50 protein-coding genes (1 of these 50 cut by a window edge) are annotated in these 57,671 nt (G+C 65.3%); 31 read left to right on the top strand and 19 right to left on the bottom strand.

Annotated features, from left to right (window positions below; all coding sequences use genetic code 11):
* Positions 1-86: 86 nt before the first annotated feature.
* The 4 genes from coaE to NG696_RS11230 all read left to right on the top strand — a co-directional run bounded on the left by coaE (position 87) and on the right by NG696_RS11230 (position 6,280).
* Positions 87-1,301: a dephospho-CoA kinase gene (gene coaE / locus NG696_RS11245; protein ID WP_252568701.1), complete on the top strand. Its 1,215-nt coding sequence runs from the start codon at positions 87-89 to the stop codon at positions 1,299-1,301.
* An 80-nt stretch (positions 1,302-1,381) separates the two neighbouring features.
* Positions 1,382-3,481 carry an excinuclease ABC subunit UvrB gene (uvrB, locus tag NG696_RS11240; protein WP_252568700.1) on the top strand — a complete coding sequence of 700 codons (2,100 nt, stop codon included), beginning with the start codon at positions 1,382-1,384 and terminating at the stop codon, positions 3,479-3,481.
* A gap of 228 nt (positions 3,482-3,709) precedes the next feature.
* Positions 3,710-4,738 carry a TerC family protein gene (locus NG696_RS11235; protein ID WP_252568699.1) on the top strand — a complete coding sequence of 343 codons (1,029 nt, stop codon included), beginning with the start codon at positions 3,710-3,712 and terminating at the stop codon, positions 4,736-4,738.
* A 120-nt stretch (positions 4,739-4,858) separates the two neighbouring features.
* Entirely contained in the window at positions 4,859-6,280 is a 1,422-nt protein-coding gene (locus NG696_RS11230) for an MFS transporter (RefSeq protein ID WP_252568698.1), read from the top strand.
* Here NG696_RS11230 and NG696_RS11225 read toward each other — a convergent pair.
* From NG696_RS11225 to NG696_RS11210, 4 genes are all read right to left on the bottom strand, one after another.
* On the bottom strand, positions 6,266-7,555 hold the full coding sequence (locus NG696_RS11225; RefSeq protein ID WP_252568697.1) for an alpha/beta fold hydrolase: 1,290 nt from the start codon (positions 7,553-7,555) through the stop codon (positions 6,266-6,268). The two genes, NG696_RS11230 and NG696_RS11225, sit on opposite strands and share 15 nt — an antisense overlap.
* A 79-nt stretch (positions 7,556-7,634) precedes the next feature.
* Positions 7,635-8,135 carry a GNAT family N-acetyltransferase gene (locus tag NG696_RS11220; RefSeq protein WP_252568696.1) on the bottom strand — a complete coding sequence of 167 codons (501 nt, stop codon included), beginning with the start codon at positions 8,133-8,135 and terminating at the stop codon, positions 7,635-7,637.
* A gap of 44 nt (positions 8,136-8,179) precedes the next feature.
* Positions 8,180-9,550 carry a CoA transferase gene (locus NG696_RS11215; RefSeq protein ID WP_252575404.1) on the bottom strand — a complete coding sequence of 457 codons (1,371 nt, stop codon included), beginning with the start codon at positions 9,548-9,550 and terminating at the stop codon, positions 8,180-8,182.
* An 11-nt stretch (positions 9,551-9,561) separates the two neighbouring features.
* A complete protein-coding gene (locus NG696_RS11210) occupies positions 9,562-12,108 on the bottom strand; it encodes a DEAD/DEAH box helicase (protein WP_252575403.1) in 2,547 nt (848 codons plus the stop codon).
* A gap of 97 nt (positions 12,109-12,205) precedes the next feature.
* Here NG696_RS11210 and NG696_RS11205 point away from each other — a divergent pair, with 97 nt between their 5' ends.
* From NG696_RS11205 to NG696_RS11125, 17 genes are all read left to right on the top strand, one after another.
* Positions 12,206-12,991 (top strand): trans-aconitate 2-methyltransferase, encoded by a 786-nt coding sequence (locus tag NG696_RS11205; RefSeq protein ID WP_252565269.1) that lies wholly within the window; start codon positions 12,206-12,208, stop codon positions 12,989-12,991.
* 148 nt (positions 12,992-13,139) lie between these two features.
* Positions 13,140-14,885 (top strand): ABC transporter ATP-binding protein, encoded by a 1,746-nt coding sequence (locus tag NG696_RS11200; RefSeq protein WP_252575401.1) that lies wholly within the window; start codon positions 13,140-13,142, stop codon positions 14,883-14,885.
* Positions 14,882-16,693: an ABC transporter ATP-binding protein gene (locus tag NG696_RS11195; RefSeq protein WP_252565272.1), complete on the top strand. Its 1,812-nt coding sequence runs from the start codon at positions 14,882-14,884 to the stop codon at positions 16,691-16,693. The genes NG696_RS11200 and NG696_RS11195 overlap by 4 nt, the downstream gene beginning before the upstream one ends.
* Entirely contained in the window at positions 16,690-17,070 is a 381-nt protein-coding gene (locus tag NG696_RS11190; RefSeq protein WP_252565274.1) for a GntR family transcriptional regulator, read from the top strand. Before NG696_RS11195 ends, NG696_RS11190 begins: the two co-directional genes overlap by 4 nt.
* 48 nt (positions 17,071-17,118) lie before the next feature.
* The gene (gene uvrA, locus NG696_RS11185) at positions 17,119-20,046 is read left to right on the top strand and encodes an excinuclease ABC subunit UvrA (RefSeq protein WP_252575400.1); all 2,928 of its coding nucleotides are present in this window, start codon (positions 17,119-17,121) and stop codon (positions 20,044-20,046) included.
* Positions 20,047-20,124: 78 nt separating this feature from the next.
* Positions 20,125-20,838, top strand: coding sequence for an HAD hydrolase-like protein (locus tag NG696_RS11180; RefSeq protein WP_252575399.1), 714 nt, complete (start codon positions 20,125-20,127; stop codon positions 20,836-20,838).
* Positions 20,825-21,493 carry a lysophospholipid acyltransferase family protein gene (locus NG696_RS11175; RefSeq protein WP_058932527.1) on the top strand — a complete coding sequence of 223 codons (669 nt, stop codon included), beginning with the start codon at positions 20,825-20,827 and terminating at the stop codon, positions 21,491-21,493. Before NG696_RS11180 ends, NG696_RS11175 begins: the two co-directional genes overlap by 14 nt.
* Positions 21,494-21,512: 19 nt before the next feature.
* A complete protein-coding gene (uvrC, locus tag NG696_RS11170; protein WP_252565280.1) occupies positions 21,513-23,519 on the top strand; it encodes an excinuclease ABC subunit UvrC in 2,007 nt (668 codons plus the stop codon).
* Positions 23,520-23,591: 72 nt separating this feature from the next.
* Positions 23,592-24,515 (top strand): RNase adapter RapZ, encoded by a 924-nt coding sequence (rapZ, locus tag NG696_RS11165; protein WP_252565281.1) that lies wholly within the window; start codon positions 23,592-23,594, stop codon positions 24,513-24,515.
* Positions 24,515-25,534: a gluconeogenesis factor YvcK family protein gene (locus NG696_RS11160; protein WP_252565283.1), complete on the top strand. Its 1,020-nt coding sequence runs from the start codon at positions 24,515-24,517 to the stop codon at positions 25,532-25,534. The genes rapZ and NG696_RS11160 overlap by 1 nt, the downstream gene beginning before the upstream one ends.
* Positions 25,535-25,543: 9 nt before the next feature.
* Entirely contained in the window at positions 25,544-26,524 is a 981-nt protein-coding gene (gene whiA / locus NG696_RS11155; protein ID WP_056339766.1) for a DNA-binding protein WhiA, read from the top strand.
* A gap of 111 nt (positions 26,525-26,635) precedes the next feature.
* Positions 26,636-27,262: a superoxide dismutase gene (locus tag NG696_RS11150; protein WP_252565285.1), complete on the top strand. Its 627-nt coding sequence runs from the start codon at positions 26,636-26,638 to the stop codon at positions 27,260-27,262.
* Positions 27,263-27,526: 264 nt separating this feature from the next.
* Positions 27,527-28,537, top strand: a complete 1,011-nt coding sequence (gene gap, locus NG696_RS11145; RefSeq protein ID WP_058932523.1) for a type I glyceraldehyde-3-phosphate dehydrogenase — start codon at positions 27,527-27,529, stop codon at positions 28,535-28,537.
* Between the two features lie 10 nt (positions 28,538-28,547).
* Entirely contained in the window at positions 28,548-29,774 is a 1,227-nt protein-coding gene (locus NG696_RS11140) for a phosphoglycerate kinase (RefSeq protein ID WP_252565287.1), read from the top strand.
* 87 nt (positions 29,775-29,861) lie between these two features.
* Positions 29,862-30,677: a triose-phosphate isomerase gene (tpiA, locus tag NG696_RS11135; RefSeq protein ID WP_252565289.1), complete on the top strand. Its 816-nt coding sequence runs from the start codon at positions 29,862-29,864 to the stop codon at positions 30,675-30,677.
* Positions 30,678-30,728: 51 nt separating this feature from the next.
* Positions 30,729-30,986, top strand: a complete 258-nt coding sequence (gene secG / locus NG696_RS11130; RefSeq protein ID WP_058932520.1) for a preprotein translocase subunit SecG — start codon at positions 30,729-30,731, stop codon at positions 30,984-30,986.
* A 110-nt stretch (positions 30,987-31,096) separates the two neighbouring features.
* Positions 31,097-31,492 (top strand): RNA polymerase-binding protein RbpA, encoded by a 396-nt coding sequence (locus tag NG696_RS11125; protein ID WP_252565290.1) that lies wholly within the window; start codon positions 31,097-31,099, stop codon positions 31,490-31,492.
* Here the strand turns inward: NG696_RS11125 and pgl are convergent.
* From pgl to tkt, 6 genes are read right to left on the bottom strand one after another with little or no spacing between them, the layout of a single operon-like run.
* Positions 31,445-32,263, bottom strand: a complete 819-nt coding sequence (gene pgl / locus NG696_RS11120; RefSeq protein WP_252565291.1) for a 6-phosphogluconolactonase — start codon at positions 32,261-32,263, stop codon at positions 31,445-31,447. The genes NG696_RS11125 and pgl overlap by 48 nt on opposite strands.
* Positions 32,253-33,194, bottom strand: coding sequence for a glucose-6-phosphate dehydrogenase assembly protein OpcA (locus tag NG696_RS11115; protein ID WP_252565293.1), 942 nt, complete (start codon positions 33,192-33,194; stop codon positions 32,253-32,255). Before NG696_RS11115 ends, pgl begins: the two co-directional genes overlap by 11 nt.
* Positions 33,191-34,762 (bottom strand): glucose-6-phosphate dehydrogenase, encoded by a 1,572-nt coding sequence (gene zwf, locus NG696_RS11110; RefSeq protein WP_252565295.1) that lies wholly within the window; start codon positions 34,760-34,762, stop codon positions 33,191-33,193. The genes NG696_RS11115 and zwf overlap by 4 nt, the downstream gene beginning before the upstream one ends.
* Before the next feature lie 15 nt (positions 34,763-34,777).
* Positions 34,778-36,412 carry a phosphoglucose isomerase-related protein gene (locus NG696_RS11105; RefSeq protein ID WP_252565296.1) on the bottom strand — a complete coding sequence of 545 codons (1,635 nt, stop codon included), beginning with the start codon at positions 36,410-36,412 and terminating at the stop codon, positions 34,778-34,780.
* A 6-nt stretch (positions 36,413-36,418) separates the two neighbouring features.
* Positions 36,419-37,534, bottom strand: coding sequence for a transaldolase (gene tal / locus NG696_RS11100; protein ID WP_252565298.1), 1,116 nt, complete (start codon positions 37,532-37,534; stop codon positions 36,419-36,421).
* 23 nt (positions 37,535-37,557) lie between these two features.
* Positions 37,558-39,675, bottom strand: a complete 2,118-nt coding sequence (gene tkt / locus NG696_RS11095; protein ID WP_252575416.1) for a transketolase — start codon at positions 39,673-39,675, stop codon at positions 37,558-37,560.
* A 511-nt stretch (positions 39,676-40,186) separates the two neighbouring features.
* Between tkt and NG696_RS11090 the strand changes: the two genes are divergently transcribed.
* A complete protein-coding gene (locus NG696_RS11090; RefSeq protein ID WP_252565300.1) occupies positions 40,187-41,146 on the top strand; it encodes a heme o synthase in 960 nt (319 codons plus the stop codon).
* Between the two features lie 303 nt (positions 41,147-41,449).
* On the opposite strand, the gene NG696_RS11085 is transcribed toward NG696_RS11090, so the two are convergent.
* Genes NG696_RS11085 through NG696_RS11075 form a run of 3 tightly spaced genes read right to left on the bottom strand, consistent with a single transcriptional unit; the run spans position 41,450 to position 44,137 of the window.
* Complete coding sequence (locus NG696_RS11085) at positions 41,450-42,394, bottom strand: COX15/CtaA family protein (protein WP_252575397.1); 945 nt, start codon at positions 42,392-42,394, stop codon at positions 41,450-41,452.
* Positions 42,395-42,401: 7 nt separating this feature from the next.
* Positions 42,402-43,172, bottom strand: coding sequence for an ABC transporter permease (locus NG696_RS11080; protein ID WP_252575395.1), 771 nt, complete (start codon positions 43,170-43,172; stop codon positions 42,402-42,404).
* Positions 43,169-44,137 carry an ABC transporter ATP-binding protein gene (locus tag NG696_RS11075; protein ID WP_252575393.1) on the bottom strand — a complete coding sequence of 323 codons (969 nt, stop codon included), beginning with the start codon at positions 44,135-44,137 and terminating at the stop codon, positions 43,169-43,171. The genes NG696_RS11080 and NG696_RS11075 overlap by 4 nt, the downstream gene beginning before the upstream one ends.
* A gap of 115 nt (positions 44,138-44,252) precedes the next feature.
* On the opposite strand from NG696_RS11075, the gene NG696_RS11070 reads away from it, so the two are divergent.
* The 6 genes from NG696_RS11070 (at position 44,253) to NG696_RS11045 (ending at position 49,461) form a co-directional block, all read left to right on the top strand.
* The gene (locus tag NG696_RS11070; RefSeq protein ID WP_252565308.1) at positions 44,253-45,086 is read left to right on the top strand and encodes a helix-turn-helix transcriptional regulator; all 834 of its coding nucleotides are present in this window, start codon (positions 44,253-44,255) and stop codon (positions 45,084-45,086) included.
* Positions 45,086-46,549, top strand: coding sequence for a Fe-S cluster assembly protein SufB (gene sufB / locus NG696_RS11065; protein ID WP_252565310.1), 1,464 nt, complete (start codon positions 45,086-45,088; stop codon positions 46,547-46,549). Before NG696_RS11070 ends, sufB begins: the two co-directional genes overlap by 1 nt.
* A 2-nt stretch (positions 46,550-46,551) precedes the next feature.
* Positions 46,552-47,838 carry a Fe-S cluster assembly protein SufD gene (sufD, locus tag NG696_RS11060; RefSeq protein ID WP_252565312.1) on the top strand — a complete coding sequence of 429 codons (1,287 nt, stop codon included), beginning with the start codon at positions 46,552-46,554 and terminating at the stop codon, positions 47,836-47,838.
* A 16-nt stretch (positions 47,839-47,854) separates the two neighbouring features.
* On the top strand, positions 47,855-48,214 hold the full coding sequence (locus NG696_RS11055; protein WP_056339825.1) for a non-heme iron oxygenase ferredoxin subunit: 360 nt from the start codon (positions 47,855-47,857) through the stop codon (positions 48,212-48,214).
* Between the two features lie 113 nt (positions 48,215-48,327).
* Positions 48,328-49,116: a Fe-S cluster assembly ATPase SufC gene (sufC, locus tag NG696_RS11050; protein ID WP_104061442.1), complete on the top strand. Its 789-nt coding sequence runs from the start codon at positions 48,328-48,330 to the stop codon at positions 49,114-49,116.
* Positions 49,117-49,128: 12 nt separating this feature from the next.
* The gene (locus NG696_RS11045) at positions 49,129-49,461 is read left to right on the top strand and encodes a metal-sulfur cluster assembly factor (protein WP_056339832.1); all 333 of its coding nucleotides are present in this window, start codon (positions 49,129-49,131) and stop codon (positions 49,459-49,461) included.
* Between the two features lie 127 nt (positions 49,462-49,588).
* Here the strand turns inward: NG696_RS11045 and ypfJ are convergent, their stop codons facing one another.
* Complete coding sequence (gene ypfJ / locus NG696_RS11040; protein WP_252575391.1) at positions 49,589-50,470, bottom strand: KPN_02809 family neutral zinc metallopeptidase; 882 nt, start codon at positions 50,468-50,470, stop codon at positions 49,589-49,591.
* 61 nt (positions 50,471-50,531) lie between these two features.
* Between ypfJ and NG696_RS11035 the strand changes: the two genes are divergently transcribed.
* Together NG696_RS11035 and NG696_RS11030 are read left to right on the top strand one after the other, a co-directional pair.
* Positions 50,532-51,938: a class I adenylate-forming enzyme family protein gene (locus NG696_RS11035; RefSeq protein WP_252575389.1), complete on the top strand. Its 1,407-nt coding sequence runs from the start codon at positions 50,532-50,534 to the stop codon at positions 51,936-51,938.
* A 4-nt stretch (positions 51,939-51,942) separates the two neighbouring features.
* Positions 51,943-53,142 (top strand): thiolase family protein, encoded by a 1,200-nt coding sequence (locus NG696_RS11030; protein WP_252575414.1) that lies wholly within the window; start codon positions 51,943-51,945, stop codon positions 53,140-53,142.
* A 26-nt stretch (positions 53,143-53,168) separates the two neighbouring features.
* On the opposite strand, the gene NG696_RS11025 is transcribed toward NG696_RS11030, so the two are convergent.
* Genes NG696_RS11025 through NG696_RS11015 form a run of 3 tightly spaced genes read right to left on the bottom strand, consistent with a single transcriptional unit; the run spans position 53,169 to position 55,142 of the window.
* Positions 53,169-53,792 carry an energy-coupling factor transporter transmembrane component T family protein gene (locus NG696_RS11025; protein ID WP_252575387.1) on the bottom strand — a complete coding sequence of 208 codons (624 nt, stop codon included), beginning with the start codon at positions 53,790-53,792 and terminating at the stop codon, positions 53,169-53,171.
* Positions 53,789-54,505, bottom strand: coding sequence for an energy-coupling factor ABC transporter ATP-binding protein (locus tag NG696_RS11020; protein WP_252565322.1), 717 nt, complete (start codon positions 54,503-54,505; stop codon positions 53,789-53,791). The genes NG696_RS11025 and NG696_RS11020 overlap by 4 nt, the downstream gene beginning before the upstream one ends.
* Positions 54,506-54,512: 7 nt before the next feature.
* On the bottom strand, positions 54,513-55,142 hold the full coding sequence (locus NG696_RS11015) for a biotin transporter BioY (RefSeq protein ID WP_252565324.1): 630 nt from the start codon (positions 55,140-55,142) through the stop codon (positions 54,513-54,515).
* Positions 55,143-55,423: 281 nt separating this feature from the next.
* Here NG696_RS11015 and NG696_RS11010 point away from each other — a divergent pair, with 281 nt between their 5' ends.
* Positions 55,424-57,022 carry an ABC-F family ATP-binding cassette domain-containing protein gene (locus NG696_RS11010; RefSeq protein WP_056339851.1) on the top strand — a complete coding sequence of 533 codons (1,599 nt, stop codon included), beginning with the start codon at positions 55,424-55,426 and terminating at the stop codon, positions 57,020-57,022.
* 134 nt (positions 57,023-57,156) lie between these two features.
* On the opposite strand, the gene NG696_RS11005 is transcribed toward NG696_RS11010, so the two are convergent.
* Both NG696_RS11005 and NG696_RS11000 read right to left on the bottom strand, forming a co-directional pair.
* Positions 57,157-57,636, bottom strand: coding sequence for a YbaK/EbsC family protein (locus NG696_RS11005; RefSeq protein ID WP_252565326.1), 480 nt, complete (start codon positions 57,634-57,636; stop codon positions 57,157-57,159).
* Positions 57,637-57,639: 3 nt separating this feature from the next.
* On the bottom strand, positions 57,640-57,671 hold the 3' end of the coding sequence (locus NG696_RS11000) for an SURF1 family cytochrome oxidase biogenesis protein (protein WP_252575386.1). It continues 862 nt past the right edge of the window; the window shows 32 of its 894 coding nt (coding positions 863-894); its start codon lies beyond the right edge, outside the window; the stop codon is at positions 57,640-57,642.

Genomic DNA, 57,671 nt, shown 5'->3' with positions numbered 1-57,671 from the left:
TCTAGTGCGAGCATGGGCCCACGCCGCCAGGGTTCCCTGGCTGAGCGCAGCGAAGTCAGGGAGGCGGTGGGGATTAGGGTGGTGGGATGCTGAAGATCGGTTTGACGGGCGGCATCGCCTCAGGGAAGTCAGTGGTCGCCGCACGCCTGGCGGAGCTCGGCGCGGTGCTGGTGGACGCGGATGCGCTGGCTCGGGACGTCGTTGAACCGGGAACGCCGGGGCTGGCCAGCGTGGTTGAAGCCTTTGGAGCGGACATGCTCGACGGCGGCGGCCGGCTGGATCGGGCCAGGCTGGGTTCCGTGGTGTTCGGCAATCCCTCGCAGCTGGCCGTGCTGAACGGCATTGTGCACCCGCTGGTCCGGGCCGCCGCGGACAGGATCATCGCCACAGCCCCGGGCGGCGCCATTGTGGTCCAGGACATTCCACTGCTCGTGGAGACGGGCCAGGGGAGCGGCTTCCATCTTGTCCTTGTGGTGGACGCGCCCGATGACGTCAGGATCGCCCGGATGCTCGAACACCGCGGCATGACGGCCGAGGATGCCCGGTCACGCATGGCTGCCCAGGCCTCGCGCGAGGCGCGGCTGGCCGCTGCCGACGTCGTGCTGGACAACTCCGGATCACTGGCGGACGTGACGGCGCAGGTGGACCGGCTCTGGGCCGAACGACTGGTGCCGTTCGCGCGCAACCTCCGGCGCAGCGTCAGGGCGGTCAGGGCAGGCATGGCAGTCTTGTCGGTGCCGCAGCAGGATTGGGCGGTCCAGGCTGCACGGCTTGGCGCCCGAATCACGGCCGCAGCACCGGACGACATCCTGGCTGTGGACCATATCGGCTCCACAGCCGTGCCTGGCCTGGCAGCCAAGGACGTCATCGACCTCCAGGTCACGGTGTCCGATCTCAACGCCGCGGACCGGATCGCACCGCTGCTGGCCGCTGCTGGCTTCCCGGCCGTGCAGGGGGTTGGCTTCGACGCTCCGAAACCGACGGATCCGGACCCGGCGCAGTGGCAAAAACGCTTCCACGCCAACGCGGACCCCGGACGCCCCGCCAACGTGCACGTACGGGCGGCCGGATCGTCCGGCTGGCGCTACGCGCTGCTCTTCCGCGACTGGCTCAGGAACGACCCGGAAGCCGCCGCCTTGTATGAAGACCATAAACGCGCGTTGACCGAACAGTTTGCCGGCAGTAGAGGTACCCACGCCTATGCGGAGGCGAAGGAGCCGTGGTTCACGGACGTCGCCTGGCCGCGTATGGACGGTTGGGCCGCGCGCACGGGCTGGGTGCCGCCGTCGTACGCGTCCTGATCCTGTCCGCCCGTTTCGGGTGATGTTCGCCGGTAACTGATCCGGCTTCCACTGTCGGTCCCCGGTTGTAGATTAGATGCATGAGCCTTGCCCAGGAGATCAACCGAGTCGTCGCTCCGTTTGAAGTCATCAGCGAGTTCCAGCCGGCCGGCGACCAGCCTGCCGCCATCACCGAACTCACGGAGCGGATCAGGAACGGCGAAAAGGACGTTGTCCTGCTGGGCGCCACCGGTACCGGCAAGAGCGCCACCACGGCGTGGCTCATCGAACAGGTCCAGCGGCCCACGTTGGTCATGGTGCAGAACAAGACCCTGGCCGCCCAACTCGCCAACGAATTCCGTGAACTCCTGCCCAACAACGCGGTGGAGTACTTCGTTTCTTACTACGACTACTACCAACCTGAGGCCTACGTAGCGCAGACGGACACCTTCATTGAGAAGGACTCGTCCATCAACGAGGAAGTGGAACGGCTCCGCCACTCCGCCACCAATGCGCTGCTGACCCGCCGGGACGTTATTGTGGTGGCCACGGTATCCTGCATCTACGGCCTGGGCACGCCGGAAGAGTACATTGCCGGCATGGTCACGCTCCGCAAAGGGGCGCAGATGAACCGCGACGACCTGCTCCGGAAATTCGTATCCATGCAGTACGCGCGCAACGACATGGACTTCCACCGCGGCACGTTCCGGGTCCGCGGCGACACCGTGGAAATCATCCCGATGTACGAGGAACTCGCCATCCGCATCGAATTCTTCGGAGACGAGATCGAGAACATCCACACTCTCCATCCGCTGACTGGCGAGCTGATCCGGGACGAAGAGGAAATGTACGTCTTCCCGGCCTCGCACTATGTGGCCGGGCCCGAGCGGATGGCCCGGGCCATCAAGCGGATCGAGGACGAACTCGCCGAACGCCTGGCCGTCCTGGAAGGCCAGAACAAGCTGGTGGAAGCCCAGCGGCTCCGGATGCGCACCACCTACGACCTCGAAATGATGCAGCAGATGGGCTTCTGTAACGGCATCGAAAACTACTCGTCGCACATCGACGGCCGTGCCCGCGGGACCGCTCCGCACTGCCTCATCGACTACTTCCCGGACGACTTCCTGCTGGTGATCGACGAATCCCATGTCACCGTGCCGCAGATCGGCGCCATGTACGAGGGCGACATGTCCCGCAAGCGGAACCTCGTGGACTTCGGCTTCCGCCTGCCGTCGGCCATGGACAACCGACCCCTGAAATGGGACGAATTCCTCCAACGCGTGGGCCAGACGGTCTACCTGTCGGCCACTCCCGGCAAGTACGAACTCGGCAAGGCTGACGGTTTTGTGCAGCAGATCATCCGGCCCACCGGACTGATCGACCCTGAGGTTGTGGTCAAGCCCACCAAGGGCCAGATCGATGACCTCCTCGGCGAGATCAAGACCCGCACGGCAAAGAACGAACGCGTCCTGGTCACCACCCTGACCAAGCGAATGGCGGAGGACCTCACCGACTACCTGCTGGGCCACGGCATCAAGGTCGAATACCTGCACTCGGACGTGGACACCCTCCGACGCGTTGAACTGCTCCGGGAACTCCGGATGGGTGTCTTCGACGTCCTGGTGGGCATCAACCTGCTTCGCGAAGGCCTGGACCTGCCCGAGGTCTCCCTGGTGAGCATCCTGGACGCGGACAAGGAAGGCTTCCTGCGCTCGGCGACTTCGCTGATCCAGACCATCGGCCGTGCTGCCCGCAACGTGTCCGGCGAGGTCCACATGTACGCGGACCGCATCACCGACTCCATGGCCAAGGCTATCGACGAGACCAACCGGCGCCGCGCCATCCAGGTTGCCTACAACACGGAACGGGGCATCGATCCGCAGCCGCTGCGGAAGAAGATTGCGGACATTACCGACCAGCTGGCCAAGGAAGACGCCGACACCCAGGAGCTGCTCAACAACAACCGGCTGGCCAAGGGCGCCAAACGTGGCAAGTCTGCGGCAAAGGGCTCGGCACAGCTCCGCAAGGACGGCCTCGCCGCGGCACCGGCCGAAGACCTCGTGGGCCTCATCGAACAACTGACCGAACAGATGCACGGCGCTGCCGCCGAACTCCAGTTCGAGGTGGCCGCGCGGATCCGGGACGAGGTCAGTGACCTTAAGAAGGAGCTCCGCCAGATGCAGTCGGCCGGCCACGCCTAGTCCACCCCCGGGCGCCAAAGGGACGTGGCAGTCGGGGCATGTTTCCGCATGTCGCGACGCCTACTGTACAGTTAATGTCACGTAGGGGAGTATCCCGAGCGCTACGATCGTCAACACGCCAGGCACAGTTGCCTGGCCGGGCGTAGCGGGCCGCCATGTCAGCACCAAGTGCACAGGCTGGCCGGAGAGACTTACACCATTTCTCTGTACCCTGCGAAAGGCTAACCTGTGCCCGAATTACCAGTGTGGTTCGAGGTCGGCTCACTTGTCGTCCTTGGCCTGATCCTCCTCATTGACCTTCTACTGGTCGTCCGTCGCCCCCACGAGCCTTCCATGAAGGAAGCCGGCCTGTGGGTTGCGTTCTACGTCTCCCTGGCCCTGCTGTTCGCCGGGGCCATGTTCTTCTTTACCGGCGCCGAATTCGGCGGCCAGTTCGTGGCCGGCTGGGTCACTGAATACAGCCTCAGCATCGACAACCTGTTTGTCTTCATCATCATCATGGCCCGATTCTCCGTGCCCCGTAAGTACCAGCAGGAAGTCCTGATGGTGGGCATCATCATCGCCCTGATCCTGCGCGGCATCTTCATCCTCCTCGGCGCCATCGTGATCGAGCAGTTCAGCTGGGTGTTCTACATCTTTGGCGCGTTCCTGCTCTGGACCGCCTGGAAGCAGGCCCAGGACGAAGGCGAGGACGAAGAGGACAAGGAAAACCCGCTCATCGCCCGGATCCGCAAGGTCATCCCCATGTCGGAGAAGTTCGACGGCGGCAAGCTGCGCACCACGGTGGACGGCAAGAAGGTCTTCACACCCATGCTGATCGTGTTCATCACCATCGGCCTGACCGACCTCCTGTTCGCAGTGGACTCGATTCCCGCGATCTTCGGCCTGACGCAGAGCCCGTTCATTGTCTTCACCGCCAACCTGTTCGCCCTGATGGGCCTGCGCCAGCTCTATTTCCTGCTGGGTGGCCTGATGAACCGCCTGATCTACCTGAAGCACGCGCTGTCCTTCATCCTGGCGTTCATCGGTGTGAAGCTGGTGCTCCACGCCATGCACGTGAACGAACTGCCGTTCATCAACGGCGGCAACCACATCGAGTGGGCCCCCGAGATTCCGACATTCGTCTCCCTGGCCGTCATCGTGGGCACCATCGTCGTTGCCGTGATTGCCAGCCTCCTGAGCTCCAAGGCAAAGACGGCCCACCTGGACCCCCGCCTCGAGGAAGACGCCAAGAAGAGCCTCAGCGAAGCCGAGTAGGCTGTCTCCGCGTTTTGTTGACGCATCATGCATTTCCACTGATCCCGGCCGCACGGCGGCCGGGATCAGTGGCTTAATCTGCCCCTGTAGGACCTGGCCGCCCAGGACTATGCTCGGACCATGGCCCGCACACTGATCACGGAAAGAGGAGTGCGCCAGGTGCAACGGCGCACCGTGGTGCTGCTGAGCGCGGCCCAGGTTTTCGGTGGCATCGGCACCGGAGCCACGGTTTCGATTGGTTCCATCCTGGCCGTGGAACTTTCCGGTTCCAGCGTGTGGGCGGGTGCCGTGGCCACGGTTATGACATTGGGGGCCGCGCTGACAGCGCTGCCCCTTGCTTCGCTGGCGGACCGGCGGGGCCGTCGGGCCGGGCAGGTCACGGGGCTTTCCGCCGCCCTGGCCGGCACAGTTCTGATAGTGCTGTCGGTGGTGTCCGGCTTGTTCGTCCTCCTGGTGCTGGGGGCGTTGGGCATCGGGGTGGGTACCGCGGCCAGCCTGCAGGCACGCTTCGCCGCCGTCGACCTTGCGGATGCTGAACACCGCGGCAGGGCGCTTTCCGCCGTGGTGTGGGCTGTGACGGTCGGCGCCGTGGCCGGACCCAACCTGATCCAGCCCGGCACCGTGGTGGGCCTGGCACTCGGCCTGCCGCCCGTCGCCGGACCGTTCGTGATCTCCGCAGCCGGACTCCTGCTGGCCATTGTGCTGCTTTTCGCTGGCCTCAGGCCGGACCCGCTCCTGCTCGCGCGGGAAATCGCCGCCCGGGATCTTGCCACTCAGGAACCCGCTGCGCTGGATCTCGACGCCCAGCCAGCTGGCGGGAAAATGCAGGGCACGCCACCACGTACGGCCGACCAGCAAGGCCCCACCACCCGCAACGCAGGCGGGGGCTCACTTGTCCGCGGGCTGCGGGCAATCCGCCAGTCCAGGGCTTCCTGGCTGGCGCTTGCCGCCGTCGTCGGAGCGCACGCCGTGATGGTGGGCGTGATGTCCATGACCCCGCTGCATTTGCAGGAACTCGTGGCCGGACCGGGTGCTTCCCATGCCGGCCACGCCGCCTCCGGCGATGTCCTGGTGATCATCGGCTTCACCATCTCCCTGCATATCGCAGGCATGTTCGCGTTGTCGCCGGTCATGGGCTGGCTGACGGACAAGGCAGGCAGGACTGAGACCATCATGATCGGCTTCGCCACGCTGATCGCTGCCGTCGCCGTCGCAGGGTTTGGCCAGACGTCCACCGTCGCGGTGGCCGTGGGACTTGTCCTGCTGGGCATGGGCTGGTCTGCGGCCACCATTTCCGGGTCCACGCTGCTGGCGGAGAGCGTTAGCCAGGAGTCCCGTGTGGTGGTCCAAGGTGTGTCGGACATGCTGATGGGCGCCGCAGGTGCGGTGGGCGGGGCCACCTCCGGACTGATCCTCAGCTGGGCCGGCTACCTGGGGCTCAACATGGCAGGCGGACTGGTGGGGGCTGCTGTCCTGACCGCCGCCGTCGTTGCCCTGGTGGCGCGCCGCCGCAGCCCGGCGGCCGGCTCAGCTGCCGGCTGAGCCGGCAACCGAGCGCACCATACCCAGCAGCCGCCCGAAAATGGCCTCGCCGTCGTCGGCTATGCCGTCATGGTGGAAGTCGGGTGTCTCCCATGCCTGGAGTCCGCGCACGGCAGCCGCCGTTTCCAGGGACAGATCGCGGTCCACGTAAATATCGTCCCGGTAAACCGCGGCGGCAACCGGCACTCCGTTCGCGGCCAGTTGCGTGTGGTCATAGAGCGGCTTCCAGTCGGTCTTGGCGGCCAGCAGTTGCGCGACCTGCTGCAGCGGCGCCAATGCGGCATCCTGCTCGAAGTACCACGGGTACACCATCTCGCCGGTCAGCAGCAGCGGCTCTGCATCCGGGCGGAATGCCGGATTTTCGTCCAGTACTCGCCAGGCAGCCCAGCCGGTCGCCTGTCCCTGCCCGTAGATGGACTCATGCAGCAGGGCGTACAGCGGGTTCGCCAGGCGGGACACGATGCCCTGGACCTGCTCCAGGAAGGCATCGGAGAGCCTGGTCCCTTGTGGGGTCTCGGTGAAGGCGTCCTCCAGCAGGTAGTGCAGGCCGTCCACGCGCGTGTTTCCGCCCAGGAAGGAGCCCACCATCTGGAACCGTTCCGCCGTGAGCCGGCCGCCGTCGGGAAGGAACTCCTCGGACTGCCGAAGGTGCGATGCGATCGCGTTCACTGTCCGGCGGTCCTCCGGATACCAGCTGAAGTACTCAGTGTTGCGGGCCGCAACCCGCGCGAACGTGGCGCGGTAGACGTCGTCGGGATGGCCGGCGAGCGGCGCAAGTCCGCCCGTGATGAGAGCTTCCTTCAGCCCGTCCGGGGCAAAGGACAGGTACGTCAGCGCGCAGAATCCGCCGTAGCTTTGGCCGTAGATGCTCCAGGGGCCGGAGCCGAGCGCCGCACGGATGAGCTCCGCGTCGGCGACGATGGAATCCGCACGGAAATGCTCAAGGTACGCAGCCTGTGCCACGGCCGTTCCACGCGCCGGCAGCGTGTTCCGGTCAACGGGGGTCGAAAGCCCGGTGCCGCGCTGGTCCAGCATCAGGATCCGGAATTCCCGGGCCGCAGCCTTGCTCCAGCCGCTCAGCGAAGTCAGCCTGTTGCCGCGGCCGCCCGGCCCGCCCTGGAGGAATAGCAGCCAGGGAAGCTGTTCGGCTTCAGCCCCGGTGTGGGCCGACGAGACGTACTCACGTGCGAAGACTGTGATGGTCTCGGGGTCGTCGCCGCTCCCTGGAGCGAAGTGGTCCAAGGGAACGGTGAAGTAGTGCTCAGCGGTGCGCATGCCCCGGAATTCGTGCCGGGCCTTAACAAAATGCGGGACAGGGGTCCGCGTTTGCGTCGTTTGAGAGGAAGCGTCCCGCTCAGCCACGGATGGAAGCTGCCGTTCTGGTGCCAAAGCTCTCCAGCGCGTCGCCGGTCAGCCGGAACGTGGACCAGCCATCCAGGGGACGGGCGCCGAGGCTGCGGTAGAAGTTGATGGACGGTTCGTTCCAGTCCAGGACGCTCCACTCAACCCGGGCGTAGCCTCTCTCGACGGCGGTGGCGGCCAGGTGCTGCAGGAGCGCCTTGCCGTGACCTTCGCCGCGGGCGTGCGGGCTGACGTAGAGGTCTTCAAGGTAGATGCCGTGGACGCCTTCCCAGGTGGAGTAGTTCAGGAACCAGAGAGCGAATCCCTGGACCTCGCCTGCGCTGTTCTCAGCCATCGTGGCAAACACGCGCGGGTTCGCGCCGAACAGGACCTCAGCCAGCATTTCCGGTGTGTTGCGGACCGCGTCCGGTTCCTTCTCGTAGATGGCCAGTTCGTGGATCATCTGCAGAATGGGGGGGACGTCTTGCCGGGTGGCGGGGCGGATTGCACTCATGGTCCGAGTTTACTAGCGGGCCGTGATCCCTACTGCCAGGATCCCTATTGCCAGCGAAGCTGCGATGTCCCGTAGCGGACGGGCCCGTTGCTGTATTCCAGGGGCACGCCGTCCGCCATGATGGGCGGCCCAACATATCGCAGGCGGCCGTAGGGGCTGTCCATCACGCGGAAGTCCGGGTCAGGCAGCGAACCACCGTGACCGGCCACCGCGGGCAGCCGGAACAATTCTTCAGCGGTGCGGGCCAACGAAAGCCGGGCCGCTCCGCCTCGTCCGCTTCGGAGCCGTTCGGCCAGCAAGGCAAGTGCTGCCGCCGCCAGGCCATAACCGGTGGCATGATCCAGTGCCTGCACTGGAAGCGCCCCCGGCTGCCACCCGTCATCAGTCGTGCGGCCATACCGTTCGGCAATGCCGCAAGCGGCCTGTACCAGGCTGTCGAAACCGCGCCGTCCGTTCCAAGGGCCGCCGCTGCCCCAGGCACTGAGGGCGACTATGACGAGGTCGGGCCGGGCATGCAACAGCGCTTCGGGCGCCAGTCCGAAACGGTCCAGCCCGCCGTCGCGGTAACCCGTGACCACCACATCGGCAGACCCAATGAGGCGCCTGACCGCTTCCATAGCGGCAGGATCCCGGAGGTCCGCCTCGGCACTGCGCTTGTTAAAGCCCGAGTCAATGAACACATCGCTCAGCTCCGGAAGCTGGGGCGGGTCGATGCGCAGGACGTCCGCGCCCAGGGCGCCCAGGAGGCGTGTGGCCGTGGGGCCGGCAATGACGCGGGTCAGGTCCAGCACCTTTAGCCCGGCTAAGGGGCGGCGCGGAACTGCCGACGGAACCCACCGGGAGACCTGCGGACGTTCACTGGCTGCCATTGGCGGAAGGGAGATTCTGATCCAGGGCCCGGCACTGGCAGCCGCATGCATCGGTGTTGCGACCCACTCGTCCCGCTTGCGCACGGCAGCAGCGACGCCGTTGTTAGCCGTGATGGCTTCCTCGGCTGCCAGGGACGTCATTCTTAGCAGGGCGTGTTCCACGTCCTGTGGTGTGCTCAGGGAGAGGGCCGACGTCAGCCGGGCTGCGTGGTGGGGGTAGTTGGCGTGCAGGCGGATCCAGCCGTCCGACGTGCGCCGCAAGCCGGACATCGGAGCGAACCCTTCAGGTTTCTCACCCGCGATCCGCAGGTGTCCCAGCGAATCGAACGCCGGCGCGGTGGCTCCGGATGCCAGGGAGTACCTGCCCGGAACGCCAGCAAGCGCGTTCAGCGACGTCGCTGCTGCCTGGACCGCCCCCAAAGCCAGCCCCTCGACGTCCAGCGGGCCCTTCCACCACTGCCGTGGACCGTCGGACGGTGCCACGGGCTGGGCCTTCAGGGCTCCCAAAACCCGAAGACTGCCGGTCAGATCGGGGACGGAGTCCATTCGGTCAGAGCCTAGAGCCGGTTGACGTCGGTGACACGGACCACTGCCGTTCCGGATTCGTTGGAGGCCGCCAGATCTACCTCGGCGGAGATGCCCCAGTCATGGTTGCGCGCCGGATCATCGAAAATCTGCCGGACCTTCCAAAGCCCAGGCTCTTCGGTGATCATAAGCAGTCCGGGACCCCGGGCATCCGGGCCGGTGCCGATGTCGTTGTGTTCGTCGAAGTAGTCGTCCAGGACGTCTTCCCAGCGGTCGGCATCCCAGCCCGCGCCGCCGTCGAGCTCGCCCAGGGCTGCGGCGTTTTCGTCTGCGAACAGTTCCACGCGGCGGAACATCTCGTTGCGGACCATCACGCGGAAGGCACGGATGTTGGACGTCAGCGACGGCGGCGGCGGAGGGGGAGCGTCGTGCGGGGTGGGCATCGCGCCGGACGTCAGCTCCTCCCATTCGTCCAGGAGGCTGGAGTCCACCTGCCGCACCAGTTCGCCAAGCCAGGCGATGAGGTCTTCAAGGTCCTCCCGAAGCATGTCCTGCGGTACGGTCTGGCGCAGCGCCTTGAAGCAGTCGGCGAGGTAGCGCAGCACAATGCCCTCGGAGCGGGCCAGCCCGTAGAACTGGACAAATTCGCCGAAGTTCATGGCACGCTCGTACATGTCGCGGACCACGGACTTGGGCGCCAGTTCAAAGTCGCCCACCCATGGCGCGGCCTTGCGGTAGACCTCGAAGGCTTCGCCCAGGAGTTCGGCGAGCGGCTGCGGATAGGTGACTTCCTCCAGCATGGCCATGCGCTGGTCGTACTCGATGCCGTCAGCCTTCATCGCGGCAATCGCTTCCCCGCGGGCCTTCTTCTGCTGGGCGGAGAGGATCTGGCGGGGCTTTTCGAGGGTCGCCTCGATCACGGACACCACGTCCAGGGCGTACGACGGCGAATCCGGGTCAAGGAGCTCCAGCGCCGCCAGTGCAAACGGCGAGAGTGGCTGGTTCAGGGCAAAGTTGGCCTGCAGATGGACGGTGAGCCGTACTGTCCTGCCGTCATGGCCCTGCTCTTCTGCCGGGATGCGCTCCACCACCTCAGCGGCGAGGAGCTCACGGTAGATTCCCAGGGCTTTTTTCATCAGCCGCAGCTGTGAGGACCGGTTCTCGTGGTTTTCGGTCAGCAGCCGGCGGGCCGCCGTGAACGGGTCGCCGGGCCGTTCCATCAGGTTCATCAGCATCGAATGCGTCACGCTGAAACTGGACGTCAAAGGATCGGGCACAGATTCCACGAGGCGCTTGAAGGTGGGTTCACCCCAGGAGACGAAGCCCTCCGGCGGCTTCTTTTTGACCACCTGGCGGAGCTTCTTCTGGTCGTCACCAAATTTGGCGGTGGCCTTGGCCATCGCCTTCACATTTTCGATGACGTGCTCGGGTGCCTGGACCACCACTGTCCCCGCGGTGTCATACCCGGCGCGGCCGGCCCTTCCGGCAATCTGGTGGAACTCCCGGGAGTTAAGCGGGCGGGTGCGGACGCCGTCGTACTTGCTCAGTGCGGTGAGCAACACGGTGCGGATGGGCACGTTGATCCCCACGCCCAGTGTGTCCGTACCGCAGATCACCTTGAGCAGGCCCGCCTGGGCGAGCTGCTCCACGAGCCTGCGGTACTTCGGCAGCATGCCGGCGTGATGGACCCCGATACCGTGCCGGACCAGCCGGTTGAGCGTCTTGCCGAAGCCTGCGGCGAAACGGAAATTCGCGATCAGCTCCGCGATCTTGTCCTTCTCCTCGCGGGTGCACACGTTGATGCTCATCAGTGTCTGGGCCCGGTCAATGGCCTCGATCTGGCTGAAGTGCACCACATAGACGGGCACCTGGCGCGTGGCGAGGAGTTCCTCGAGTGTTTCGTGGACCGGCGTCTGGTGGTAGTAGTAATGCAGCGGAATGGGGCGCTCGGCTGAACTGACGGTGGTGGTGGGGCGGCCCGTAAGCTCGGTGATGCCAGCCTCGAACCGGCTGACATCACCCAGGGTTGCGGACATCAGAAGGAACTGGGCCTGGGGCAGCTCCAGCAGCGGGACCTGCCAGGCCCAACCACGCTGGGGGTCGGAGTAGAAATGGAATTCGTCCATGATGACCGCACCGAGTTCGGCGTCGGCCCCTTCGCGGAGGGCGATGTTCGCGAGAATTTCCGCTGTGCAGCAGATGATCGGTGCGTTCTGGTTGACGCCGGAGTCCCCCGTGATCATGCCGACGTTTTCTGCACCGAAGATGTCGCACAGGGCAAAGAACTTCTCCGAGACCAGTGCCTTAATGGGTGCGGTGTAGTAACTGCGCTGGCCGCGGGCCATGGCCTGGAAGTGCGCCGCGATGGCCACCAGCGATTTGCCGGAACCGGTAGGGGTGGCGAGGATGACGTTGGCTCCGGTGGCAAGCTCCATGATGGCCTCGTCCTGGGCAGCGTACAGTTCCAGGCCCCGGCTTTCGGTCCACTCCAGGAACTGGGTGTACAGGGCGTCCGGGTCGATGCCTGCGCCGGAGGGGTCTGAGGCGGACAGGACAGGCAGCTGGTCAACGAGTTTCATTGATTTCCAGCTTAGTGCCCAGCCGGTGCCGGATATTCGGGTGGGCCCGGGTTAGGCTCGCGGTACTGCCAGACAGCACCAGGCGATGGAGTTAACTGTGAAGTGGGACCCCGTAAAGTACGTCCAGTTCGGCGACTACCGCGACCGGCCCTTTTTCGACCTTACGGGGCGGATCCAGGCCGACCGGCCAAAGCACGTTGTGGACCTTGGATGTGGTCCGGGAAACCTCACGGCCACCCTCGCCCGGAGATGGCCCGAAACGAAAGTGGTCGGGCTCGATTCGTCCAGAGAAATGCTGAACAAAGCCGCCGCGCACGCAGCCAGGCATACGGGCCTCAGCTTCAAGGTGGCGGATATCGCAAACTGGACACCCCCCGCTGAAACCGACGTGGTGGTCACCAACGCCGCGCTTCAGTGGGTGCCGGGGCATCAGGAGATGCTTGCCGGCTGGCTGGCGGCGCTCAAGCCCGGTGCCTGGTTCGCCATGCAAGTGCCGGGGAACTTCAACGCCCCGTCCCATGCCCTGATGCGGGAACTCGCGGGTTCGGCACGCTGGTCGCCCCAGCTCGACGGCGTACTTCGCGGTGGAGAATCCGTGGGGGAGCCCGCAGACTACCTCAGCATCATGCTGGACGCGGGCTGCACGGCAGACGCCTGGGAAACCACATACCAGCAGGTCCTCACTGGGACGGATCCGGTGCTGGACTGGGTGCGCGGCACGGCGTTGCGCCCGGTCGCGGCGGCACTGTCGGCCGAGGACGGGCACGCCTTTGAAGCGGAGTATGCTGCAGCCCTGGCGGCCGCATACCCGGCAACGGCACATGGCACGGTGTTTCCGTTCCGGCGGATCTTTGCCGTGGCGCAAAAGCAGCCAAGCGCATAAACTCCATTCGCTTGAGGTTCTCTACATAGTCGGTAATGCCTTATGACCAAGAAGAGAATGTGATGCTGGTTACAATGACGACAGCGGCTTCTGGGGATGGCAAATGGCCGGACCCTCATCGGCCTCCCAAATCCGTCCTGGAGGTGCGATGCTTTTCGGCTTGATGACCCGACTGCTGGCTGGCCACAAAGGCGCCGTGACCGCGATCGTTGCTCTCCAGCTTGTCCAGTCCGCAGGCAACCTCCTGCTGCCCACCATCAACGCTGCCATCATCGACGACGGCATCGTTGCGGGGAACACGCCGGAAATCTTCCGCTTGGGCACCGTCATGGTCCTGATAGCTGCGGTCCAGGCGTCGGCAGCCATCGCCGCGGGCTACTTCGGGGCAGTGGTGGCCATGAAGCTCGGGCACCAGCTGCGCGGCGAGGTCTTCACCAGGATCCAGTCGCTTTCATCCCAGGAAATGGCAGCCTTCGGCACGCAAAGCCTCGTTACCAGGGCCACCAACGACACCCAGCAGATCCAGTCGTTCGCCGTCCTGGTCTTCACCATGCTTGTGGCGGCCCCCGTGATGGCCGCCGGGGGCGTCATACTGGCGTGGCAGCAGGACATGGTGCTTTCAAGCGTCGTGATGGTCATCATGCCAATACTTCTGCTCATCATGTATCTCATCGTCCGGCGCCTCGTTCCCCTGTACCGGCAGGGGCAGGAGCTCCTGGACCGCACGGGGGAGCTCTTTCGTGAACAGATCATCGGCGCGAATGTGATCCGCGCCTTCGTCAGGCAGGGACACGAAACACGCCGGTTTGCGAAGACCAACAGCAGCCTCACGGGAAACAACCTTCAGTCGTCGCTGCTCGTGGCCGGCATGCTGCCGCTGATCATGATTGTGGTCAACCTGTCGTCGGTGGCCGTGGTGTGGTTCGGTGGTCACCGGGTTTACGACGGCGGGATGAAGATTGGTGCCCTCACGGCCTTTATCGCGTACATCCTGCAGATTCTCCTGGCAATCATGATGGCCATGTACGTGTTCATGACGGCGCCGCGGGCCGCTGCCTGCGCAGAACGGCTGGGTGCCGTGCTCGACGCAAGACCGTCAGTCCAGGACCACAAGGCGCCCCAAGAGACCCGCCATGGGAGCTCCTTGGAGGGCGGCAGCGTCACTTTCAGGAATGTCAGCTTCTCCTACCCCGGCGCCGAAAATCCGGTACTGGAAGACATCAGCTTCACGGCCCGGCCAGGAACCACTGTTGCCATCGTCGGCTCAACAGGGAGCGGCAAGTCGACACTCCTGAGCCTGGTGCCCCGGTTCCTGGACGCCACAGCCGGAACCATCAGCATCGGCGGCCGGAACATCTGCTCGATGTCCCTGGACGTCCTCCGCCGGACCATGGCGGTGGTGCCACAAATGTCGCACCTTTTCTCCGGAACCATCGCCGACAACCTGCGCGTCGCAGCTCCGGAGGCAACCGAGGGCCAGCTTTGGGAAGCCATGGAGACAGCTCAGGCCGCCGGCTTCGTCCGTGCGCTGCCGCGGGGGATGGGCACGGAGGTCGGGCAAGGCGGAACGAATCTCTCCGGAGGCCAGCGGCAGCGTCTCTGCATAGCGCGGGCCCTCCTGCGGAGGGTCCCCATCTATCTCTTTGACGACAGCTTTTCTGCGCTGGACTTCGCCACCGAGGCCCGGGTCCGGGATGCCCTGGAGATTGCCCTTGAGGGTGCAGTGGTCATTGTCGTGGCGGAACGGATCTCCACCGCTGCCGGAGCCGGCCAGATCCTGGTGCTCGACGACGGCCGGCTGGTTGCACAGGGAACACACCTGCAACTGCTGGAGACGTCTGCCACCTACCGGGAAATCGCCGAGTCCCAACTGGCGCTGGACGACGCGCCATGACCGCTTCGCCTGGCGCCGGGGCGTCCGAAGGGTTCTGGCCCACAGCGCGCCGGGTCCTCGCGTTGCTGCGCCCGTCCAGGGGGCGGATGCTGGGTGCAGTTGCGGCCACCTGCGCTTTTGTTGCCCTTAACGTCGCGGCGCCGAACTACCTTGGTGATGCCACCGATGTGGTGGTGGATGGGGTCTACAGCGGAGCGCTCGACGGGCAGCGCCTGGGACTCCTGCTGGCCGCCGTTGCCGCGATGTACATCGGCGCTTCGCTGTTCAACTGGATCCAGGGAGCGCTGACGGCCAGCGCGGTTCACGGCCTGATGTACCGCCTCCGGGCATCGGTTCAAGACAAGCTGCACCGGCTTCCTTCCACGTACTTCCAAGAGCAGTCCAGGGGTGATGTCCTGAGCCGCGTCACCAATGACATCGACAATATTTCGCAAGCGCTCAGCCAGGTCCTCACGCAGCTGATCATGTCTGTCCTGATGCTGTGCGGTGCCTTGGCCATGATGCTGTGGATCTCGCCGCTCCTGGCCCTGATCGCGCTTGTTTCGGTGCCCTTGTCCACCCTTATCACCGTTATGGTGGCCCGGAAGTCCCAAGCGCATTTTGCCCGCCAGTGGACCGAAACGGGTGAGTTGAACGCGCACGTGGAGGAGTTTGTCACCGGGCACGAGGTTATTAAGGCCTTCGGGTACCAGGACCAGGCAGCGGCAGTCTTCAAGGCAAGCAACGACCGCCTGGCCCGGGCATCCGCACGGGCCCAGTATTCATCCGGCATTGTCCAGCCGTTGATGGTCCTTATCGCCAATATCAACTACATCGCGGTGGCGGTGGTGGGGGCGCTCCAGGTCACCATGGGGGCCATGACCATCGGCGGGATCCAGGCGTTCATCCAGTTCAGCCGGCTTTTCACCCAGCCTGTGGGCCAGATCGGCGGCATGCTCAACGTCATCCAGTCCTGCGTGGCTTCGGCACGCCGTGTGTTCGACCTGCTCGACTCCGCGGAGATACCTGCCGAGACCGAAAGTGACGGTCACAAACCCGGTCAGGGAGGGCGGATTGTGTTCAGTGATGTCACCTTTGGCTATGCCCGGGCTGACCCTGTGGTCCGTGGACTGTCGTTCACGGTGGAACCGGGCCGGACGGTCGCGATTGTCGGGCACACGGGCGCCGGCAAGACCACCGTTGTCAACCTACTCATGCGGTTCTACGAGGTCGACGCCGGCAGGATCACCATCGGGGGTACCGACATTGCTGACATTCCGCGGGACGTCCTGCGCAAGGGATTCGGCGTGGTGCTGCAGGATGCCTGGCTGTTTTCCGGCACCATCAGGGAGAACATCGAATACGGCCGGCCAGGAGCCACGGCTGCGGAGATCACTGCGGCAGCCGAGGCGAGCCACGTGGACCACCTCATCAGGTCGCTGCCGGCCGGCTACGACACGATGCTGGGCAACGGGGGAGAGCCGCTCAGCCAGGGCCAGCGCCAGCTGATCGCTATCGCCCGGGCGCAGTTGGCGGACCGCACTGTGCTGGTCCTGGATGAGGCCACCAGTTCAGTGGATTCCCGGACCGAGGTCCTGATCCGCCAGGCCATGCAGCGGTTGCGCCGTGGAAAAACAAGCTTTGTGATCGCCCACCGTTTGTCCACGGTCCGGGACGCTGATCTAATTCTGGTCATGGACCACGGACGCATTGCAGAGCAGGGAACCCATCGAAGCCTCCTGGCGGCCAACGGCCGCTATGCACGGCTCTACAACGCCCAGTTCGCCGGACGCCCGGGCCGCGCCGGCACGTTGGAGGCCGGACGATGACAACAGCGGGTCCGTTCCCCGGAACCTGGAAGCCCAACCAGTCCAGCACGGTGGCATTGTTTGAGCAGCTGCGCCTGCATGTGATCCGTCTTGCGGACAGCGGGGCCCTTCCGCCGGGAACCAAGCTGCCGGCGGTGCGGACCATGGCGGGGCTGCTCGACGTCGCGCCCCACACGGTGGCCAGGGCGTACAAGGAGTTGGAGGCGGCCGGTGTCGTGGCCACAAAGGGCAGGAACGGCACCGTGGTGTGCGCGCGTGATGAGCGGGCGGATGCGCTCTCCCTGGCCGCCAACTCCTATGCGTCAGTGGCCAAGGCCCAAGGTGCCAGCTTTGCGGAAGCAGTCCAGCTGCTGGCTGCAGCCTACGACGCCGACTAGCCGGACCCCGCATGGATATTCGAAGAAGTTTTCGATTAGCATTAGTGGGTGCCTAAAGCCGTAGCTGAAGAAACAGCAGTCGAATCCGTCCCCGTCGCCGTTCCCCAGGCCCCAGCCACGCCTGCCCGGCCAGACCTCTCCCGCCTTGTGGTCAAAGGGGCGCGCGAGCATAACCTGCGCAACGTGGACTTGGATCTGCCCCGTGATGCCATGATCGTTTTCACCGGGCTGTCCGGTTCCGGGAAGTCGTCCCTGGCGTTCGACACAATCTTCGCCGAGGGCCAGCGGCGCTACGTTGAGTCCCTGTCGGCCTATGCCCGCCAGTTCCTCGGCCAGGTGGACAAGCCGGACGTCGATTTCATCGAGGGGCTCTCGCCGGCGGTATCGATTGACCAGAAGTCCACCAGCAAGAACCCCCGGTCCACGGTTGGCACCATCACCGAAATTTATGACTACATGCGATTGCTGTGGGCACGCGTGGGACGGCCGCATTGCCCGGTCTGTGGCGAGGTTGTGGCCCGGCAGACTCCGCAGCAGATCGTGGACCAGTTGCTTGAGCTTGACGAAGGCACACGCTTCCAGGTCTTGGCGCCTGTGGTGCGGGGGCGTAAGGGCGAGTTCGTGGACCTCTTCAAGGAGCTGACCGCCAAGGGCTATTCGCGTGCCCGGGTGGATGGTGAGCTGATCCAGCTGAGCGAGCCGCCCAAACTCGGCAAGCAGTTCAAGCACACGATTGAGGTGGTGGTGGACCGCCTGGTGGTTAAGGAGGGCATCAGCCAGCGCCTCACGGACTCCGTTGAAACGGCGCTTGGCCTGGCCGAAGGCCGGGTGCTGGCCGAGTTCGTCGATCTGGACGCAGACGCGCCGGGACGGCTGCGGGCATTTTCCGAGAACCTCGCCTGCCCTAACGAACATCCCCTGGCCATCGATGAAATCGAGCCGCGGTCCTTCTCCTTCAACAACCCTTTCGGCGCCTGTTCCGCGTGCAGCGGCATCGGTACACGGCTCGAGGTTGACGAAGAACTGATCATTCCGAATCCTGAGCTGTCGTTGTCCGAGGGCGCCATCGCGCCATGGTCACTTGGCACCGCAACAACCGAGTATTGGAACCGCCTGCTCGAAGGGCTGTCCAAGGAGCTTGGCTTCTCCATGGACACACCCTGGGAAAAGCTGGGCAACGACGTCCGCCACACCGTCCTGCACGGCAAGGACCACAAGGTGGTTGTGCAGTACAAGAACCGCTTCGGACGGGAACGTAAATACAGTACCGGCTTCGAAGGTGCCATCCAGTACGTCCACCGCAAGCACGGCGAGACGGACTCCGAATGGGCCCGCGACCGCTACGAAGAGTACATGCGGCAGATCGCTTGCCCCGCGTGCAATGGCGCGAGGCTCAACCCCGCCTCGCTGTCCGTCCTGATCAACGGCAAGTCCATCGCCGATGTCGCGGCCATGCCCATGCGCGTTTGCGCGGACTTCCTGAACAACTTGGTCCTCACCGGCCGCGAGGCCCAGATCGCCCACCAGGTGCTCAAGGAAATACAGGCCCGGCTGACCTTCCTGCTCGACGTCGGGCTGGAATACCTGAATCTCGAGCGCCCCTCCGCTACCTTGTCCGGCGGCGAAGCGCAGCGAATCCGGCTCGCCACCCAGATCGGTTCCGGTCTCGTGGGCGTCCTTTACGTCCTGGACGAGCCCTCCATCGGCCTCCACCAGCGCGACAACCGCCGGCTTATTGACACCCTGACCCGGCTCCGCGACATGGGCAACACGCTTATCGTTGTGGAGCACGATGAGGACACCATCCAGGTGGCGGACTGGATCGTGGACATCGGGCCCGGCGCAGGCGAGCACGGCGGCCAGGTGGTGCACTCGGGTTCGTACCAGGATCTCCTGGCCAACACCAACTCACTGACCGGCGATTACCTGTCCGGCCGCAAGAAGATCGACATCCCCAAGAAGCGGCGCAAATACGACAAAAAGCGTGAGCTGAAGGTCGTCGGGGCGCGTGAAAACAACCTGGTCAACGTTGATGCAGCCTTCCCCCTGGGCCTGTTCACCGCCGTGACCGGCGTCAGCGGCTCCGGCAAATCCACCCTGGTCAACGAGATCCTCTACAAGGTGCTGGCCAACAAGCTCAACGGCGCCAAACAGGTGGCCGGACGCCACAAGAGCATCATGGGCCTGGAGCACCTGGACAAGGTGGTGCACGTGGACCAGAGCCCTATCGGTCGCACCCCACGCTCCAACCCGGCCACGTACACCGGCGTCTTTGACAACATCCGCAAGCTCTTCGCCGAGACCACCGAGGCCAAGGTCCGTGGCTACCTGCCAGGCCGGTTCTCCTTCAACGTCAAGGGCGGGCGCTGCGAAGCCTGCGCAGGTGACGGCACGCTGAAGATCGAAATGAACTTCCTGCCGGACGTCTACGTGCCCTGCGAGGTGTGCCACGGCGCACGGTACAACCGCGAAACCCTCGAAGTCCACTACAAGGGCAAGACCATTGCGGATGTGCTCAACATGCCCATCGAAGAAGGTGCGGAGTTCTTCGCTGCCTTCTCCCCGATCGCCCGGCACCTGAACACCCTCGTGGACGTGGGTCTCGGCTACGTACGGCTGGGACAGCCGGCAACCACCCTCTCCGGCGGCGAGGCCCAGCGTGTCAAGCTCGCCGCGGAACTGCAGAAGCGCTCCAACGGACGCAGTGTGTATGTTCTCGACGAGCCCACCACGGGCCTGCACTTCGAGGACATCCGCAAGCTCCTGATGGTCCTCCAAAGTCTGGTGGACAAGGGCAACACGGTGATCACCATCGAACACAACTTGGACGTCATCAAGAGCGCCGACTGGATCGTAGATCTTGGCCCGGACGGCGGTTCGGGCGGCGGCCAGATCGTGGCAACCGGCACGCCCGAGCAGGTATCGAAATCCACCAAGGGCCACACGGCATCCTTCCTCGCGGAAATACTGGGCTAAGCGGTTGGCCTCCGATGACGTATGCCGTGTCGGGCATGCGAGTTTCAGGCATGCTCGGTGTCGTGAGAAACTAAGCCGGTGACTCAAACAACAGTGCCCGTGATCTTTGACCTGGACGGCACTCTTGTCGATCCGGCCGGCGGAATATCCGGCGGAATCGCAGCAGCCCTTGCCGCCGCAGGTCTGCCGGTTCCTGGCCAGGACGTCCTGAACTCGATGATCGGCCCCAAACTCAGCGACGCACTCCAGAGTGTCTGCAAGGTTCCGGCCGAGATGCTTGACGAGGTCATCCGGACGTACCGGCAGTACTACCTGGCCACTGGGATAGCCCAGAGCCGGCTGTACCCCGGGATCAGGGAAGCGCTGGAGACCTTCGCGGCCGAAGGCAGGCCAGTGGCCGTCGCCACGCAGAAGCCCGAAGGGCTGGCCCAGATCGTGCTGCGCCACCACGGGATCGCCAACCTGTTCCAGTCCATCAGGGGTTCGGCAGACAACGAATCGTCAACGGAAGGTCCGGTGGGGAAGGCAGATATCATCGCCGCGGCCCTGACGGACCTCTCCACGCAGCACGCCGTTATGGTGGGTGACCGCGCCCAGGATGTGGCGGGAGCCGTCGCGAACGGGCTTGACTGCATCGGCGTGGGCTGGGGTTTCGCTCCCGTCGGCGAACTCGAGGAAGCCGGGGCCGTCACCGTGGTGGATACCACCGCGGGCATGGTTGCCGCCATCGGGCGCCTCGAAGCCATCCACGCTGCCGCGATGAGTGAGGTGCGCAACGATGGCGCTGTTTGAGGCGGTCCGCTGGACATTTCGCGGGCTCGTCGCGGGCACGTGCCGGCCCACCGTCGTCGGCCTTGAAAACGTCCCGAAAGAGGGGCCCTTCATTGTGGCCCCGAACCATCTTTCCTTCTTTGACAGCGTCATTGTCCAGGCACTGATGCCGCGGCCCGTGGCCTTCTTTGCCAAAGCCGAGTACTTCACCACGGGTGGCGTGAAGGGCAAGGTCATGAAATCTTTCTTCGAGTCCGTGGGCTCCATCCCCGTGGAGCGCGGCGAGCAGGCAGCAAGCGTCCAGGCGCTCAAAACCCTCCTGGACATCCTCGAAGCGGGCAAAGGCATCGGCATCTACCCGGAGGGCACGCGCTCACGGGACGGCATCCTCTATCGCGGGCGCACCGGCGTGGGCTGGCTTGCACTGGCAACCGGAGCTCCCGTGATCCCGGTTGGACTGATCGGGACGGAGAACCTGCAGCCCGCGGGTGAGAAGGGCTTTAAGCCACACCACTTCACCATGAAAGTGGGGGAGCCGCTGTACTTCGATAAAACTGGCCCGGATCATTCGCTGCCGGCGCGGCGGCAGGTAACGGACCGCATCATGGATGCGATCGCCGAACTCAGCGGCCAGGAACGCTCCACCAGCTACAACCAGAGCAAGGCCGCGGACTAGGCGTTAGTAGAATGAAGTAGTGGCAGATCCAGCAAGTTACAGGCCCCAGACGGGTGAAATTCCCACCAATCCCGGGGTGTACCGGTTCCGCGATCCCCACGGCCGGGTCATCTACGTCGGCAAGGCCAAGAGCCTTCGCTCGCGCCTGAACTCCTACTTTGCGAACCCGGCGGGCCTGCTGCCCAAAACCCACGCAATGGTTCACACGGCCAGCAGTGTCGAGTGGACAGTGGTGGGCAGCGAGTTGGAGTCGCTGCAGCTTGAGTACACCTGGATCAAGGAATACAAGCCACGCTTCAACGTGGTCTTCCGCGACGACAAAACGTATCCGTACCTGGCCCTCACCATGAGCGAGAAGCTCCCCAGGGTTCAGGTCATGCGGGGGGACCGCCGCAAGGGAACCCGGTACTTCGGCCCGTACACGGCCGGCGCGATCCGGGAAACCATGGACACCTTGCTGCGGGTTTTTCCCGTCCGCAGCTGCAGCGCCGGGGTCCTCAAACGGGCCCAGGCGAGCGGCCGACCCTGCCTGCTAGGCTACATCGACAAATGCTCCGCCCCGTGTGTTGGCCGGGTGACTCCCGAGGAACACCGGGCCCTGGCGGAGGACTTCTGCGCGTTTATGGGCGGCGAGGCCAAACGCTTCATCACCAAGCTCGAAAAGGAGATGGCCGACGCCGTCGGAACCCTCGACTACGAGCGTGCGGCGAGGCTCCGTGATGACATCTCCGCCCTGCGGAAGGTCTTTGAACGGAACGCCGTGGTGCTCGCCGACGATACCGACGCCGATGTCTTCGCGCTGCACGAGGACGAGTTGGAAGCCGCCGTCCAGGTGTTCCACGTCAGGGGTGGCCGGATCCGTGGCCAGCGCGGCTGGGTGGTGGAAAAAGTGGAGGACGCCACCACCCCGGATCTCGTGGAACACCTGCTGCAGCAGGTCTACGGCGACGACGGCGACAGCCATGGCAGGCTGCCCCGCGAAGTCCTGGTGCCCGTGGAACCAAGCAACGCTGCGGAACTGACGGAATGGCTCGGCGGCCTGCGGGGAGCCAAGGTGGATGTCAGGGTGCCGCAGCGCGGCGACAAGGCCGCGCTGATGTCCACCGTCCGTGAAAACGCCGAGCACGCACTCAAACTGCATAAGACCCGCCGCGCCGGGGACCTCACCGTGCGCTCCCAGGCACTGCAGGAGCTGCAGGAAGCCCTGGACCTGCCCGTGGCCCTCCTGCGGATCGAATGCTACGACGTCTCCCACGTCCAGGGCACCAACGTTGTGGCGTCCATGGTGGTGGTCGAGGACGGGCTGCCCAAGAAGTCCGATTACCGGAAGTTCTCCGTCACCGGGGCCGCCGCTGCAGACGACACCGCCGCCATGCACGATGTCCTGACGCGGCGCTTCCGGCATTACCTGCAGGACAAGTCGGCGCAGGTCGAGGCGTCCGCCCTGCCCGGGCACCAAGCCGCCTTGGAAGCAGCCGCCGATGCCGCGGTCCTGGACACCACTACGGCCGCGCCGCGGGCAAAATTCGCGTACCCGCCCAACCTGGTGGTGGTCGACGGCGGCAAGCCCCAGGTGAACGCCGCAGCCCGGGCCTTGGCGGACCTTTGCATTGAGGATGTCTACGTGGTGGGCCTGGCCAAACGCCTTGAGGAAGTCTGGCTGCCGGACAGCGACTTCCCCGTGATCCTGCCCAGGACGTCCCAGGGCCTCTATCTGCTGCAGCGGATCCGCGACGAAGCCCACCGTTTCGCCATCACCTTCCACCGGCAGAAGCGCGGCAAGGCCATGACCGTCTCGGCGCTGGACGGAGTGCCGGGCCTTGGCGAGTCCAAACGCAAGGCCCTGCTCACCCACTTCGGGTCCGTCAAAGGCGTGAAAGCCGCCACCGCGGCCGAGCTCACGGAGGCCAAGGGCATTGGACCATCCCTTGCCAACGCCATCGTGGCCCACTTCAGCGGCGACGACACGGCCGGCGATGCGCTTCCGGCCGTGAATATGGCCACCGGCGAAATCATTGAAACCTAGGTAGGGTAAGGAACGCAGGTTTCCGTCATTGCGGGTGCCTGCCTTCATCTGGACAGAAACGGGGCGGAACGAATGGCAGACTCTACGGCGGAATCCGGGACGGAGCAGGACGGGCTGACGCCGGTCAAGCCCCTCGAAGCGGAACTGCTGGTGGTCACCGGTATGTCAGGGGCGGGACGCAGCACCGCCGCGGACGCACTTGAGGACCATGGCTGGTATGTCGTGGAAAACCTGCCGCCGCAGATGCTCGGCACCCTGGCCGAGATTGTCTCCCACGCGCCGCAGTCCATTCCGCGGCTGGCCGTGGTGATGGATGTCCGCAGCAAAGGCCTCTTTGTCGACGTCCGTGCGGCCCTGGGGGCCCTCGCCGCCAGTGGTGTCAAGTTCCGGGTCCTTTTCCTCGACGCCAACGACGACGTCCTGGTCCGCCGGTTCGAGCAGGGCCGCAGGCCCCATCCGCTCCAGGAAGGCGGCCGCATCCTCGACGGCATTGCAGCCGAACGGGAGGTGCTCAAGGAACTGCGCGACAGCTCCGACGTCGTACTGGATACCTCGACCTACAATGTCCACGCCCTGGCTACCGCCATCACGGAACTCTTTAGCGAGACCGGCCCGGTGGCACTGCGGCTCAACGTCATGAGCTTTGGCTTCAAGTACGGCCTGCCGGTGGATTCCAACTACGTTGCTGACGTCCGGTTCATCCCGAATCCGCACTGGGTCCCGCAGCTGCGCCCGCATACGGGCCTGGACAAGGATGTCAGCGATTACGTCCTCGAGGCGGAAGGTGTTAAGAACTTCGTGGACCGCTATGTCCTGGCGCTTGAGCCCGTCCTGGACGGCTACCGGCGCGAAAACAAGCACTACGCCACCATCGCCGTCGGCTGTACCGGCGGCAAGCACCGGTCCGTGGCAGTCGCCGTCGAGCTTTCCAAGAAACTGGCACAGTATCCGCGCGTGACCGTGACCACCACCCATCGGGATCTGGGCCGCGAGTAATGGGGATGTTCACCGGGCCCCTCCCGCTCGTACCGGTTTCCAGCGGAACGGCAGCCGGCCAGCAGGACAAGGGCCCCAACGTCGTGGCGCTCGGCGGCGGGCACGGACTATCCGCTTCGCTCTCGGCGCTGCGGCTGCTCACCTCCGAGCTGACCGCCATTGTCACTGTGGCGGACGACGGCGGGTCTTCAGGGCGTCTGCGCGACGAGTACGGCGTCCTGCCGCCCGGAGACCTGCGCATGGCGCTCTCCGCCTTGTGCGATGACACGGACTGGGGACGCACCTGGCGCGACGTGATGCAGCACCGTTTCCGGCCGGGCCAGGGCAGCGGTGGATCGCTGGACGAGCATGCAATGGGCAACCTGCTCATCGTCACTCTTTGGGAGCTGCTGGGCGACACCGTGGCTGGCCTGAAGTGGGCCGGCGCACTGCTCGGTGCCCGTGGACAGGTCCTGCCCATGTCCACCGTTCCGCTAACCATTGAAGGTGACATCCGCGTCACTGCACCTGACGGCACATCGGCGCTCCAGACAATCCGCGGACAGGCCAGATGCGCGGTTGCCGGCTCGCTGGAACACGTCCGGCTCCTGCCCGAACAGGCGCCGGCCTGCGTTGAAGCCCTGACAGCCATCGAACTGGCTGACTGGGTCATCCTGGGGCCGGGATCCTGGTACACGTCCGTGCTGCCGCACCTGCTGCTCCCGGAAATGCGTGCCGCCCTGAGTGCCACAGCCGCAAAACGCTGCCTCACCATGAACCTGGCGACGGACACCAAGGAGACCACGGGCATGTCGGCGGCGGACCACCTGTACGCACTGCGCCGGTATGCGCCGGACTTCAGCGTTGACGTTGTCCTGGCGGATCCCGCGTCGGTGCAGGACCGGCAGGAGTTCGAGAAAGCCGCCGGGATGATCGGCGCCGAGGTTGTCTTGGGTAAAGTGGGGGCGTCGGGCCGCCGACCCGTCCATGACCCCCTGCGTCTGGCAGCGGCGTACCACGACATTTTTGGGAACAGTTAGGAAGGTGCCATGGCACTGACATCATCGGTCAAGGAAGAACTGTCCCGTCTGGACATCAAGAAATCGTCAGTCCGCAAGGCTGAGGTTTCGGCAATGCTGCGCTTCGCCGGCGGCCTGCACATCATCTCGGGCCGGATCGTGATCGAAGCCGAGGTTGACCTCGCATCCACGGCGCGCAGGCTCCGGGCAGCCATCGCTGAGGTTTACGGCCACCAGAGCGAGATCATCGTTGTCTCCGGCGGCGGACTGCGCCGCGGCAGCCGGTACGTGGTGCGGGTAGTCCGCGACGGCGAGTCCTTGGCCCGGCAGACAGGCCTCCTGGACGGCCGCGGCCGTCCCGTGCGGGGGCTTCCCTCGGCCGTCGTCAACGGCTCGGCCGCTGACGCCGAGGCCGTGTGGCGTGGAGCTTTCCTGGCCCACGGTTCCCTCACGGAACCGGGCCGTTCGTCATCGCTTGAGGTCACCTGCCCGGGCCCCGAGTCCGCGCTTGCCCTCGTTGGTGCCGCCCGCCGTCTTGGCATCCAGGCCAAAGCCCGCGAAGTCAGGGGAGTGGACCGTGTGGTGATCCGCGACGGCGACACCATCGCTGCCCTGCTCATCCGCATGGGCGCCCACGATGCCCTGATGGTCTGGGAAGAACGCAGGATGCGTAAGGAAGTCAGGGCCACGGCCAACAGGCTGGCCAACTTTGACGACGCCAACCTGCGGCGCTCCGCCCAGGCGGCCGTGGCCGCCGGAGCCAGAGTTGACCGGGCACTGGAGATCCTGGGCGACGACGTCCCGGACCACCTCAAATACGCCGGCGAACTCCGGGTGGCCCACAAACAGGCGAGCCTGGACGAGCTGGGGCGCCTGGCAGATCCGGTAATGACGAAGGACGCCATCGCCGGCCGCATCCGCCGGCTTCTGGCCATGGCGGATAAGCGGGCCATCGATTTGGGGATCCCTGGCACTGATGCCAATGTGACGCCTGAGATGCTGGACGAGTAGCGGCGCCCCTAGAATCAGAGCGTTCACCCTGATCTTCCGGATGCCAGTCATCCGGATGCACAATCCGAGAGTTACAACCCGGACAGACCGTCCACGACATTGGAGGATTTTGTGACCGAGTACGTACTGCCAGAACTCAGCTACGACTACGCTGCGCTTGAGCCGCACATTTCGGCGCGCATCATGGAGCTGCACCACAGCAAGCACCACGCCGCGTACGTTGCAGGTGCCAACAATGCCCTTGCCCAGCTGGCAGAGGCACGCGACAAGGGCGACTTCGCCAACATCAACCGCCTTTCCAAGGACCTCGCGTTCCACACCGGCGGCCACATCAACCACTCGGTGTTCTGGAACAACCTGTCCCCGGACGGCGGCGACAAGCCTGTGGGTGAGCTGGCAGCTGCCATCGATGACGCCTTCGGTTCCTTCGACGCCTTCCGTGCCCAGTTCTCCGCGGCTGCCCTTGGCCTGCAGGGATCGGGCTGGGGCTTCCTGGCCTACGAGCCGATCGGTGGCAACCTGGTCATCGAGCAGCTCTACGACCAGCAGGGCAACGTGGCTCTCGGCACCACACCGCTGCTGATGCTGGACATGTGGGAGCACGCCTTCTACCTGGACTACGTCAACGTCAAGGCTGACTACGTCAAGGCCTTCTGGAACATCGTCAACTGGGCCGATGTCGCCAAGCGCTTCGATGCTGCACGCACCAACGCCACGGGCCTCATCACCCTGCCGTAGTGACCCGCAGTACATGAGCGTGTAACAAACTTCACATTTCGGCATGATTTCGGCCGGAATGTGGAAGGTCCGCCCCCGCACTTGCGGGGGCGGACCTACTTAAACGTAAGATGGATCACGGAAGGCGGTCTGCCTTCAGCAATGTGGCTGGTCGCCCTCCGATATGTTAATCATCTCTGCCCAATGGCGTGCGGGATCTGTTAGTTGGCTTCAACGCCCGCTCAACTAGTTTGTGCTTAATCAAGCACCAAGGAGACTGAACAAGTGACGACCCGTATTGGTATCAACGGCTTCGGCCGCATCGGCCGCAACTACTTCCGCGCAGCCCTCGCACAGGGCGCGGACCTGGAGATCGTTGCCGTCAACGACCTCACCAGCCCTGAGGCACTGGCCCACCTGCTCAAGTACGACTCCGTCGGCGGCCGCCTGAAGGAAACCGTTGAGGTCAAGGACGGCAACATTGTTGTCGACGGCAACGTCATCAAGGTTCTCGCCGAACGCGATCCCGCCAACCTGCCCTGGGGCGAGCTGGGCGTTGACATCGTCATCGAGTCCACCGGCTTCTTCACCAAGGCCGCTGCCGCGCAGAAGCACATCGACGCAGGCGCCAAGAAGGTCCTGATCTCCGCACCTGCCTCCGACGAGGACATCACCATCGTGATGGGCGTCAACGAGGGCCTGTACGACAACGCGGCGCACAACATCATTTCCAACGCGTCCTGCACCACCAACTGCCTGGGCCCGCTGGCCAAGGTCCTCAACGACACCTTCGGCATCGAGCGTGGCCTGATGACCACCATCCACGCCTACACGGCGGACCAGAACCTGCAGGACGGCCCGCACAACGACCTCCGCCGTGCCCGTGCCGCCGCCATCAACATGGTCCCCACCTCCACGGGTGCGGCCAAGGCGATCGGCCTGGTCCTGCCTGAGCTCAAGGGCAAGCTGGACGGCTTCGCCATCCGCGTGCCCGTCCCCACCGGCTCGGCCACCGACCTCACCGTCACGGTCTCCCGCGAGACCACCGTCGAAGAAGTCAACGCGGCGCTGAAGAAGGCTTCGGAGTCCGACGAGTTCCAGGGCATCCTGACCTACACGGACGCACCGATCGTGTCCTCGGACATCGTCGGGGACCCGGCGTCGTCGATCTTCGACTCCGGCCTGACCAAGGTCATCGGCAACCAGGTCAAGGTTGTTTCCTGGTATGACAACGAATGGGGCTACTCCAACCGCCTCGTGGACCTCACGGAGCTCGTCGCAGCCAAGCTGGGCTAGGGTTAGACACATGACATTCCACACCCTCAACGAACTGATCGCTGAAGGTGTCCGCGGGCGGTACATTCTTGTCAGAAGTGACCTGAATGTGCCGCTCGACGGCTCTACAGTGACTGACGACGGCCGCATCAAGGCCTCTCTGCCAGTACTGGGAAAGCTCACGGACGCCGGTGCCCGCGTGCTGGTAACAGCCCACCTCGGACGCCCCAAGGGCGCTCCGGAGGAAAAGTACTCCCTCCGGCCTGCCGTAGCGCGGCTCGCCGAACTTGCCGCCTTCAAGGTCTCGCTCGCGCAGGACACCGTGGGCAGCTCCGCTAAGGAACTCGCCGCCTCCCTTCAGGACGGCGAGGTCCTCGTCCTGGAGAACGTGCGCTTCGACGCCCGGGAGACTAGCAAGGACGGCGCCGAACGCGGCGCCTTCGCGGACGAACTGGTGGCCCTGACCGGGGCCAACGGCGCCTACGTTGACGACGCCTTTGGTGCCGTGCACCGCAAGCACGCCAGTGTCTACGACGTCGCCACCCGGCTCCCGTCCTACCAGGGCGACCTTGTGCACACCGAGGTGGAGGTCCTGCGGAAGCTGACAGCTGACACGCAGCGGCCCTACGTGGTGGTGCTCGGCGGCTCCAAGGTCTCCGACAAGCTGGCGGTCATCGACAACCTCATCGGCAAAGCCGACACCATCCTGGTAGGCGGCGGCATGCTCTTCACGTTCCTGGCAGCAGAGGGCCACAGCGTGGCCGGCAGCCTCCTGGAAGAAGACCAGATCCCGGTTGTGCAGGACTACCTGAAACGGGCTGCCGGTGCCGGCACCGAATTCATCGTGCCCACCGACGTTGTGGTGGCCGGTAAGTTCGCGGCCGACGCTGACTACGAGACTGTCCCCGCGGACGGCATCGAGGGCAGCAGCTTCGGTGCCCAGGGCATCGGCCTGGACATCGGCCCGGACTCTGCAGCTGTTTTTGCGGACCGCATCAAGGGCGCCAAAACGGTGTTCTGGAACGGGCCCATGGGTGTCTTTGAGTTCGAAGCATTCTCCGGCGGAACCCGCGCAGTGGCCCAGGCCCTGACTGAAGTCGACGCGTTCACCGTGGTAGGCGGCGGCGACTCCGCTGCTGCCGTGCGGACGCTCGGCTTCGCTGATGACCAGTTCGGGCACATTTCCACGGGCGGCGGCGCCAGCCTGGAATATCTCGAAGGCAAGGAACTCCCGGGACTCAGCGTCCTGGACCGTTAGGAACCTGGACTGCCAAGTCCTCCGGCCGGCAGGGTGCCCGCGGGCACCCTGCCGGCCGCATACATATCAAGTACTTTTGGAGAACACGTGACTACGTCAACGAACGGCGCTTTTGACCGCACGCCTCTCATTGCAGGCAACTGGAAGATGAACATGGACCATGTCCAGGGCATCACCCTCCTGCAAAAACTGGCCTGGACCCTGTCCGACGCCAAGCACGACTACAACCGGGTTGAGGTGGCCGTCTTCCCGCCATTCACCGACCTCCGCGGCGTGCAGACACTCGTCCAGGGCGATGAACTGGACATAGCCTACGGCGGCCAGGACCTCTCCCAGTTCGACTCGGGTGCCTACACGGGCGACACCTCCGGCCAGTTCCTGAACAAGCTGGGCTGCCGCTACGTCCTGGTGGGGCACAGCGAACGCCGGACCATCCACCAGGAATCCGACGAAGTGCTCAACGCCAAGGTCAAGGCAGCGTTCAAGCACAGTGTCACTCCGGTCCTTTGCGTGGGGGAAGGCCTGGAAATCCGCCAGGCCGGCACGCATGTCGAGCACACGCTGACACAGCTCCGGGCGAACGTCGCCGGGCTGACGGCCGAGCAGGCGGCAGAGCTTGTGGTGGCCTACGAGCCCGTCTGGGCCATCGGCACCGGTGAAGTGGCCGGGCCGGAGGACGCACAGGAAATGTGCGCCGCCATCCGCGCGGAACTGGCCACGCTCTTCAGCGATGACGTTGCGGCGAAGATCCGGCTGCTCTACGGCGGCTCGGTCAAGGCCAATAATGTCGCCGCGATCCTGAAAGAACGCGACGTCGACGGCGTGTTGGTCGGCGGGGCCAGCCTCGATCCCGCGGAGTTTGCTAATATTGTCAGGTTCGAGAGTCACCTGATGACGGACTAGTCCGTCACTCAGCTCCAGGCTCCCGCAATTCCAATCTTCTGAAAGGCCGTCGTGGACGTTCTTCATGTCATTCTGCAGATTCTCCTGGGCATCACCAGCCTTCTGCTGACCCTGCTTATCCTCCTCCACAAGGGCCGGGGTGGCGGGCTGTCGGACATGTTCGGCGGCGGTATGAGTTCCGGCCTTAGCTCCTCGGGCGTGGCCGAGCGGAACCTGAACAGGTTTACCGTGATCCTTGGCGTTACCTGGGGCGTCGTGATCATCGCCCTTGGCCTGGTCATGCGCTTCAGCGGTGCAGGGGACTCTTAGCTCCTGCAACTGATCGTCGCCCGGCACTGCCGCGATGGGGATCTCCGAACTAAACTGTGGCTGTTGGCTTCCAACAGCCACAGTTTTTGTTTAAGCAGCCAGGAGTCCCGATGGTACATAGTGCGTCAGCGTTCCGTGGCACCCGGGTGGGTGTCACAGAAGGAGCCGGCCCCAAGAACCAGTCAGAAGCTGCCTCGGGCGAGAGGGTGCCCCGAATCAGGGTTTCCTTTTGGTGCGCCAAGGGGCATGAGACCCAGCTTGTCTTCCTGCGGTTGCCGGATGAGCAGCTTCCCACCGTCTGGGACTGCCGGCGCTGCGGGGCTCCGGCATCACGGGACGGCAAGGAAGCCGACCTGCCGGACCCGCTGGACGAAGGCTTCAAGAGCCACCTCGAATACGTTAAAGAACGGCGCTCCGACCAGGACGCCGAAGCTGTCCTGGCCGGAGCGCTGGAAAAGCTACGCGCCGGTGGCGTCCTTCCGGACGAGCTGCCGCGGGACGCGTGACGCTGCATTTTCATCAATAAGCCACAGCGTGCGGGATGTTCCCCGCGGGCCAGCCGCCGGTACCTGCACCGGGTTGGCGCCCGCCAGTGCCAGGCCAACCGCGCCGGCCTTGTCCTCGCCGGCCACAACCATCCAGACCTCGGCAGCAGTGTTAATGGCGGGAAGCGTGAGTGAGATCCGCTGGAGCGGCGGCTTGGGGGAATTGCGGACGCCAACGACTGTCCGCTCCTTCTCCCGGATTCCGGCCTGCTCGGGGAAGAGCGAGGCCACGTGGGCGTCGGGGCCAACGCCCAGCAGCACAACATCCAGCCGCGGCAGTACTCCCGGTTGATCCGGACGGTTGTCGGACATGTCAGCAGCGTGTTCGGCCTGGGCTGCTTCCCGGAGCCTGCGCGCATAGTCCCCGGCGGCTTCCTCGGGCGTGTCGAAGTCATCCGAGGAAGCCGGCTGGTTGATCCTTGCAGGATCAACCGGAATGCTCGACAGGAGTGCATCAAACGCCTGCCTGGTGTTCCGGTCGGGATCATCCGCAGCAACAAAGCGCTCGTCACCCCACCAAAAATTTACCCTGGACCAGTCGACCGCGGGCGCCGCCGGAGAATCCGCAACCGCCTTCAGCGTTCCGATTCCTACTGTGCCGCCGGTCAGCACCACCGTGGCCTCACCGTGCTTGTCCTGCACATCCACCAGCTTGGTGATCAGGCGGGCCGCGATGGCGGCCATCAGGACGGACGAATCGGGATGGATGCTAACTCTTGGCTCAACGCTCACTGGGTCGGACGCTCCTTAGATTGGTACGTGGCAGTCCAATAGTAATCACTTCGCCGAACACTTCGTCGGGGTCGAGGCGGCGGAGCTCTTCGGCGAGGCAGTCCTTGAGGCTGCGGCGCGGCAGGGAGATGCGTTGCGCGGGCTGTCCGGGCTGCGTGAGTTCCGCGACGGATAGTCCGGGGCGGAACAGCTGCACGTCGCCGGTGTGGCGGGTGAGCCTTACGCGGCGGATGCCGGTCCCGGCGGGATCCGCGACGATGGTCACGGGCGCGTCCAGGGCCAGGGTCAGCCACGCCGCGAGCAGGATCGTGGACGGGGAGTCGGAGGCGCCTTCCACTGCCACGGCGGTGACGGGCGAGGAGTCCACCTGGTCCAGGGCTGCCGCGAGTTGGATCCGCCAGTTCGTCAGCCGGGTCCAGGCGAGGTCGGTGTCGCCGGCCTTATAGGTGGCCCGGATGTTTTCGAGCGCGAGCTGGGGGTCGGTTTCGTTCGCGGAGTCGGTGATCCGGCGGTGCGCGATCCGGCCCACCGAGGTTTCGCAGGCGTTCTCCGGCGCCCCGTGCGGCCACCACGCCACGATCGGGGCGTCCGGGAGCAGCAGGGCCGCGACCAGGGATTCGCTTTCGTGGGCGAGCTCGCCGTAGCCGCGGAGCACGATGACCTCGGACGCGCCGGCGTCACCGCCCACCCGGATCTGCGCGTCGAGCCGGTTCGGGGCGGTCGCCCCGGCGTCGGCCAGGACGATGATCCGGCAGGGGTGTTCACGGCTGGCCTCGTTGGCCGCCTCGATCGCTTCTTCCTCGAGCCCGGACCGGGTGACCACCACGAGGGTCAGGACCCGGCCCAGGGCGATCACACCGCCCTGCTCGCGCAGGGAGGTGATCTTCTTGGAGACCTTGGAAGTGGTGGTGTCCGGCAAATCTACAATCATGGCCTTCTCCAGGTTCGTCCGTCGCGGGCCAGCAGCTCATCGGCCGAGGCAGGGCCCCAGGACCCCGGGGCGTAAGGCTCCGGCTGTTCAGTCAGCCCTGCCCAGTAGTCTTCAAAGGGGTCAAGGATCTTCCAGGACAGCTCCACCTCGGCGTGCCGGGGGAACAGCGGCGGTTCGCCGAGCAGTACGTCCAGGATGAGCCGTTCGTAGGCTTCGGGGCTGGACTCGGTGAAGGAGTGCCCGTAGCCGAAGTCCATGGTCACGTCGCGGACTTCCATCTGCGTGCCCGGGACCTTGGACCCGAACCGGATCGTCGCGCCCTCATCGGGCTGGACCCGGATCACCACGGCGTTCTGGCCGAAGTCATCCTCCCCGTGGTCACGGAAGAGCAGGTTCGGTGCGCGTTTGAACACCACCGCGATTTCGGTCACGCGCCGGCCCAGGCGCTTGCCCGCACGGAGGTAGAACGGCACACCGGACCAGCGGCGGGTGTGGATGTCCACCCGGATCGCCGCGAACGTCTCGGTCTTGGAATCGGCCGGAATGCCGTCTTCTTCCAGGTAGCCCTGGACCTGTTCCCCGCCCTGCCAGCCGCCGGCGAATTGCCCGCGCGCCGAGTGGGTGGACAAATCCTCGGGAAGCTTGACCGCGGCGAGGACCTTTTCCTTCTCCGCGCGCAGGTCATCGGCGTTGAAGGAAATAGGCTCCTCCATCGCCGTCAAAGCCAACAGCTGCAGCAGGTGGTTCTGGATGACATCGCGGGCCGCGCCCACACCGTCGTAATACCCGGCCCGGCCGCCCGTGCCGATGTCCTCGGCCATGGTGATCTGGACGTGGTCCACATAGTTCGCGTTCCACAACGGCTCGAACAACTGGTTCGCGAAACGCAGCGCCAGGATGTTCTGCACCGTTTCCTTGCCCAGGTAGTGGTCGATCCGGAACACCGCATCCGGCGGGAACACCGACTCCACAATGTCGTTCAGCTGCCGGGCCGACTCCAGGTCATGCCCGAACGGCTTCTCGATCACCACCCGCCGCCACTTATCACCCTCAGCCTGCGCGAGGCCGTGCTTGGACAGCTGCCGGCAGACCTGCTCAAACGCCTTCGGCGGAATGGACAGGTAGAACGCGTGATTCCCCCGCGTTCCGCGCTGCTCATCCAGCTCAGCGACCGTGTCACCCAACCGCTCAAACGAATCATCGTCGTCGAACTCGCCCTGGACAAAACGGATACCCTCGGCGAGCTGGTTCCACACCGCCTCATCAAACGGCGTCCGCGAGTACGCCTTCACCGAAGCCTTCACCTCGGCAGCGAACTCCGCATCACTCCACGGACGGCGGCCGAAGCCCACCAGCGCGAAACTCGGCGGCAGCAGCCCCCGGTTCGCCAGGTCATACACGGCCGGCATGAGCTTCTTACGGGCAAGGTCACCGGTCACTCCAAAGAGCACCAACGAGGACGGACCGGCAATCCGGTTCAGGCGCCGGTCACGGGGATCCCGGAGCGGATTACGCCCTGATCGCCCCGAACGCGTCGCGGAATTCCTGCCGTTTTCAGTTTCTGGCATGTTTGCTGTTGAGCCTTAGTTTTCGGTGACGGAAGCTGACCGGGCGGCAAGTGCTGCAATGATCTCCTGCAGCTGTGCAACTCCGGCGGCGCGGTCGGTCAGGTGCAGTCGCAGGACGGGGCGGCCATGGCCGGCCAGGACCTGGGCGTCGCCCGCGGCCTGGGCGGAAATCAGTTCCCCAAACGTGAACGGACGGTCCGGGATGGCCAGGTCTTCCGCAGGAGCGGCCGTGACCTGGAGAAAGACTCCGATGGCGGGTCCGCCCTTGTGGAACTGCCCGGTGGAGTGCAGGAACCGCGGGCCCCAGCCGAAGGTGACGGGACGGCCGCTGACGCCGGCAAGCGGGTCGCGGATGCCTTCCAGCTCTGCGAAGGCCAGCCGGTCAAAGTAGGCATGGACGCTGAGGTAGCTGTCGTCGTCGAGCGTTCCCAGGAGTGCGCCGACGGCTTCCTCCGCAGTGGCTGCACCACGGAGCCAGTCACCGCCGCGGACTTCGATGGCGCCGTCCACGAAGGCGGCAGGGGTCGGTTCGGGCTGGGCGTCCAGCAGGCCGCGGGCGGCAACCTTGGCTGCCTCCACGTCCGGCTGGTCATACGGGTTGATGCCCAGGAGGCGTCCGGCAACGGCGGTGGCGAACTCCCACACCATCATCTGGGTGGCCAGGCCACCGGCGATGGCTACCTCGTTGTCACCGAGTTCGACGTCGGCATCCGCGGCTACCAGCCGCACCACCAGGACGTCCGCGGCGCCGGAGGTGACCTCCGGCGACGTGGGTCCGGCGACAACCGGCAGGACGCCGGTGCCGAGCTTCCCGGTGGATTCGGCGATGAGCTGTTCGGCCCAGTCCGCGAAGCCCACAATGCCGGAGCCGTCCTCGGCGATGACAATCTTGTTGCGCAGCGGGTTGGTTCCGCCCAGGGCCGTTCCGAGGGCCAGCCCGATGTTCTCGGCGGCGTCCTCGTTCAGGATCTCGGCGGCTTCCTCAGCCTCATCCAGGAAAGCCTGGATGTCCACACCGGCCAAGCCAGAGGGGACCAGCCCGAATGCCGTGAGGGCTGAGTAGCGGCCGCCGACGTTCGGGTCGGCGTTGAAGACGGCACGGTAGCCGGCCTCGCGCGAGGCCTTGTCCAGCGGGGAACCAGGATCGGTGACAATGATGATCCGGCTCTTCGCATCGATGCCGGCCTCCGTGAAGGCGTGCTCGAAGATCCGGCGCTGGGAGTCGGTCTCCAGGGTTGAACCGGACTTGGACGAAACCACAATCGCGGTTTCGGCCAGCCGGTCTGCGAGGGCAGCACGGACCTGGTCGGGGTCGGTGCTGTCCAGCACTGTCAGCTCGACGCCAGCGGTGCCGGCGATGACCTCGGGAGCCAGCGAAGAACCGCCCATGCCGCAAAGCACGATGCGGGTCACGCCGTCAGCCTTGAGGGCATCACGGAGCTCGAGGATGCCGGCCACAAGGGCCTGTGAGACGGTGGCCGCCTCAACCCAGCCGAGGCGGACAGCGGACTCGGCCTCCGCGTCGGGACCCCACAGGGTGTGGTCCTTGGCGAAGATCCGGGTGGCAATGCGGTCCGCCACGAGGGCGGGCAGGTGCTGCTCGAGTGCCTGCTGCGCGGCACCGGTGGCGTCGTAGCTGAGAGTGCTCATAGTGGGTTAGGAAGCCTTCCGTGCGGCGGCAAGGGCACCTTCGACGTCGCCCAGAAGTTCCTTCCAGCTGGCCACGAACTTGTCCAGGCCCTCTGATTCGAGGAGTGCGACAACCTCGTTGTAAGAGATGCCCAGTGCGTCCAGTGCGTCCAGCGTGGCGTTGGCCTCGGCGTACGTGCCGGAGACAGTGTCACCGGTGACGACGCCGTGGTCGAACGTGGCGTCCAGGGTCTTCTCCGGCATGGTGTTCACGACGCCGGGGGCGGCCAGCTCGGTGACGTAAAGGGTGTCGGGGTAGGCCGGGTCCTTGACGCCGGTGGAGGCCCACAGCGGACGCTGCGGGAGGGCGCCGGCTTCAGCCAGCAGTGCCCAGCGCTCGGTGGTGAAGAGCTCCTCGTGGACCTGGTACGCCAGGCGGGCGTTGGCCACGCCTGCCTTGCCCTTGAGTGCCTTGGCCTCGTCGGTGCCGATGGCGTCAAGGCGCTTGTCGATTTCGGAGTCCACGCGGGAAACGAAGAACGATGCGACCGAGTGGATCTTGGACAGGTCGTGGCCGTTATCCTTGGCCTGCTCCAGGCCGGACTGGAAAGCGTTGATGACAGCGCGGTAACGCTCGAGCGAGAAGATCAGGGTCACGTTGACGCTGATGCCCTCGGCCAGCGTCGCCGTGATCGCTTCGAGGCCTTCAAGGGTTGCCGGAATCTTGATGTGGACGTTGTCCTTGTTGACCTTCTTGTACAGGTGCTTGGCTTCGGCAATGGTGCCGGCCGTGTCCCAGGCGAGGCGCGGGTCAACTTCGATGGACACGCGGCCGTCGACACCGTTGGTGGCTGCTGCCACCGGTGCGAAGAGGTCGCAGGCGTCGGCGACGTCGGTGGTGGTGATTTCGAAGATGGTCTCCTCGACGCTGGCGCCGGCTGCTGCCTGGGCCGCGATGGTGGCGTCGTAGTCCGTGCCGGCCGTGATGGCGGCGTGGAAGATGGACGGGTTGGTGGTCACACCAACAACGTTCTTCTCTTCGATGAGCTTCTGCAGCGTGCCGGTTTCAAGGCGGCTGCGGGAAAGGTCATCGAGCCAGATGGATACTCCGGCGTCGGAGAGCTGCTGTGTAGGGGTAGTCATGGTGATATCTCCTAAAATCTGGTTCAGGCCTGCAGGCCAGCGAGGGAGTCCTTGGCAGCGGCGGCGACAGCCTCCACAGTGATGCCGAACTCCTGGAAAAGGCGCTTGTAGTCGGCGGAAGCGCCATAGTGCTCGAGCGAGATGGAACGTCCGGCGTCGCCGACGAATTCCCTCCAGCCCAGGGCCAGCCCGGCCTCGACGGAGACCCGGGCCTTGACGGCAGCGGGGAGCACGGACTCGCGGTAAGCGGCGTCCTGCTTGTTGAACCACTCGACGCAGGGCATGGAGACAACGCGGGCAGCGATGCCTTCAGCCTGGAGGGCTTCGCGGGCCTGGACGGCCAGCTGGACCTCGGAGCCGGTGCCGATCAGGATCACGTCGGCGGGCACGGTGGCGCCGTCCTTGGAAGCTTCAGCCAGGACGTAGCCGCCCTTGGCCACACCGGAAACGGAACCGAACGTGTCGCCGTCGGCTTCGCTTTCACCACGGGCATAGGTGGGGATGTTCTGGCGGGTCAGGACAATGCCGGCCGGGTTCTCGTGGTTCTCCAGCATGGTCTTCCATGCCACCGCGACCTCGTTGGCATCGCCGGGGCGGACGACGTCCAGGCCCACGATGGCGCGCAGGGAAGCGAGCTGTTCCACCGGCTGGTGGGTGGGGCCGTCTTCGCCCAGACCGATGGAGTCGTGCGTCCAGACATACAGGGACGGAACACCCATCAGGGCGCCGAGCCGGATGGCGGGCCGCTGGTAGTCGCTGAAGATCAGGAACGTGCCGGAGAACGCGCGGGTCCGGCCGTGTAGGGCGATGCCGTTCACGATCGATGCCGCGGCGTGCTCACGGATGCCGAAGTGCAGGACCCGGCCGTAGGGGTTGCCGGACCAGGTATCGGTCTGCTTGGAGGCGGGCACGAACGACGGCGAGCCTTCGATGGTGGTGTTGTTGGATTCGGCGAGGTCGGCGGAGCCGCCCCAGAGTTCCGGCATGACCGGTCCGAGTGCGTTTAGGACCTTGCCGGAAGCGGCGCGGGTGGAGACGTCCTTGCCGGCCGGGAAGACCGGAAGCGCGGCGTCGAGGCCGTCGGGCAGTTCGCGGGCCTCGATGCGCTGCAGGAGTGCGGCGCCTTCGGGGTTGGCGGCCTGCCAGGCGTTGAAGGACTCTTCCCATTCCTTCTTGGCAGCGGCGCCGCGGTCCACGACGGAGCGGGCGTGGGCCAGGACTTCCTGGTCCACGTCGAAGGACTTGGCGGGGTCGAAGCCCAGGACCTCCTTGAGGCCGGCGACTTCCTCTGCACCGAGAGCGGAACCGTGGATCTTGCCCGTGTTCTGCTTCTTGGGGGCCGGGTAGCCGATGATGGTGCGCAGCGAGATGATGGAGGGCTTGGACGTCTCGGCCTTGGCGGCGAGCAGTGCGGAGTAGAGCTCCTGGACGTCCTCTTTGTATTCGCCGGTCTTGGTCCAGTCGACGCGCTGGGTGTGCCAGCCGTAGGCCTCGTAGCGCTTCAGGACATCCTCGGTGAAGGAGATGTCGGTGTCGTCCTCGATGGAGATGTGGTTCTCATCGTAGACAACTACAAGGTTACCCAGTTCCTGGTGGCCGGCCAGCGAGGACGCCTCGGAAGTGACGCCTTCCTGCAGGTCCCCGTCGGAGGCGATAACCCAGATGGTGTGGTCGAAGGGGCTTTCGCCGGCCGCAGCGTCGGCGTCGAACAGGCCGCGCATCCGGCGCTGGGAGTAGGCGAACCCGACCGAGGAGGCCAGGCCCTGGCCCAGCGGGCCGGTGGTGATCTCCACACCGGCAGTGTGCTTGTACTCCGGGTGGCCCGGCGTCAGGGAATCCCAGGTGCGAAGCGCCTCAAGGTCCTTCAGTTCCAGGCCGTAGCCCGACAGGAACAGCTGGATGTAAAGGGTCAGCGACGTGTGGCCGGGTGACAGGATGAAACGGTCGCGTCCCATCCAGTCAGGGTTGCGCGGGTCGTGGCGCATCAGCTTCTGGAAGAGCAGGTAAGCGGCGGGCGCCAGGCTCATGGCCGTGCCGGGGTGGCCGTTACCGACTTTCTCGACGGCATCCGCAGCCAGAACGCGGATGGTGTCCACCGCGCGCTGGTCCAAGCTGGTCCATGACAGTTCTTGCTCTTCCAAATGTGGCACGAAAACCGGGCCCCTCTCTGTGCTGATGGTGGACGGTACACGGGATCCGTTCCGGGGCACGCTGTGGTGCCCGCTGCGGTGTGTACCAGCCGTTCACCATCGAAACGTTGATCTATCATTCAGCAGGGCTGTGGGAACGCGTTTTCCAACGCTTTTCTGCCGCGTGCTGATCTGGTGACAGCTTAGCTCGATTCCACTCTCCGGTCAGCGCAAATCTCACCTTTTGGACGCAATTTCCCCTTATGTGAATCCCCATTTCGTGAGGTTGAGTTAATCTGCTCGAATCACCCTGCGCGTAATCATCAGGGCATAATCAGGGGGCATCTGTTACAAATGCGCACGGTATGATATTTGGAGGCCGACGCCGGCAGCCGAGCCCTTTAAGGGCGGCGGCAGACCCGGGGCGTTGCCGGGACCTTCTTCTGATGACCATTGGCGGGCTGCCCGGCGAACGGCCGCAAGACACAGCTGCACCGCCAGACAGAACTGCCAACCAGAACGGGTGACTGCCACCGTGAGCACAACAGATACGCCGCTTAATGCTTTCCGTGCCAGAGGGGGAGCCGGGTTCGCCCGTAAGGCCAAGGCGTATTTCGCCCTCACCAAGCCGCGTGTCATTGAGTTGTTGCTGGTCAGCACCCTGCCCACCATGATCTACGCCGAGCGGGGTTTCCCGCCGATCGGGCTGATTCTGGCCACGCTGGTAGGCGGCGCCTTTGCTGCCGGCAGCGCCGGTGCCTTCAACTGCTACCTTGACCGGGACATCGACAAACTGATGCACCGGACCGAGAACCGTCCGCTGGTCACCGGCGAGGTGACACCTCGCGAGGCGCTGGTATTCTCCTGGCTGCTCGGGGCAGCCGCCCTTGTTATTCTCTGGTTCGGCGCCAACCCGTTGGCCGCTTGGCTCGGGTTGGCCGCAATTTTCTTCTATGTAGTCATCTACACCATCATCCTCAAGCGCCGCACTGCACAGAACATTGTGTGGGGTGGAGCGGCGGGCTGCTTCCCGGTGCTGATTGCCTGGGCCGCCGTGACCAATACCGTCGAGTGGCCAGCCGTCATCCTGTTTATGGTCATCTTCCTCTGGACTCCGCCGCACTACTGGCCGCTTTCCATGCGTTACGGCGAGGACTACCGCAACGCGAACGTGCCCATGCTTGGGGCAATTGCCGGCGCCAAGGTGGTTTCCGTCCAGGTGGTCCTCTACGCCTGGGCTATGGTGGCCTGTTCGCTGCTGCTGGTCCCCGCCGGTGGCGCGGGCTGGGTCTACACGGCCACCGCAGTCCTGGCGGGTGCCTGGTTCCTGTACGAGTCGCACTCCCTTTACAACCGGGCGCAGCGCGAGGACATCTCGGACAAGCGCGCAATGAAGGTCTTCCACGGCTCCATCAGCTACCTGACGCTGCTGTTCATCGCACTGGCCGTGGATCCGTTCGTCGGATCAGCGATCATCGGTTAACAGCACCCCCACCCAACGCTCTCTCACTTGATGTGGGCTTTTTACCGACCCTCTATCAGTACCTGCAGCTTTCTTAGCGACCCTCTCTCACCAACGGTGAAGGAGGGTCGCTTCTTTGTCACCCAGGAGGTAAGGGACGATCCTGCCAAACACCGCAGGCAGTGAGAGAGGGTCTGCCCACTTCCTGCATTAGGTGAGGGAGGGTCTGCCGATTCCATGCATTAAGTGAGAGAGCGTCCCTAAATGCGGGTGCCACGGTTCGTCGCGAACCGTGGCACTCCGTAGGGGCAAAAGCGGTGGAGGTTACCTGACCGGGCTTGAGCGGGCGAGGTCGGCGGTGTTGGTTGCCGCGCTCATCAGCAGTGCCGCGCCGAGCATGTGCGCGCCCACCAGCAACGCGGGGATACCGTTGTAGTACTGGGTGAAGCCGATGACTGCCTGTAGCAGGGTTACGGCCAGGAGCAGCAGGACGGAAGTGCGGAACGGGCCCTGGATCCGGCGGACCATCACCAGCACCAGTGCGAACAGTGTTCCGGCCGTGATCACGTACGCCGGAACGGCATGGATGTGGGAGAACAGGTCCCAGTCGAGGCCGTTGCGGGGAGCGTCGGCGTCACCGGCGTGGGGACCGGAGCCGGTCACCACTACACCGAGAATCACGGCGAGGGCGGAGAACAGCCCGACGGCGGCAGCCAGCGGACGCATGACGCCCGGCAAGGCGGGGAGCTGGACGCTGGCGTGGCGGCCCGTCCTGCCGTAGGCCCGGTTGACGAGCAGCGTGGCAATCACCACAAGGGCCATGGAAACGAGGAAATGCAGGCCCACCACCCACGGATTGAGGTTGGTCAGCACGGTGATGCCACCGATCACCGCCTGTGCCGGGATGCTGGCCAGGAGGCCCAGCGCCAGCAGGAAGAGGTCCCGGCGCTCCTTGCGAAGGTTCCACAAGTAGACAAGCATGCCCAGCGCAACCGCCGCCAGAGCGAACGTCAGGAGCCGGTTGCCGAACTCAATGAAGCCGTGGATCCCCATTTCGGCAGTGTTGACCAGGGATGTCTCGGTACAGCGCGGCCAGGTGGGGCAGCCGAGGCCGGACGCGGTCAGCCGCACCGCGCCGCCGGTCACCACCAGCAGCGTCTGGCCAACCAGGGACGCCACCGCGAGGCGGCGGACGCTGGCGTCCACGGTACGGGGCAGCCTCGCGATGAGGTGGCCGGCGATCTGGGGGAGGCGTGAAGCCGTGCTCACGGATATCTCAATTCCACTTGAACCAACGGATGGCTGCTGCTCCGGCAAGAACCGTCCAGAGCAGCAGGATGAGCGCGGCGCCGCCGTTCAGCGAGCCGTGCAGGAAAGCTTCGCGCATGGCCTCCCCGAGTGCGCCGGAGGGCAGGTAGTGGACCGCTCCCTGCGCCAGTGCGGGCAGCCGTTCCGCGGGAATAACTATCCCTCCCAGGGCGCCCAGCAGGATCCACAGCAGGTTGGTGATGGCGAGGGTTGCCTCGGGCCGGACGGTGCCGGCCACCAGGAGACCCAGTGCGGTGAAGGCCACAGCTCCCAGTGCCAGCAGCGACAGCCCGGGGAGCCAGCCGGAGGCAGGCGGCTGCCAGCCCAAAGGAAGCGCCACCAGCGTCACCACTGCCACTTGGAGGCAGAGCACAGCCAGGACCGCCAGTACCTTACCCGCGATGAGTCCTTCACGGCCCAAGGGCGTGGTGGACAGGAACCGGAGAACCCCGTACCGCCGGTCGAAGCCGGTGGCGATGCCCTGCCCGGTGAAGGCCGTGGACATCGCGCACAAGGCCAGGATGCCGGGGACCGCCACATTGATGCGGCTGGCTCCGAAACCGTCCAGGAAAGGAGTGACGGTGAGCCCCACCAGCGCCAGAAGCGGCAGGACGACTGCAAGGATCAGCTGCTCGCCGTTCCGGAGCATGGTCAGTGATTCGTACCTGCCCTGCAGCAAGATACGGCGCAGCAGCGTGGCCGGTGCTCCCTGGGCGCCAGTGGCTGCGTGAGCCGTCATCGGACGTCCTTTCCCGAGATGTCCAGGAAGACATCTTCCAGGCTTCGTGCCGCCAGGCTCATGGAACCGGGCATCACGTCGTGGGCTGCCCACCAGGCGGTCAACGACGCGAGATCGCGGGGTGTCAGTGCACCCGAGGCCACGTAGCTTCCGGCCCGTGTTTCAGAGACCGTGATGGCAACGGGCAGCACGCCGGTGAAATCCAGCCCCGGGGGAGCCTCGAACACCAGGGTGCGGACGTGGTCCGTGCCGGCCTCCACAGCCGGGTCCCGCTGCAGCAGCTGGGACACTGTGCCCTCGGCGACGTTCCTGCCGGCGTCGATGATGTACACGTAGTCCGCCAACCGCTGGGCGTCGTCCATGAGGTGCGTTGTCAGGATGATGCCCATCCCGGCTGCCCGCAGTTCCGAGATCAGCTCGAAGACCAGCTGCCGGGACTGGGGATCCAGGCCGGCGCTGGGCTCGTCCAGGAAAAGGACTTCCGGATTGCCGATCAGGGCCGCCGCGAGTGCCAGGCGCTGCTTCTGCCCACCGGAGAGTCTGCGGACTGTGGTCCTGGCGAAAGTATCAATGCCGAGCCGTTCCACCAGTGCGTCAACGGAACGGGGCCTCGCGTACATTCCGGCGATGTGCCGCAACAGTGGGATGGGACGGGCCGACGGCGGGAGGCCGCCGTCCTGGAGCATCACGCCTACGCGGGACCGCAGGTCAGCGCCCGAACGGCCCGGATCCCGGCCGAGCAGCGAGATGCTGCCGCCGCTGCGCTTCTGCAGGCCCTGGGCGCATTCGATGGTGGTGGTCTTTCCGGCTCCATTGGCGCCCAGGAGGGCCGTGACCTGGCCGCGTTCGGCCATAAGGGATACGCCGTTGACCACCCGGAGCATTTTTCCGTCCAGGCTGGCCAGCGGACCAACATCCTTAATTAACCCGCTGATGGACAGAACCGGGGATTCGGGGGATCGCACCCCAGCATTCTACGCGATGTAGTACTGGCGGGGCCGCAGGGGACCCCGGCCGCAGGTCAGCCTGACCTTACTAGTACGGGGAACTAAATTACGACATGATTGTGTTGTGTATTCCATGACCAATGCTCCTGCTGTGCCGTTTGCCAGGCACGGAGCGCCGCGTACGGCCGCTGACCGCGGCCACGTGGCCGCCGTGCCGGTGGCGGACTCGGACGAGCGTACCCGGGACCGGGTCCTTGGTGCCGTGCTTGAGCACGGCCCCATCAGCGCGGCGGAACTCGGTGACATGCTCGGTTTCACACCCGCCGCGGTCCGGAGGCATCTAGATCATCTGGCCCGCAGCGGGGTTATTGAGGTCAAGCGCGCGGCCAAGGCCGGTGCCGGCGCGGGGCGTCCCGCCCGCCGCTACGTCCTGAGCTCGCAGGGCCAGTCCACGCTTGGCAACGATTACCTCGACATCGCTACCCTCGCGCTCAAGCAGCTCCAGGCAGTGGCGGGCGAACAGGCAGTCCGCGCGTTCGCCGTCGAACGTTTTGCCGACATGGAGCGCCGGTACGCACCGGAGGTCGAACAGGCCGGACCGGACATCACCGCCAGGGCGCAGGCACTGTCCGCGGCGCTGAGCCGGGATGGCTTCGTGGCGTCGGCCGCTTCGATCGAGGCCAAAGCCCCGCTGCCGGCAGCACTCTCCAGCGTCCAGCTGTGCCAGGGGCATTGCCCCATCCAGCAGCTCGCCACCCAGTTCCCTGTCTTCTGCGATGTGGAGACCGAAGTGTTCTCCCGGCTGGTAGGCGTTGACGTACGCCGCCTGTCCACGCTGGCTCGCGGTGGACACGTCTGCACCACCCATATACCCACAGGCCGGCTGGCTGCCGGGGGACCCCGGGTCCCGCAGGCAGCCCCCGCCAGCCTGGATGAAGTAACCAACCATCAGCAAGAAAGGCCGTGATGACGGACCAACTATCAGAGAAAGCGGTAGCCGAAGACACTGTGATCTCGGAGATTCTGGAAAAGAATCCCGAGCTCCACGGCATCGGCACGTACGAGTACGGCTGGTCTGACAAGAACGACGTCGGCGCCAACGCCCGCCGCGGTATCAATGAAGATGTCGTCCGCGACATCTCGGCCAAGAAGAGCGAGCCGGAATGGATGCTCGATCTCCGGCTCAAGGGCCTGAAGTACTTCGACCGCAAGCCCATGCCCACCTGGGGTGCAGACCTCTCCGGCATCGACTTCGACAACATCAAGTACTTTGTGCGGTCCACCGAGAAGCAGGCCACCAGCTGGGAGGACCTGCCCGAGGACATTAAGAACACGTACGACAAGCTGGGCATCCCCGAGGCCGAAAAACAGCGCTTGGTTTCCGGCGTCGCCGCCCAGTACGAGTCCGAGGTCGTCTACCACCAGCTGCGTGAGGACCTTGAGAAGCAGGGGGTCATCTTCCTGGACACCGACACCGCGCTGCGCGAACACCCGGAGATCTTCCAGGAGTACTTCGGCACCATCATTCCCGTGGGCGACAACAAGTTCGCGTCGCTCAACACGGCCGTCTGGTCCGGCGGTTCCTTCGTGTACGTCCCCAAGGGCGTCCATGTGGACATTCCGCTGCAGGCATACTTCCGCATCAACACGGAAAACATGGGCCAGTTCGAGCGCACCCTGATCATCGCCGACGAGGACTCCTACGTCCACTACATCGAAGGCTGCACCGCGCCGATCTACACCTCGGACTCGCTGCACTCGGCCGTGGTGGAAATCATCGTCAAGAAGGGCGCCCGCGTCCGCTACACCACCATCCAGAACTGGTCCACCAACGTGTACAACCTGGTGACCAAGCGTGCCATCTGCGAAGAAGGCGCCACCATGGAGTGGGTTGACGGCAACATCGGCTCCAAGGTCACCATGAAGTACCCGGCCGTTTACCTGGTGGGCGAGCACGCCAAGGGCGAGACCCTGTCCATCGCCTTCGCCGGCGCCGGCCAGCACCAGGACACCGGCTCGAAGATGGTCCACATCGCGCCGAACACCAAGAGCTCCATCATTTCCAAGTCCGTGGCCCGCGGCGGCGGACGTGCCGCCTACCGCGGCCTGGTCCAGGTCCGTGAAGGTGCCAAGCACTCGGCGAACACCGTCCGTTGCGACGCGCTGCTGGTGGATACCATCAGCCGTTCTGACACCTACCCGTACATCGACATCCGTGAGGATGACGTGGTGATGGGCCATGAAGCAACTGTTTCCCGGGTCAGCGAAGAGCAGCTCTTCTATCTGATGTCCCGCGGCATGCGCGAAGACGAGGCCATGGCGATGATCGTCCGTGGCTTCATCGAGCCCATTGCCCGCGAACTCCCGATGGAGTACGCACTTGAGCTGAACCGCCTGATTGAACTGCAGATGGAAGGGTCCGTCGGATAACGATGACTGAAATCACTACTGAAAAGGCCCGCATCGGCGCGCCCTCGGCCCAGCCGTTTATTAACGGTTTCACGGAAGAGGGCGAAAGCCTGTCTCCGATCAACACGAACGCTTCCAAGGCCCCGCTGGCCGGCGAAGCCGTCAAGCGCCACTCGCACGGCGGCGGCGTCGGCATTCCGGACAGCTCACGCGCCGGCCGGCTGACCTCGTACAACCTCGCGGACTTCAAGCCGCTCACCGGGCTTGAGGAAGACTGGCGCTTCACGCCGCTCAAGCGCCTGCGCGGCCTGCACAGCGAAGTCCTGGCGGGAGCGGCTCCCACCGTCACCGTCAGCGGCCCGGAGCAGGTCACGGTTGAGACCGTGGCACGCGGCGATAAGCGCATCGGTTCGGCCGGCATCCCGGAGGACCGCGTGTCCGCCAACGCCTGGGAGAACTTCAGCGAAGCCACCGTCCTCACCATCCCGGCCGAGTTTGAAGCCGACACCGAGGTCACCGTCGTGATCGAAGGCACCTCCACGGAGGCAGCCGCCCAGCACCTGGTGATCGTGGCGGAGAAGTTCTCCAAAGCCGTTGTGGTCCTGAACCACCAGGGCTCGGCCGTTGTGTCCGAAAACATCGAAATCGTTGTTGAAGACGGCGCCAACCTCACGGTCGTCTCGCTCCAGGAATGGAACGACGACGCCGTCCACGCCTCCTCCCAGCAGGCAAAGATCGGCCGCGACGCCAAGTTCAAGCACGTGGTGGTCAGCCTCGGCGGGGACCTGGTCCGCGTCACGCCGTCGACCCGTTTTACCGCCCCCGGCGGCGAAGCGGAAATGTTCGGCCTGTACTTCGCCGACGCCGGCCAGCACCTGGAGCAGCGACTCTTTGTTGACCACGCGGTGGCGAACTGCACCTCCAATGTGCTCTACAAGGGCGCTTTGCAGGGCCGCAATGCCCACGCAGTGTGGGTGGGCGACGTCCTGATCCGCAAGGAAGCCGAAGGCACCGACAGCTACGAGGCCAACCGCAACCTGCTGCTCACGGACGGCGCCCGCGCCGACTCCGTGCCGAACCTCGAGATCGAAACCGGCCTGATCAAGGGTGCCGGCCACGCCAGCGCCACCGGCCGGCTGGACGACGAACACCTGTTCTACCTCATGGCCCGCGGCATCCCCGAGGATGTTGCCCGCCGCCTGGTGGTCCGTGGCTTCCTACACGAGATCATCCAGCAGATCAAGGTACCGGCCCTCGAAGAGCGGCTCACCGAGGCTGTTGAGCGCGAACTCGCCGTGACGAACAACTAGACGGCGCGGAAGACAGATGACTGACCAGCCAAAGGGCGAATTTGTCTGCAAGACGGATGAAATCCAGCTCAAGCAGGCGCTCCGGATCCTGATCGATGACTACCCGGTAGCCATCGTGAAGGACTCCATGGGAGACATCCACGCCATCGGGGACACCTGCTCGCATGCGGACATCTCACTGTCCGAGGGCGAAGTGGAAGGCTGCATGATCGAATGCTGGGGCCACGGCTCCCAGTTCGACCTCCGCAGCGGTGAGCCGCTCCAGCTGCCCGCCTACGATCCCGTCCCGGTGTTCGCCGTCGAGATTGTTGGCGACGAGGTCTACGTGGACTTCACGAACGTGCTCAACGGAGCGGAAGCCCCGAACTTCAGTTAGCAGCATCAACCGGGCAGATCAGCCGCGAGCAGCAATACCAAGCAACAGAATCAAACTTCCAGATACAGACCGCACCACCGCCGGAGGGCGCGGTGCAGAGGAGAACAAGACCTATGTCTACTCTTGAGATCAAGGACCTGCACGTCAGCATTGACACGGAGCAGGGCACCAAGGAGATCCTGAAGGGCGTCAGCCTGACCATCAAGACCGGTCAGACCCACGCCATCATGGGCCCCAACGGTTCGGGCAAGTCCACCCTGGCCTCCACCATTGCCGGGCACCCGCGCTACAAGGTCACCCGCGGAACCATTACGCTCGACGGCGAAGATGTCCTCGCGATGACCGTTGACCAGCGTGCCCGCGCCGGCGTCTTCCTGGCCATGCAGTACCCCGTGGAGGTCCCCGGTGTCAGCATGACCAACTTCCTGCGCACCGCCAAGACCGCCATCGACGGCGAAGCACCCAAGCTGCGTACCTGGACCAAGGACGTCAAGGCGGCCATGGCCCAGCTGCGCATCGATGCGGACTTCGCCGAGCGCAACGTCAACGAAGGCTTCTCCGGCGGCGAGAAGAAGCGAGTTGAGATCCTCCAGCTGGAGCTCTTCAAGCCGAAGTTCGCCATCCTGGACGAGACCGACTCGGGCCTGGACGTTGACGCCCTGAAGGTTGTCTCCGAAGGCGTCAACCGTGCACACGAAACGGGCAACATGGGCACGCTGCTCATCACGCACTACACCCGCATCCTGCGCTACATCAAGCCTGACTTCGTCCACGTCTTCGTCGACGGCCAGGTTGTCGAAGAAGGCGGCCCGGAGCTGGCTGACCGCCTCGAAGACGAAGGCTACGACCGGTACGCCACGGGCGCCGGCGCAGCCACCATCGCTGCTGCCGCACAGGCCTAGATAGGACTTACCATGACCGAAATCAATGCGGCCCGCACGGGCCTCGAAGATGTCGAAGAGGCGCTCAAGGACGTCATCGACCCGGAACTCGGTGTGAACATCGTGGACCTCGGGCTGCTGTACGGCCTGAAGTACTCCGACGACGACGGCGCGCTGCTGATCGACATGACGCTCACCACGGCCGCCTGCCCGCTCACCGATGTCATCGAGGAGCAGGTAGGCAAGTCGCTTGACGGCGTCGTTGACGACTGGCGCCTGAACTGGGTGTGGATGCCGCCGTGGGGTCCGGAGCGGATCACCGATGACGGCAAGGACCAGATGCGGGCCCTCGGCTTCAACATCTAAGTTTTCACCGCTTAAAGCACGACGACGGCCGGTCACCTCCCCAGCGGAGGTAGCCGGCCGTCGTCGTCCCCACCGGCCCCCTAGCCTCGCAAGCTCGGCCAGGGAACCCTGCCGGCGTGGGCCCAATTTAAAGGGATGGCGCCGAGAAAGTGTCGCACTGGTTGATGTCGCCGGTCTGGTAGCCGGTGTAGAACCATTTCTGCCGCTGTTCGCTGGACCCGTGCGTCCAGGCCTCGGGTGAGACCCGTCCGGTGGCGGCTTCCTGGATCCGGTCATCGCCCACCGCTGACGCTGCGGACAGGGCATCGTTCAGGTCCTGCTGGGTGATCGGTTCCAGGAACGGCTGGCCGTCGGGTCCGGGCTGGGTTGAGGCGTGCTTTACCCAGAGGCCGGCATAGCAGTCGGCCTGGAGTTCCACGCGGACGGCACCGGACTCGGGCCCCTGCGGGTCCTGCTGCGAGCGGTCGATGTACCCCAGCACGTTCTGGATGTGGTGGCCGAATTCGTGCGCCACCACGTACTCCTGCGCCAGGGGACCTCCCGAGGATCCGAAGCGGTCCACGAGATCCTGGAAGAACCCGGGATCGAAGTAGGCGGTGCTGTCAGCCGGGCAGTAGAAGGGGCCCACCGCGCTGGAGGCCGTCCCGCACGCGCTGTTAACGGCCTGGTCGAAGATCACGGTCTCCGGCTGCGGGTACTGCACGTTGTATTGCTGGAGATACGCGGGCCAGAACGCGTTCAGGCTGTTCACGGTGCCGGTGATCCGGCAGTCCAGCCGCGCGTCGGCGTCGGCGCCTGTGGTGCAGGCCGGGGCCGTGCCCTGGTTCTGATCCGCCGTGCCAGCCCCGCCGGTCAGGCCTTCGAGCAAGGCGGGGTTGACGCCGAGGAGCACGGCTATCAGCAGGACGATTCCGCCACCGATGCCGCCGCCGACTTTGGCCCCACGGCCCATGCCACGCCGGTCCTGGACCTGGGAAGGGTCCAGCTGCACGTTGTCATTGAAGCTCATGAAGTCACAATAGCCGTTAGCGGCACCACCGAAGCGGAGTCCGGCCGGTAAAGTTGGGACGATGCCTTTTCTCGATAGAATCCAGCGCTGGGCCGAAGAACGCCCCCATGACACCGCCGTCGTGGTGGCGGGCCGGCGCCTGCGCTGGGCCGAACTCCGGGACGCCGCCGCCGCCGCCCTTCCAGGGACAGCTGCCGTCACCGTGCTTGCGGAGGCCAACTCCGTCGAGTTCGCCGCAAGGTTCGCCGCAGCCGTTGCCGGCCGGCGGCAATGCGCCGTCCTGGACCCGACCTGGCCGGAGTCCCTGCACCAGGAGATCGTTCAAAGGCTGGCGGAGTCGGCCAAGCCCGGGACGGTTTCCGCAGCGGATGCCTTGGCGGACGGGCCGCCGGACTCGACGTTCCTGATCGGACTCACCTCCGGCACCACGTCAGTGCCCAAGGCGTTTACCCGGTCCAGGCAGTCCTGGCGGCAGTCCTTTGACGCGTCCGTGGCGTTCTTCGGCCTCGCCCAGGACGACGTCACGCTCGCGCCCGGGCCCTTGGCCGCCAGCCTTAACCTCTACGCCCTGGCTGAGTGCCTCTACGCCGGCTCGGAATTCCAGACGCTGGAGAGTTTCGATGTCGGTGATGTCCACGCCGCCATCAGGCACGACGGCGTGACCCGGCTCATCCTCGTGCCCACCATGCTGCGGCTGCTCAGTGAGCGCGGCCTGACCGGCGGCGTGGATGCCTCTGGCATCCGTACCATCATCTGCGCCGGCTCGAAGCTGGACGCACGCACCCTGGAAGCAGCACGGCGCTGGGCGCCGAACGCCACCATGTTCGAGTACTACGGCGCGTCCGAACTGAGCTTTGTCTCCGGTGTGGGGCTGGCGGCGGGGGAGCTCCTGGACGCCGGGGGAACAGGCATCGGACACCCGTTCCCTGGCGTGGACGTCAGAATCCTGGACGATGAGGGTTCCGAACTGCAGGACGGCGAAGCCGGCAATATCTGTGTCCGCAGCGGCATGGTCAGCAACGGCTACCTGTGGGGTGACGACGGCCAGGCGCTGCGCTCCTTCAACGGCTGGTTCACGGTGGGGGACCAGGGCTACCTCGCCGACGGCGAACTGCACATCCTGGGCCGGCGCGCCGACATGATCCTGACCTCGGGAAAGAACGTCTATCCGCACGAAGTGGAACTCGCCCTGGCGTCCGTGCCGGGGGTGGCTGCTGCGGTGGCCGCCGGAATACCCGATGATCTCCGCGGCCAGCGGGTGGTCGCCGGCGTCGTTCCCTCCCATGGCGGCGTCACGGCCACGCAGCTGAAGGCCGGACTCGAAAACATCCTGCCGCGGGACAAGCGGCCCCACCAGTACTTCGCACTCTCCGAACTTCCCACCACGGACCGCGGCAAGGTCAGCCGGAATATCCTGCTGGACTGGATCGGCTCCCAGGACCCGAGGGCGCGGCACCTTGACCGTTAAACAGCTGCCCGAGGAGCAGTTGCCCGCCGACCGCCAGCCCGTGATCATCGCGGCTCGGCGTACCGCGGTCCGGCGCGCCAACGGTGCGCTGAAGGAACTGCGTGCGCACCAACTGCTCGCACCGGTCCTGCTCAGCCTCCTGTCAGACACCCGGGCGCCGGCCGAAGCGGTCACTGACGTGGTGATCGGCAACGCCGTGGGCGGCGGCGGCAACGTGGCCCGCCTTGCCCTGCTTGAGGCGGGCCTGCCGGTGAGTGTGCCGGGACTGACCGTTGACCGCCAGTGCGGGTCAGGCCTGGATGCGATTGTCCTGGCCGCCCGGCTGGTGGCCGCCGGCGGCAATCCGGTGTATCTCGCCGGGGGAGTGGAGAGTATCAGCACGGCTCCGCTGCGGGCCCACCGGAAGGACGACGGCGAACAAGACTTTTACGCCCGTGCCCAGTTTGTGCCGCACAGCTTCGGCGACCCGGATATGGGGGTCGCCGCCGAGAACGTGGCGGCCCGGTTTGAAGTCAGCCGGGTGCGGCAGGATGCCTCCGCGCTGCGCAGCCACCAGCGGGCACTGGCCGCCGCCAGAGCAGGCTATTTCGCCGCTGAAATCACCACCCTGGAGACGTCCGTTGGACCCATCAGTGCCGACGACGGCCCCCGCGCCGGCCTGTCCGCCGCCATCCTGAAGCGGTTCCCGCCCGCCTTTGTGCCGGGGGGGAGTGTCACTGCCGGGAACTCATGCTTCGACGCGGACGCCGCTTCCGCCGTCGTCATCACTTCATTGCAGCGGGCACGGGAACTGGGAGCCACAGACGGGCTCCTGATGCTGGCCACGGACACTGCCGGTGTGGACCCCGAACTGCTGGGGATCGGCGCAGCGGTTGCCGCGGAGCGGCTCCTGCAGGTGAGGGGGCTGTCGGCTGCCAGTGTTGACCTGGTGGAGTTCAACGAAGCCTTCGCGTCCCAGACCCTGGCCTGCCTTGACGAGCTGGGCATTGATCCGGAGCGGGTCAACCTTGACGGCGGGGCGCTGGCATTGGGCCACGCCTACGGGGCGTCCGGGGCGGTGCTGGTGACCCGAATTCTCGCCCAGGCCCGGCGTGCCGGGAACCATGGCTCCCTGGCGCTGGCCCTGATCAGTATGGCCGGCGGCATGGGAACGGCTGCGCTGCTGCGCTACGAGCTGCTGGCCGGCGACCACCTGGCCCCTTAAGCCGCACAAGAAAGACCAACGGCCACTCAGTCCTCAGCATCGCCGAGCCCGCGCGCGGCCAGCGCTTCGCCGGTCTGGCGGGCGAAGGCCACGGTGGTGATGAAGACGGGCAGCACAAGGGCACGCGGGTTGCGCTCAAGCCCGCGGGCCCGGGCGGAATCCCTGACATCGGCAAAGGCGCCGGCGATATACGGGATGCTGCGGAGCATGATGGCGATGGTCAGCGCAAAACGTTCAGGGTCCGCGCCAAAGCGGCGGAATGGCGTGGCCAGCGACACCACGCCGTCCAGGATCCGCTGCATGGGCGTGGTGGCCGTCAGCAGGGACGCCGCCACCACGCAGACCAGGATGTTCAGGACAATCCGGGCTGCTGTGGGTCCACCCAGCTGCCACCACTGGAAAAGGCCGATGACCACCAGCACCAGGGCAACAGGTCGGACCGCACTCGCGAGCCGCCGGGGTCCGGCGGCGGTCATGAGAAACAGCACGGCGAGCGCGGCCAGCACCGCGGCGGAGACCAGCCAGTCGACCACCAGGAAAGACACCAGGCCGCAGCCCACCACCAGCAGGAATTTCAGTGCCAGCGGCGTCCGGTGGATGATCGAATTCCCCGGGACGTAGTTGGCCAGCAGGAAGCCGTGCCCTCTCATGGCGCGGCCAGGCCGTTGGTGACCAGCGCCCGGTACGTGTCGACGGCTGCCGCCGCGCCGCCGTCGAACATCACGCGTCCCGACTCCACCACGAGTACGCGGTCCATTTCCAGGGCGAGGTCGAGGTCGTGCGTGGACATCACGATCTGCTGGTCGAGGCCCGTCAGGGTGCGGCGCAGTAGTTCACGGTTCCGGAGGTCCAGGAGCGTGGACGGTTCATCCAGCACCAGGACAGAGGGATTCACGGCCAGTACAGCGGCGAGGGCCATCAGCTGGCGTTCACCGCCGGAGAGCTCGTAGATGCTTTGGTCCGCGAGCGGCAGCAGGCCGAGGCGCTCCAGGGCCGCTTCAGCCAGCCTGCGCCGCTCCGCCCCGTTGCGGACCGGACGGCGCAGCGAAAGCTCCACGTCCTCGCGCCCTGTGGGCATCACCAGCTGCGACAAGGGATCCGTGAAGACGAACCCCACCTGCCTGCGGACCGCCCGCACGGCCCGGACAGTATCGGCGCCCTCCACCGACACGGTGCCGGAAGTTGGCTGGACCAGTCCGTTTATCAGCCGCAGCAGCGTGGACTTGCCGGACCCGTTGGCCCCGATCACGCCGATGCGCTGTTCAGTCAGCTCAAGCGTGACGTCCTGGAGCAGGGTCTTCGGTTCCGGGCGGTTGTCAACGGCAACGGCCACTGCGGCCTGCCGGAATGAAATGGTTGCCATAGGGGGACTAGTTGTTGATCCGCTTCACCCGGCGGACCAGGACGTCGGGGAATGCCCGGTGCAGTGCCACGGCGATCACTGCGGCGAGGATGTTCTTAATCACGTCACCGGGGTAGAAGACCAGGTCTGCGAGGAAGGCTTCACCCAGTGACGCTTTGGTGTTCAGGGCGATCCCGGCAACTCCGAGCGTGTGCACGATAGCGATGCTGGTGACCATCGCCGACGCGAAGAACCACAGCGCCCGGGCACGTGTTGTCCGCCGGATCACCACGGTGGCGAGCCAGCCTACAACGGCTGCTGCGATGGGGAAAGCAATGATGTAGCCGGCCGACGGCCCAGCCAGGATGCCCAGGCCGCTGCGGCCCTGGCTGAAGATCGGCAGGCCGGCCAGGCCCAGGAGGGTGTACAGGCCGACGGCGGCGAAACCCCGGCCCGGGCCCAGCATCAGTCCGGTGAGCATCACCGCAAGGGTCTGGAAAGTGATAGGGATGCCGAACACGTTCGCCGCGATGCCTGGCACCATGGCAGAGCCGGCCACGAGCGCGGCAAAGACGGCGATCAGGCCCAGGTCGGTGGCGTTCCAGCGGCTCCGGAAGCGGGAAGCGGTGCCGGTGCCGGCGGTGTCTGTCTGGCTCATGGGGTGTTCCTGTCGTGGTTGTACAAGCGAAGCATGGGGTGATCCTGACGTTACCGGCCGCCGTCGGGCGCCATTTTGTAGGGGACCTACTAAGCGGGATGCCCGGGACTGACGGCAGGGCACAAACGTTGAGCCAACGCACGACGGCGGTGCTGCGGTTATGGGGTCAAGCTGGGGCCGGTAGACTTGGAAAGGCCGTTCTGTCGGCCATTCTGCCGGCTGCTTCCAGACATCACCCGTTGAGCTGCGGCGTTTCCCTGTTGTGAAAGGCCTTACCTGCTGTGATTACTGTCCAGGATCTTGAACTGCGCGCCGGCGCCCGGCTCCTCATGGACCAGGTGAGCTTCCGCATCGACAAGGGCGACAAGATCGGCCTCGTCGGCCGTAACGGCGCAGGCAAGACTACCCTGACCCGGGTGCTCGCGGGCGAAGGCCAGCCCGCCGGCGGCAAGGTCACCCGCAGCGGCGAGATCGGCTACCTGCCGCAGGATCCCCGGACCCCGGACATGGAACAGCTGGCCCGCGACCGCATCCTCTCCGCCCGCGGTTTGGACATCGCCGTCAACAAGCTCAAGCAGACCCATGAGGACATGGCCAGCGAGGACACCGAGATCCAGCGCAAGGCGATGAACCGCTATGACCGGCTGGAATCCGAGTTCCTGGCCGCTGGCGGATACGCGGCCGAGGCCGAGGCCGCCGCGATCTGCTCCAACCTGGCCCTCCCGGACCGGCTGCTGAACCAGCCGCTCAAGACCCTGTCCGGCGGCCAGCGCCGTCGTGTGGAACTCGCCCGGATCCTGTACTCGGACGCCGAAACGATGCTCCTCGATGAGCCCACCAACCACCTCGACGCGGATTCCATCACCTGGCTCCGCGAGTTCCTGAAGAACCACCAGGGCGGCCTGATCGTGATCAGCCACGACACCGAGCTGCTTGAAGCCACCGTCAACAAAGTGTTCCTGCTGGATCCCAACCGCGCCAAGGTCGACTTCTACAATATGAACTGGAAGCGCTACCTGCTCCAGCGCGAAACGGACGAGCGCGCCCGCAAGCGTGAGCGCGCCAACGCGGAGAAGAAAGCCCAGGTCCTCATCGACCAGGCCAACAAAATGCGCGCCAAGGCCACCAAGGCCGTGGCAGCGCAGAACATGGCCAAGCGTGCCGAACGTCTCCTGGGCGGCCTCGAAGCCGTGCGCGCGACCGACCGCGTGGCAGCCCTGCGCTTCCCGGATCCGTCACCCTGCGGCAAGACCCCCCTAACCGCGGACGGACTCAGCAAGTCCTACGGCTCACTGGAGATCTTCACCGACGTGGACCTGGCCATCGACCGCGGCTCCAAGGTGGTCATCCTGGGCCTCAACGGCGCCGGCAAGACCACGCTCCTGCGGATGCTTGCCGGCGTCGACAAGCCGGACACCGGCGAGGTCGTTGCGGGCCACGGCCTGAAGGTGGGCTACTACGCCCAGGAGCACGAGACGCTCGACGTGGACCGCACCGTCCTGCAGAACATGCGCTCCTCCGCCCCGGACATGAACGACGCGGAGGTCCGCAACATCCTGGGCTCGTTCCTGTTCTCCGGAGACGACGTCGACAAGCCCGCCGGTGTGCTCTCCGGCGGCGAGAAGACCCGGCTGGCCCTGGCCACCATCGTGGCCTCAAGCGCGAACGTGCTGCTCCTTGACGAGCCCACTAACAACCTCGACCCGGCCAGCCGCGCCGAAATCCTCGGGGCCCTGAGCAACTACACCGGCGCCGTCGTCCTCGTAAGCCACGATGAAGGTGCCGTCGAAGCGCTGAACCCCGAGCGCGTTGTGCTGCTGCCCGACGGCATCGAGGACCACTGGAACGAAGACTACCTGGACCTGATTACGCTCGCTTAGCCTTCTCGGCGTCCGCCTCACCTTCCGCTTAGCACCGCGCTCGATTTGCCGCGTGCTCGCTCGTTCCTCGCTTAGACGCACGCTACACAAATCCACCGCGTCGCTGCGCTGACGGTCCACTCACCCTGGCGGAGCTAGCGGACTGCCATTTCCTCTGCGTGCGTGATCCGCTGCAGGTCTTTGTAGGTGATGCTGAACATTGAGTTGTGGTCTCCTGCTCCGGCCCAGAGGAGCTGGTGGGCTTTGAGGGAGTTGTCCAGGAGTGTCCTGATCTTTTCGGGGTGGCCTATCGGGGCTACTCCGCCTACTTCCTGGCCTGTGTGGTGCAGGACGAAGGTGGCGGTGGCCCGGCGGATCTTTCCTGTTCCCAGCTGCGCCGCCACCAGCGCCGTGTCTACCTTGGCGGCACCGCTGGCCAGGATCAGGAGCGGGGCGCCGTCGACATCGAAGATCAAGCTGTTGGTAATGGCCGCAACGTCACAGCCGAGCGCCTCAGCTGCGGCAGCCGCCGTCGGGACCTTGGTGTCGAAGATCCGCACCGTGTCCTGGGCGCCGGCCGCGGTCAGGGCGCTTTTCACATTCGCCACGGGGGCGGCAACTTCCACACTGCGCATGCGTCAGTAGCCCTGCGCGTCCAGGAGGGCGTCTT

This window comes from Pseudarthrobacter cellobiosi (genome assembly GCF_023913755.1).
In the GTDB taxonomy this organism is placed as follows: domain Bacteria; phylum Actinomycetota; class Actinomycetes; order Actinomycetales; family Micrococcaceae; genus Arthrobacter; species Arthrobacter cellobiosi.
Note: the sequence above shows the minus strand (reverse complement) of the source record. Positions and strands in the feature narration are given on the sequence as shown.

Excerpts from the sequence above, each read along its gene's own strand:
- coaE (WP_252568701.1), top strand. The coding sequence starts at position 87 with ATGCTGAAGATCGGTTTGACGGGCGGCATCGCCTCAGGGAAGTCAGTG.
- uvrB (WP_252568700.1), top strand. The coding sequence starts at position 1,382 with ATGAGCCTTGCCCAGGAGATCAACCGAGTCGTCGCTCCGTTTGAAGTC.
- NG696_RS11230 (WP_252568698.1), top strand. The coding sequence starts at position 4,859 with ATGGCCCGCACACTGATCACGGAAAGAGGAGTGCGCCAGGTGCAACGG.
- NG696_RS11225 (WP_252568697.1), bottom strand. The coding sequence starts at position 7,555 with ATGCGCACCGCTGAGCACTACTTCACCGTTCCCTTGGACCACTTCGCT.
- NG696_RS11220 (WP_252568696.1), bottom strand. The coding sequence starts at position 8,135 with ATGAGTGCAATCCGCCCCGCCACCCGGCAAGACGTCCCCCCCATTCTG.
- NG696_RS11215 (WP_252575404.1), bottom strand. The coding sequence starts at position 9,550 with ATGGACTCCGTCCCCGATCTGACCGGCAGTCTTCGGGTTTTGGGAGCC.
- NG696_RS11210 (WP_252575403.1), bottom strand. The coding sequence starts at position 12,108 with ATGAAACTCGTTGACCAGCTGCCTGTCCTGTCCGCCTCAGACCCCTCC.
- NG696_RS11200 (WP_252575401.1), top strand. The coding sequence starts at position 13,140 with ATGCTTTTCGGCTTGATGACCCGACTGCTGGCTGGCCACAAAGGCGCC.
- NG696_RS11195 (WP_252565272.1), top strand. The coding sequence starts at position 14,882 with ATGACCGCTTCGCCTGGCGCCGGGGCGTCCGAAGGGTTCTGGCCCACA.
- NG696_RS11190 (WP_252565274.1), top strand. The coding sequence starts at position 16,690 with ATGACAACAGCGGGTCCGTTCCCCGGAACCTGGAAGCCCAACCAGTCC.
- NG696_RS11175 (WP_058932527.1), top strand. The coding sequence starts at position 20,825 with ATGGCGCTGTTTGAGGCGGTCCGCTGGACATTTCGCGGGCTCGTCGCG.
- rapZ (WP_252565281.1), top strand. The coding sequence starts at position 23,592 with ATGGCAGACTCTACGGCGGAATCCGGGACGGAGCAGGACGGGCTGACG.
- NG696_RS11160 (WP_252565283.1), top strand. The coding sequence starts at position 24,515 with ATGGGGATGTTCACCGGGCCCCTCCCGCTCGTACCGGTTTCCAGCGGA.
- whiA (WP_056339766.1), top strand. The coding sequence starts at position 25,544 with ATGGCACTGACATCATCGGTCAAGGAAGAACTGTCCCGTCTGGACATC.
- NG696_RS11140 (WP_252565287.1), top strand. The coding sequence starts at position 28,548 with ATGACATTCCACACCCTCAACGAACTGATCGCTGAAGGTGTCCGCGGG.
- NG696_RS11125 (WP_252565290.1), top strand. The coding sequence starts at position 31,097 with ATGGTACATAGTGCGTCAGCGTTCCGTGGCACCCGGGTGGGTGTCACA.
- NG696_RS11115 (WP_252565293.1), bottom strand. The coding sequence starts at position 33,194 with ATGATTGTAGATTTGCCGGACACCACCACTTCCAAGGTCTCCAAGAAG.
- zwf (WP_252565295.1), bottom strand. The coding sequence starts at position 34,762 with ATGCCAGAAACTGAAAACGGCAGGAATTCCGCGACGCGTTCGGGGCGA.
- NG696_RS11105 (WP_252565296.1), bottom strand. The coding sequence starts at position 36,412 with ATGAGCACTCTCAGCTACGACGCCACCGGTGCCGCGCAGCAGGCACTC.
- tal (WP_252565298.1), bottom strand. The coding sequence starts at position 37,534 with ATGACTACCCCTACACAGCAGCTCTCCGACGCCGGAGTATCCATCTGG.
- NG696_RS11080 (WP_252575395.1), bottom strand. The coding sequence starts at position 43,172 with ATGACGGCTCACGCAGCCACTGGCGCCCAGGGAGCACCGGCCACGCTG.
- NG696_RS11070 (WP_252565308.1), top strand. The coding sequence starts at position 44,253 with ATGACCAATGCTCCTGCTGTGCCGTTTGCCAGGCACGGAGCGCCGCGT.
- sufB (WP_252565310.1), top strand. The coding sequence starts at position 45,086 with ATGACGGACCAACTATCAGAGAAAGCGGTAGCCGAAGACACTGTGATC.
- sufD (WP_252565312.1), top strand. The coding sequence starts at position 46,552 with ATGACTGAAATCACTACTGAAAAGGCCCGCATCGGCGCGCCCTCGGCC.
- NG696_RS11055 (WP_056339825.1), top strand. The coding sequence starts at position 47,855 with ATGACTGACCAGCCAAAGGGCGAATTTGTCTGCAAGACGGATGAAATC.
- sufC (WP_104061442.1), top strand. The coding sequence starts at position 48,328 with ATGTCTACTCTTGAGATCAAGGACCTGCACGTCAGCATTGACACGGAG.
- NG696_RS11045 (WP_056339832.1), top strand. The coding sequence starts at position 49,129 with ATGACCGAAATCAATGCGGCCCGCACGGGCCTCGAAGATGTCGAAGAG.
- ypfJ (WP_252575391.1), bottom strand. The coding sequence starts at position 50,470 with ATGAGCTTCAATGACAACGTGCAGCTGGACCCTTCCCAGGTCCAGGAC.
- NG696_RS11035 (WP_252575389.1), top strand. The coding sequence starts at position 50,532 with ATGCCTTTTCTCGATAGAATCCAGCGCTGGGCCGAAGAACGCCCCCAT.
- NG696_RS11025 (WP_252575387.1), bottom strand. The coding sequence starts at position 53,792 with ATGAGAGGGCACGGCTTCCTGCTGGCCAACTACGTCCCGGGGAATTCG.
- NG696_RS11020 (WP_252565322.1), bottom strand. The coding sequence starts at position 54,505 with ATGGCAACCATTTCATTCCGGCAGGCCGCAGTGGCCGTTGCCGTTGAC.
- NG696_RS11015 (WP_252565324.1), bottom strand. The coding sequence starts at position 55,142 with ATGAGCCAGACAGACACCGCCGGCACCGGCACCGCTTCCCGCTTCCGG.
- NG696_RS11005 (WP_252565326.1), bottom strand. The coding sequence starts at position 57,636 with ATGCGCAGTGTGGAAGTTGCCGCCCCCGTGGCGAATGTGAAAAGCGCC.